This window comes from Symbiobacterium turbinis (assembly GCF_055383075.1).
Window position 1 is genome coordinate 1,479,585 of sequence record NZ_AP042433.1, and the last position, 57,671, is coordinate 1,537,255.

The 57,671-nt window shown below is 68.5% G+C and carries 48 protein-coding genes and 1 pseudogene (1 of these 49 only partly in view); 26 read left to right on the forward strand and 23 right to left on the reverse strand.

The window, feature by feature from the left end:
* Positions 1-42 precede the first annotated feature (42 nt).
* Positions 43-552, reverse strand: a complete 510-nt coding sequence (locus tag ACZ45O_RS07245) for a DinB family protein (RefSeq protein WP_464857692.1) — start codon at positions 550-552, stop codon at positions 43-45.
* Positions 553-1,146: 594 nt separating this feature from the next.
* Here ACZ45O_RS07245 and ACZ45O_RS07250 point away from each other — a divergent pair.
* The 5 genes from ACZ45O_RS07250 (at position 1,147) to ACZ45O_RS07270 (ending at position 7,663) form a co-directional block, all read left to right on the forward strand.
* Positions 1,147-2,142, forward strand: a complete 996-nt coding sequence (locus ACZ45O_RS07250; protein ID WP_464856977.1) for a 2-oxoacid:acceptor oxidoreductase family protein — start codon at positions 1,147-1,149, stop codon at positions 2,140-2,142.
* 7 nt (positions 2,143-2,149) lie between these two features.
* Positions 2,150-4,501 carry a thiamine pyrophosphate-dependent enzyme gene (locus ACZ45O_RS07255; RefSeq protein ID WP_464856979.1) on the forward strand — a complete coding sequence of 784 codons (2,352 nt, stop codon included), beginning with the start codon at positions 2,150-2,152 and terminating at the stop codon, positions 4,499-4,501.
* A gap of 15 nt (positions 4,502-4,516) precedes the next feature.
* The gene (locus ACZ45O_RS07260) at positions 4,517-5,365 is read left to right on the forward strand and encodes a sulfide/dihydroorotate dehydrogenase-like FAD/NAD-binding protein (protein ID WP_464856981.1); all 849 of its coding nucleotides are present in this window, start codon (positions 4,517-4,519) and stop codon (positions 5,363-5,365) included.
* A gap of 84 nt (positions 5,366-5,449) precedes the next feature.
* Entirely contained in the window at positions 5,450-6,868 is a 1,419-nt protein-coding gene (gene gltA, locus ACZ45O_RS07265) for an NADPH-dependent glutamate synthase (protein WP_464856982.1), read from the forward strand.
* A 348-nt stretch (positions 6,869-7,216) separates the two neighbouring features.
* Positions 7,217-7,663, forward strand: coding sequence for a DUF5946 family protein (locus ACZ45O_RS07270; RefSeq protein ID WP_464856984.1), 447 nt, complete (start codon positions 7,217-7,219; stop codon positions 7,661-7,663).
* A 29-nt stretch (positions 7,664-7,692) separates the two neighbouring features.
* Here the strand turns inward: ACZ45O_RS07270 and ACZ45O_RS07275 are convergent, their stop codons facing one another.
* The 5 genes from ACZ45O_RS07275 to ACZ45O_RS07295 all read right to left on the reverse strand — a co-directional run bounded on the left by ACZ45O_RS07275 (position 7,693) and on the right by ACZ45O_RS07295 (position 14,714).
* Entirely contained in the window at positions 7,693-8,775 is a 1,083-nt protein-coding gene (locus tag ACZ45O_RS07275) for a hypothetical protein (RefSeq protein ID WP_464856986.1), read from the reverse strand.
* A 1,111-nt stretch (positions 8,776-9,886) separates the two neighbouring features.
* Positions 9,887-10,009, reverse strand: coding sequence for a hypothetical protein (locus tag ACZ45O_RS07280; protein WP_464856988.1), 123 nt, complete (start codon positions 10,007-10,009; stop codon positions 9,887-9,889).
* 14 nt (positions 10,010-10,023) lie between these two features.
* Positions 10,024-11,421, reverse strand: a complete 1,398-nt coding sequence (locus ACZ45O_RS07285; RefSeq protein WP_464856990.1) for a sigma-54-dependent transcriptional regulator — start codon at positions 11,419-11,421, stop codon at positions 10,024-10,026.
* Positions 11,422-11,424: 3 nt separating this feature from the next.
* Positions 11,425-13,551, reverse strand: a complete 2,127-nt coding sequence (locus ACZ45O_RS07290) for an ATP-binding protein (protein WP_464856992.1) — start codon at positions 13,549-13,551, stop codon at positions 11,425-11,427.
* Entirely contained in the window at positions 13,548-14,714 is a 1,167-nt protein-coding gene (locus ACZ45O_RS07295) for an ABC transporter substrate-binding protein (RefSeq protein WP_464856994.1), read from the reverse strand. Before ACZ45O_RS07295 ends, ACZ45O_RS07290 begins: the two co-directional genes overlap by 4 nt.
* A gap of 171 nt (positions 14,715-14,885) precedes the next feature.
* Here ACZ45O_RS07295 and ACZ45O_RS07300 point away from each other — a divergent pair, with 171 nt between their 5' ends.
* The gene (locus ACZ45O_RS07300) at positions 14,886-16,373 is read left to right on the forward strand and encodes a LiaI-LiaF-like domain-containing protein (protein ID WP_464856996.1); all 1,488 of its coding nucleotides are present in this window, start codon (positions 14,886-14,888) and stop codon (positions 16,371-16,373) included.
* 113 nt (positions 16,374-16,486) lie between these two features.
* Here ACZ45O_RS07300 and ACZ45O_RS07305 read toward each other — a convergent pair whose 3' ends face one another.
* The 3 genes from ACZ45O_RS07305 to ACZ45O_RS07315 all read right to left on the reverse strand — a co-directional run bounded on the left by ACZ45O_RS07305 (position 16,487) and on the right by ACZ45O_RS07315 (position 18,240).
* Positions 16,487-16,771: a hypothetical protein gene (locus ACZ45O_RS07305; RefSeq protein WP_464856998.1), complete on the reverse strand. Its 285-nt coding sequence runs from the start codon at positions 16,769-16,771 to the stop codon at positions 16,487-16,489.
* A 40-nt stretch (positions 16,772-16,811) separates the two neighbouring features.
* Positions 16,812-17,240 (reverse strand): DUF420 domain-containing protein, encoded by a 429-nt coding sequence (locus ACZ45O_RS07310; protein ID WP_464857000.1) that lies wholly within the window; start codon positions 17,238-17,240, stop codon positions 16,812-16,814.
* A 103-nt stretch (positions 17,241-17,343) separates the two neighbouring features.
* Positions 17,344-18,240 carry a heme o synthase gene (locus ACZ45O_RS07315; RefSeq protein ID WP_464857002.1) on the reverse strand — a complete coding sequence of 299 codons (897 nt, stop codon included), beginning with the start codon at positions 18,238-18,240 and terminating at the stop codon, positions 17,344-17,346.
* Between the two features lie 195 nt (positions 18,241-18,435).
* On the opposite strand from ACZ45O_RS07315, the gene ACZ45O_RS07320 reads away from it, so the two are divergent.
* The 8 genes from ACZ45O_RS07320 (at position 18,436) to ACZ45O_RS07355 (ending at position 25,696) form a co-directional block, all read left to right on the forward strand.
* A complete protein-coding gene (locus tag ACZ45O_RS07320; protein ID WP_464857004.1) occupies positions 18,436-19,107 on the forward strand; it encodes an SCO family protein in 672 nt (223 codons plus the stop codon).
* A 5-nt stretch (positions 19,108-19,112) separates the two neighbouring features.
* On the forward strand, positions 19,113-19,478 hold the full coding sequence (locus ACZ45O_RS07325; RefSeq protein ID WP_464857006.1) for a DUF983 domain-containing protein: 366 nt from the start codon (positions 19,113-19,115) through the stop codon (positions 19,476-19,478).
* A gap of 138 nt (positions 19,479-19,616) precedes the next feature.
* Positions 19,617-20,639: a cytochrome c oxidase subunit II gene (gene coxB / locus ACZ45O_RS07330; protein WP_464857694.1), complete on the forward strand. Its 1,023-nt coding sequence runs from the start codon at positions 19,617-19,619 to the stop codon at positions 20,637-20,639.
* A gap of 45 nt (positions 20,640-20,684) precedes the next feature.
* Positions 20,685-22,571 carry a cytochrome c oxidase subunit I gene (gene ctaD, locus ACZ45O_RS07335; protein WP_464857008.1) on the forward strand — a complete coding sequence of 629 codons (1,887 nt, stop codon included), beginning with the start codon at positions 20,685-20,687 and terminating at the stop codon, positions 22,569-22,571.
* On the forward strand, positions 22,572-23,180 hold the full coding sequence (locus ACZ45O_RS07340; protein ID WP_464857010.1) for a cytochrome (ubi)quinol oxidase subunit III: 609 nt from the start codon (positions 22,572-22,574) through the stop codon (positions 23,178-23,180). It begins immediately after the preceding gene.
* 13 nt (positions 23,181-23,193) lie between these two features.
* Entirely contained in the window at positions 23,194-23,514 is a 321-nt protein-coding gene (locus ACZ45O_RS07345; protein WP_464857012.1) for a cytochrome C oxidase subunit IV family protein, read from the forward strand.
* A gap of 150 nt (positions 23,515-23,664) precedes the next feature.
* A complete protein-coding gene (locus tag ACZ45O_RS07350; protein WP_464845247.1) occupies positions 23,665-24,498 on the forward strand; it encodes a cytochrome c oxidase assembly protein in 834 nt (277 codons plus the stop codon).
* 22 nt (positions 24,499-24,520) lie between these two features.
* The gene (locus tag ACZ45O_RS07355; RefSeq protein WP_464857014.1) at positions 24,521-25,696 is read left to right on the forward strand and encodes an alpha/beta hydrolase family protein; all 1,176 of its coding nucleotides are present in this window, start codon (positions 24,521-24,523) and stop codon (positions 25,694-25,696) included.
* Positions 25,697-25,812: 116 nt separating this feature from the next.
* On the opposite strand, the gene ACZ45O_RS07360 is transcribed toward ACZ45O_RS07355, so the two are convergent.
* The 7 genes and pseudogenes from ACZ45O_RS07360 to ACZ45O_RS07390 all read right to left on the reverse strand — a co-directional run bounded on the left by ACZ45O_RS07360 (position 25,813) and on the right by ACZ45O_RS07390 (position 34,868).
* Positions 25,813-26,460, reverse strand: a complete 648-nt coding sequence (locus tag ACZ45O_RS07360) for a lysoplasmalogenase (RefSeq protein ID WP_464857016.1) — start codon at positions 26,458-26,460, stop codon at positions 25,813-25,815.
* Between the two features lie 49 nt (positions 26,461-26,509).
* Positions 26,510-27,709: a Ger(x)C family spore germination protein gene (locus tag ACZ45O_RS07365; protein ID WP_464857018.1), complete on the reverse strand. Its 1,200-nt coding sequence runs from the start codon at positions 27,707-27,709 to the stop codon at positions 26,510-26,512.
* A complete protein-coding gene (locus ACZ45O_RS07370) occupies positions 27,702-28,802 on the reverse strand; it encodes a GerAB/ArcD/ProY family transporter (RefSeq protein ID WP_464857020.1) in 1,101 nt (366 codons plus the stop codon). The genes ACZ45O_RS07365 and ACZ45O_RS07370 overlap by 8 nt, the downstream gene beginning before the upstream one ends.
* Positions 28,799-30,457, reverse strand: a complete 1,659-nt coding sequence (locus ACZ45O_RS07375) for a spore germination protein (RefSeq protein ID WP_464857021.1) — start codon at positions 30,455-30,457, stop codon at positions 28,799-28,801. Before ACZ45O_RS07375 ends, ACZ45O_RS07370 begins: the two co-directional genes overlap by 4 nt.
* A 139-nt stretch (positions 30,458-30,596) precedes the next feature.
* Positions 30,597-31,400, reverse strand: a complete 804-nt coding sequence (locus ACZ45O_RS07380; protein WP_464857023.1) for an ABC transporter permease — start codon at positions 31,398-31,400, stop codon at positions 30,597-30,599.
* Between the two features lie 91 nt (positions 31,401-31,491).
* Positions 31,492-32,559: pseudogene (locus ACZ45O_RS07385) on the reverse strand (ABC transporter ATP-binding protein); the annotation flags it as partial.
* Entirely contained in the window at positions 32,559-34,868 is a 2,310-nt protein-coding gene (locus ACZ45O_RS07390; protein ID WP_464857025.1) for a hypothetical protein, read from the reverse strand. The pseudogene ACZ45O_RS07385 and the gene ACZ45O_RS07390, both read right to left, overlap by 1 nt.
* Positions 34,869-35,113: 245 nt before the next feature.
* Here ACZ45O_RS07390 and ACZ45O_RS07395 point away from each other — a divergent pair, with 245 nt between their 5' ends.
* Complete coding sequence (locus ACZ45O_RS07395; RefSeq protein WP_464857027.1) at positions 35,114-36,013, forward strand: DMT family transporter; 900 nt, start codon at positions 35,114-35,116, stop codon at positions 36,011-36,013.
* 320 nt (positions 36,014-36,333) lie between these two features.
* Positions 36,334-36,630, forward strand: a complete 297-nt coding sequence (locus tag ACZ45O_RS07400) for a hypothetical protein (RefSeq protein ID WP_464857029.1) — start codon at positions 36,334-36,336, stop codon at positions 36,628-36,630.
* 145 nt (positions 36,631-36,775) lie between these two features.
* On the opposite strand, the gene ACZ45O_RS07405 is transcribed toward ACZ45O_RS07400, so the two are convergent.
* A complete protein-coding gene (locus ACZ45O_RS07405; protein WP_464857031.1) occupies positions 36,776-37,735 on the reverse strand; it encodes a hypothetical protein in 960 nt (319 codons plus the stop codon).
* A gap of 600 nt (positions 37,736-38,335) precedes the next feature.
* On the opposite strand from ACZ45O_RS07405, the gene ACZ45O_RS07410 reads away from it, so the two are divergent.
* The 4 genes from ACZ45O_RS07410 to ACZ45O_RS07425 are packed head-to-tail and all read left to right on the forward strand — an operon-like array spanning position 38,336 to position 42,455.
* Entirely contained in the window at positions 38,336-39,349 is a 1,014-nt protein-coding gene (locus ACZ45O_RS07410; protein WP_464857033.1) for a hypothetical protein, read from the forward strand.
* Positions 39,350-39,384: 35 nt separating this feature from the next.
* Entirely contained in the window at positions 39,385-40,530 is a 1,146-nt protein-coding gene (locus ACZ45O_RS07415) for an ABC transporter permease (protein WP_464857035.1), read from the forward strand.
* A 4-nt stretch (positions 40,531-40,534) separates the two neighbouring features.
* A complete protein-coding gene (locus tag ACZ45O_RS07420) occupies positions 40,535-41,776 on the forward strand; it encodes an ABC transporter permease (RefSeq protein ID WP_464857037.1) in 1,242 nt (413 codons plus the stop codon).
* Between the two features lie 7 nt (positions 41,777-41,783).
* On the forward strand, positions 41,784-42,455 hold the full coding sequence (locus tag ACZ45O_RS07425) for an ABC transporter ATP-binding protein (protein WP_464857039.1): 672 nt from the start codon (positions 41,784-41,786) through the stop codon (positions 42,453-42,455).
* Positions 42,456-42,547: 92 nt separating this feature from the next.
* On the opposite strand, the gene leuD is transcribed toward ACZ45O_RS07425, so the two are convergent.
* Positions 42,548-43,162, reverse strand: a complete 615-nt coding sequence (gene leuD, locus ACZ45O_RS07430) for a 3-isopropylmalate dehydratase small subunit (protein WP_464857041.1) — start codon at positions 43,160-43,162, stop codon at positions 42,548-42,550.
* A complete protein-coding gene (leuC, locus tag ACZ45O_RS07435) occupies positions 43,159-44,583 on the reverse strand; it encodes a 3-isopropylmalate dehydratase large subunit (protein WP_464857043.1) in 1,425 nt (474 codons plus the stop codon). Before leuC ends, leuD begins: the two co-directional genes overlap by 4 nt.
* A gap of 99 nt (positions 44,584-44,682) precedes the next feature.
* On the opposite strand from leuC, the gene ACZ45O_RS07440 reads away from it, so the two are divergent.
* The 4 genes from ACZ45O_RS07440 (at position 44,683) to ACZ45O_RS07455 (ending at position 47,841) form a co-directional block, all read left to right on the forward strand.
* Entirely contained in the window at positions 44,683-45,627 is a 945-nt protein-coding gene (locus ACZ45O_RS07440; RefSeq protein WP_464857045.1) for a LysR family transcriptional regulator, read from the forward strand.
* Positions 45,628-45,710: 83 nt separating this feature from the next.
* On the forward strand, positions 45,711-45,983 hold the full coding sequence (locus ACZ45O_RS07445) for a hypothetical protein (RefSeq protein WP_464857047.1): 273 nt from the start codon (positions 45,711-45,713) through the stop codon (positions 45,981-45,983).
* Between the two features lie 99 nt (positions 45,984-46,082).
* Positions 46,083-46,742, forward strand: coding sequence for a YczE/YyaS/YitT family protein (locus ACZ45O_RS07450; RefSeq protein ID WP_464857049.1), 660 nt, complete (start codon positions 46,083-46,085; stop codon positions 46,740-46,742).
* 109 nt (positions 46,743-46,851) lie between these two features.
* Complete coding sequence (locus tag ACZ45O_RS07455; protein ID WP_464857051.1) at positions 46,852-47,841, forward strand: sodium:calcium antiporter; 990 nt, start codon at positions 46,852-46,854, stop codon at positions 47,839-47,841.
* An 86-nt stretch (positions 47,842-47,927) separates the two neighbouring features.
* Here the strand turns inward: ACZ45O_RS07455 and tkt are convergent, their stop codons facing one another.
* Positions 47,928-49,940, reverse strand: a complete 2,013-nt coding sequence (gene tkt / locus ACZ45O_RS07460) for a transketolase (RefSeq protein ID WP_464857053.1) — start codon at positions 49,938-49,940, stop codon at positions 47,928-47,930.
* 127 nt (positions 49,941-50,067) lie between these two features.
* Positions 50,068-52,692: a coiled-coil domain-containing protein gene (locus ACZ45O_RS07465; protein WP_464857055.1), complete on the reverse strand. Its 2,625-nt coding sequence runs from the start codon at positions 52,690-52,692 to the stop codon at positions 50,068-50,070.
* Between the two features lie 413 nt (positions 52,693-53,105).
* Between ACZ45O_RS07465 and hflX the strand changes: the two genes are divergently transcribed.
* On the forward strand, positions 53,106-54,395 hold the full coding sequence (gene hflX / locus ACZ45O_RS07470; RefSeq protein WP_464857057.1) for a GTPase HflX: 1,290 nt from the start codon (positions 53,106-53,108) through the stop codon (positions 54,393-54,395).
* A gap of 76 nt (positions 54,396-54,471) precedes the next feature.
* Here hflX and ACZ45O_RS07475 read toward each other — a convergent pair whose 3' ends face one another.
* Both ACZ45O_RS07475 and ACZ45O_RS07480 read right to left on the reverse strand, forming a co-directional pair.
* Positions 54,472-56,070 carry a flavin-containing monooxygenase gene (locus ACZ45O_RS07475; protein WP_464857059.1) on the reverse strand — a complete coding sequence of 533 codons (1,599 nt, stop codon included), beginning with the start codon at positions 56,068-56,070 and terminating at the stop codon, positions 54,472-54,474.
* 30 nt (positions 56,071-56,100) lie between these two features.
* The gene (locus ACZ45O_RS07480; RefSeq protein WP_464857061.1) at positions 56,101-57,036 is read right to left on the reverse strand and encodes an alpha/beta hydrolase; all 936 of its coding nucleotides are present in this window, start codon (positions 57,034-57,036) and stop codon (positions 56,101-56,103) included.
* 170 nt (positions 57,037-57,206) lie between these two features.
* Here ACZ45O_RS07480 and ACZ45O_RS07485 point away from each other — a divergent pair, with 170 nt between their 5' ends.
* Positions 57,207-57,671: the 5' portion of a histidine phosphatase family protein gene (locus tag ACZ45O_RS07485; protein WP_464857063.1), read on the forward strand. It continues 441 nt past the right edge of the window; 465 of the gene's 906 nt are visible here — the first part of the coding sequence; the start codon lies at positions 57,207-57,209; the stop codon falls past the right edge of the window.

The window sequence follows — 57,671 nt, forward strand, 5'->3', positions numbered from 1 at the left end:
ACCGGGGGTGACAGGCTGTCACCCCCGGTCTTGTCGTGCGGGCTACCGCTCTCGGTACACCGACCGAAGCCGGGCGATCTGCCCCTGGTGATGGATGGAATGGCTTGCCATGTGCCAGAGCATGTAGCGAACCGTGGCCGGTTCCGGCCACCACGGCACCACGACCGCCCGCTCCACGTCTTCTTCCGCCAGGCCCGCGACGTAACTCCGGGCCATCTCGATCACCGAGCGGTACTCCTCCAGCAACGCCTGCAGCTTGGCGCCTTTCGCCTCAGGTATACGCCCGTTCTCATCCTGGAAAGGTCCGTAGTGAGCCTGGATCTCCTGGAGCCGGTCCGTGTCACCCATCATCAAGTGAAGGTAGGTCGTGTCCACCAGGACCAGATGCTGGAGCAGCATGGCCGTGGAGTTGGGGTTACCTGGACCCCGGAAGTGAAACTCGTCCTCGGTCATCCCCGTTAACCGCCTCTCCAGGCGACGGAACGCATTCTCGACCATACCAAAGGGTACAGCCAGGGACTGCGGAACTCCACAACTACAGATGTCGCGCATCGCCAGTCCTCCCTCCCTCGCTGGGCCACCAACATGAAAGAGCGTGCCCAGAGCTCGTATAGAATATTCTATCACCCGTTTTGCCCTGTGAAGAGTACGCGCAACGAGCGCACTCGTCTGACCGAAGGTCACCGCATAACGGCGGTCGCGCCCTCATCCACGGAGCAACCGAGCGCAACTCTGCACCCGAGACCACCCCGAAATTCGCCCGAGCTGGGTCCTGCCACCGGTACGAATCCAGAACTTACCACGATATGAGCAATCCACCAGCCCGCGCCCTCTACGGCCTGCGCTCCCAAACCCGCCCGCACCGCCACGCACTCAGCACCTCCCACAAGATGCGTGTTCCTCCACCCCCCAAAAAGCCCCAGGGGTACTCCCCAAAAGGAGAGTGCCCCTGGCCCTTTTGTACGGTGAAATGACAAAAACGAACGATGAACGGTTGTACCGGTGCCTCGAGCGACACCTCACAAACAACCATCGCCTCCTTCGTTACACTTATCACCTGGTTTCAACAACTCACAGCGGGTAATCAGTCGGAATTGGGCGCTTCGCCTAAAATGAACTCCGTAACAAGCGAAAGGTGGGGATCGAGTGAACGGCAGCTACGAAATCCGCCTGGAATCCATCGGCGGCCTCGGTGCCCACCTCGCCGGCCAGATCCTCGCAGAGGCCGGTGTGCTGGGCATGGGGCTCAACGGCGCCCACTTCTCCTCCTACGGGTCCGAGAAGAAGGGGACCCCCGTCAAGTCCTACGTGCGGCTGGTGCCGGGCGATCGGCAGATCCGCACCACCAGCCCCGTGCGGGAGCCCGACCTGGTGGCCGTCTTCCACGAGGCCCTGCTGAGCGACCCCAGCGTGACCGCCGGACTGAAGCCCGGCGCAACCCTCATCGTCAACAGCCCCGCGCCTGCGGCGGACATCGCCGCGCGGGTGCCCGTCGGGGGGATCCGGGTCATCAGCGTGGATGCCACCGGCGCTGCGGTGGCCGAGAAGACCCGCGTGAACACGGCCATGCTCGGGGCCATCGCCCAGGCGGCGCCCATCCTGGAGGCCGAGGCGGTGCGCCAGGCGATCCGCAACACCTTCCAGCGCAAGTACCCCCATCTGGTGGAGGCCAACCTGCGCACCTTCGACCGCTGCTTCCACCAGTTCGACGAGTGCGTCTCGCCCGAGGCGCCCAGCGCGGGCAGCCGGGCCGCCGCCGGCCCGGTGGTCGGATACCGCACCGCGCCGGCGGGCGGCATCCTGCCCACGCCGGGCAACACCATCGCCAAGAACATGGGCATCTCCCGGCAGGGGTTCCTGCCCGTGTTCCACCGGGATCTCTGCGCCGACTGCGGCATCTGCGACCTGGTCTGTCCCGACTTCTGCCTGGTCTGGGAGCCCACCGGGCGCAGCATCAACGGCTACCCCGGCGTGCGGCTGATCGGCATCGACTACCAATACTGCAAGGGCTGCCTCCACTGCGTGCAGGAGTGCCCGACCGGCGCGCTCACCAAGGAGCGGGAGGCCGGCGACATCGCAGAGCGGCTGCGGGTTCCGCTGTTCGGCCCCCGGCCGGTGGCAGCGGCCGCGGAAGGGAGGTAGCGGCAGGATGGCGATTCGAGAAAAAGACCTTTTCACGCAGGGCGACGGCAGCGCCCCGCATCGCCCGGGCAGGAAGGCCGCGCGCCGAAGCGGCCGGGAGGATTCCCAGCGCCCCGCCCAGGTCGCCGGGTTCAAGTCCGGCAACGAGATGGCGGCCCTGGCGGCGAGCCACATCAACTTCCACCTGATGGGCTACTACCCCATCACCCCCTCCACCGAGATCGCCGAGCTGCTCGACGAGATGAAGGCCGAGGGGCTGCACGACATCGCGATGGTCCCCGCCGACGGCGAGCACGGCGCGGCCGGGATCTGCTACGGCGCGTCGGTGGCCGGCGGCCGGGTCTTCAACGCGACCTCCGCCAACGGCTACCTGTACGCCCTGGAGCAGATGCCGGTACAGGCCGGCACCCGCATGCCCGCGGTGCTCGACCTGGTCACCCGCACCGTCTCCGGTCCGCTCGATATCCGCGGCGACCACTCCGACCTCTACTTCGCCCTCAACACTGGCTGGATCATCCTGCTCGCCCGGGATCCCCAGGCGGTCTACGACATGAACATCATCGCCGTGCGGCTCTCCGAGCATCCGGACGTGCGGTTGCCGGTGATCGTCGCCTACGACGGCTTCTTCACCAGCCACCAGAAGCGCCGGGTCTCCTACTTCGCCGACCGGGAGCCGGTGCAGGCCTTCCTGGGGCAGCGGCCGGACTTCCCCCACGCGCTGGACCCCCAGCGCCCGGTCACCTTCGGCCCCTACATGAACGACCCGGACCTCATCAACAATAAGTACCAGCTCCACCTGGCGATGGAGGCGGCCCGCCGGGTGCTGCCCCAGCTCTACGCCGAGTGGGCGGAGCTCACCGGCCGAGAGTACCGGACCGTGGACCTCTACCGGATGGAGGACGCCGAGGCGGCGCTCTTCCTGCTCAACTCCGCCGCCGAGACCGCCAAGGACGTGGCCGACCAGTTGCGGGAGGAGGGTAAGAAGGTGGGCGTGATCAGCCTGAACGTGCTGCGCCCCTTCCCGGCGGATGAGATCCGCGCCGCCCTGCGCAACGTCAAGGCCGTACTGGTCGGCGACCGGGCCGACTCCTACGGCTCCGGCGGCGGCAACCTCTCCCACGAGGTGAAGGCCGCCCTGAAGGACGACCCGGAGAACCGCACCCTGGTCCTCTCCCGGATCTACGGCCTGGGCGGCCTGGAGTTCGACGTCGACGACGCCCGGGCGCTCTTCGAACTCGCGCTGGAGGCCGCAGAGACCGGCCGGGTCCCGGTGCCCTTCGACTACCACGGCGCCTCCCCCGACGGGGGCGGGCAGGGGCTGCCCCCCGGCCTGCCGCCGCTGGATCCCGATGCCCTGCGCCTCCCGCTGGTGCAGGTCAGGGAGGATCCCGCGGGAGGCCCGCTCCAGGTGGAGCACGCCCCGCTGTGGGCCTTCCGCAACCGGCCGGGGCGCATCGCCCCTGGCCACGGCGCCTGCCCCGGCTGCGGGATCTTCCCGTCGCTGGACCAGTTCTTCCGGGCGCTCTCTGGCGACGTCGTGGTGCTCTTCCAGACCGGCTGCGCGATGGTGGTCACCACCGGGTATCCCTACACCGCGCACCGGATCACCTACATCCACAACCTCTTCCAGAACGGCGCCGCCACCCTCTCGGGACTGGTGGAGATGTTCTACGAGCGCAAGCGCCGGGGCGAGATCCAGGTGCGGGATGACTTCACCTTCGTGATGGTCACCGGCGACGGCGGCATGGATATCGGCATGGGCCCGGCCATCGGCACTGCGCTGCGGGGCCACCGGCTGATCATGCTGGAGTACGACAACGAGGGCTACATGAACACCGGCTCCCAGCTCTCCTACTCGACCCCGCTGGGCCACATGACCAGCACCAGCCACGTGGGGTCGCACCAGGCCGGCAAGTGGTTCCACCACAAGGACACCCCGCAGATCATGGCGGCGTGCCACATCCCCTACGTCTTCACCGCGGCCCAGTCCTATCCCGAGGACCTCATCCGCAAGGCCGCCAAGGCGCAGTGGTACGCGCAGAACGTGGGGCCGGTCTACGGCAAGATCCTGATCGCCTGCCCGCTCAACTGGCGGTCGGATGAGGCGATGACCACCGAGATCCTGCAGGCCGCCGTCAACTCCTGCTTCTTCCCGCTCTACGAGATCGAGAAGGGCAAGACCCGCATCACCTACGACCCCGAGCCCCTGGGGCTGCGGGTGCCGGTCCGGGAGTGGGCCGGACTCATGGGCAAGACGAAGCACCTGCTGAAGAACCCGGAGCTCATGGCCGAGATCGAGGCGGAGGTCGACCGCCGCTGGCAGCGCCTGAAGGCGATGCACGAGCACCCGCTGCTGTAGGAGGGAGGAACCGGCATGTACCGCATCCTGAAGAAGCGTCAGCTGACCCCGGTGACGGCCCTCTACGTGATCGATGCGCCGCTGGTGGCACGCGCCGCCCGGCCGGGGCAGTTCGTGATCCTGCGCGTCGCCGAGGGCGGCGAGCGGATTCCCGTCACCATCACCGACTACGACCCGGAAGCCGGCACCGTCACCGTCGTGGTGCAGCAGGTGGGCAAGACCACCCACTGGCTGGCCCAGCACGGCGAGGGCGACGCCATTGCCGATTTCGCCGGCCCCCTGGGCACGCCGGTGGATCTGCCGGAGCGCGGCCGGGTGGCGCTGGTGGGCGGGGGCTTCGGCGCCGCGGCGATCCTCACCATCGCCAAGGCCCTGGCCCGGCGGCCCGAGGTGAAGGTGGACGCCATCGTCGGCGCCCGCACGTCGTCGCTGCTCATCCTCACCGATGAGGTGAGCGCCGTTGTCGACCGGTTCCTGCCCTGCACCGACGACGGCTCCCGGGGCTACCACGGCCTTGTGACCGGACTGCTGGAGCAGGAGATCGCGGCGGTGGGCTACGACGTGGTGATGGCCATCGGCCCCATGCCGATGATGCGGGCGGTGGCCGAGGTCACCCGGCCCCACGGCATCGCCACCTACGCCTCCCTGGATCCCATCATGCTGGACGGCACCGGCATGTGCGGCGCCTGCCGCGTGCGGGTGGGCGACCAGAACCGGTTCGCCTGCGTGGACGGCCCCTTCTTCGACGCCCACCAGGTGGACTTCGACGAGGTCACCCGCCGCAACCGGATGTACAAGCACGAGGAGCGCCAGGCCCTGGAGCGCTGGCACCAGTGCCAGGGGAGTTGCGCCACGGTCGTGTGATGAGGTCTGGGCACCATGGCGGTAAGTAGTGCGAAGCAGGACTGTGGCCGTGGCGATGAGTAGTGGGAAGGAGGCCCGAACCCGATGGCGATGATCAGTCTGAAGAAGCAGCCCATGCCCCAGCAGGCGCCGGACGTCCGGGCCACCAACTTCGACGAGGTGCCGCTGGGCTACACCGTGGAGATGGCGGTGCATGAAGCGACCCGCTGCCTGCAGTGCCAGGATCCCCAGTGCGAGGCCGGCTGCCCGGTCTCGGTGCCGGTGCGGGACTTCATCGGCCTGCTGGCCCAGGGGCGGATTGAGGAAGCGATCCGGACGATGAAGGCGGTCAACCGCCTGCCGGCGATCTGTGGCCGGGTCTGCCCCCAGGAGGAGCAGTGCGAGGCCCGCTGCGTGCTGAACCGCAGCGGTCGGCAACCCGTGGCCATCGGCCGGCTGGAGCGGTTCATCGCCGATTGGGAGCGGCTGCACGGCCCGGTCGTGGATGAGAAGCCTCAGCGCCGTCCCGAACGGGTGGCGGTGATCGGCGCCGGGCCCGCCGGACTCACCTGCGCCGGCGACCTGGCGGCCATGGGCTACCAGGTGACGGTCTTCGAGGCCCTGCACGCGCCCGGCGGCGTGCTGATGTACGGCATCCCCGAATTCCGGCTGCCCAACGAGATCGTGGAGGCCGACGTGGCCCGGCTGGAGGCCATGGGCGTGGAGTTCCGCTACAACGTGGTGGTGGGCCGCACGATCACGATCGATGCCCTGCTGGATGAGATGGGCTACGACGCCGTCTTCATCGGCACCGGCGCCGGCCTGCCCAAGTTCATGGGCATCCCCGGCGAAAACCTGGCCGGCGTCTACTCGGCCAACGAGTTTCTCACCCGGATCAACCTGATGCGGGCCTACCGCTTCCCCGAGTACGACACGCCGATCAAGGTGGGCAAGCGGGTTGCGGTGATCGGCGCCGGCAACACGGCCATGGATGCCGTCCGCACCGCCCTCCGCGTCGGCGCCGAGCGGGCGATGATCGTCTACCGCCGCACCCAGGCGGAGATGACCGCCCGGGCGGAGGAGTACGAGCACGCCTTGGAGGAAGGCGTCGAGTTCTACTGGCTCACCAACCCTGTGCGCATGCTCGGCAACCAGGAGGGCTGGGTGAAGGGGCTGGAGTGCGTCCGCATGGAGCTGGGCGAGCCCGACGAATCCGGCCGGCGGCGCCCCGTGCCCGTGCCCGGCTCCGAGTTCGTGCTGCCCTGCGACACGGTGATCCTGGCCCTGGGCACCACGCCGAACCCGATCCTGATCAACGCCACCCCCGGCCTGGAGACCAACCGCTGGGGCTGCGTGGTGGCCGACCCCGAGACCGGCGCCACGTCCCGGCCAGGCGTATTCGCCGGCGGCGACGTGGTCACCGGCGCCGCGACGGTCATCCTGGCCATGGGCGCCGGGCAGAAGGCTGCACGGGCGATCCACCGGTACCTGGAGGAGAAGCGGCAGGCGGCCGTGGCGGACTAGCCTACGCTGCGCCCCAGTCATCTTGACTGGGGCGCCGCTTCATCTTGGCGGGGCGCCGCTTTCGCATTTCCCCCAGGGCAGGGCGCTCGTCCGCTAGGGCAGGGCGCTCGTCCGCTAGGGCAGGGCGCTCGTCCGCTAGGGCAGGACGCTCGTCCGCCAGGGCAGGACGCTCGTCCGTCGGGGCTGGCCACTCCGCCCGCCGGGGCTGGCCGCGCCGCTCGGTGGTGATGGGGTGCACCCTTGCTTCGGCGACACAGGAGGAATGCTGCGCACGTGTAAGCGAACCCTACGACGGGCCAAGGCTTCAAAACGCCACCTGCCAACCAGATCGACAAAGGGAGTGCAATCATGTCAGACAACAACGAGCCCACCGACACGTGCCCCGAGTGCGGCGCCCCGGCGGTGAATGGAATGAACTGTTTCGAGCAACTCGGGTGGCTGATTGGATGGGAGCAGCGAGACCCCGACCTCGCAGCCCTCCACTTCGTCACCGTAGCCTCGTACAACCTGCAGCATGCCGCGCAGTTCCAGCCGGACGTTCTCGCCCGGCTGCGAGAGGCGTTCATCGCCCACTTGGATCGAGGGTTGCCGGCATCGGAGATTCGGCGCCGTATGGGCTCGGCTTATGCGGGTAGTGCCCGGGTCCTGCGCCCGGAGTCCGAGCGCAGGCCTGTGTTGCGGCGCTGGCCCATGACCATCGCCGACGTCTATCTGCCCGATCAGCCCGACGGGGCCGCCGACCGTGTTCGGGCGTGGGCGGCATCCATCCGGGCGGAACTGGAGCGGGAACAGTAGCGTTACCAAATTCCGGGAGTTTGGCAGCGCTATGCCGTTGTGTGTTCCTCCTGCAGGACCTTGGCTCGATACTGCTCTGAGTACCGGAGGAGCGCCTGGTACACGTAGCGCTTCTCATCCGGCACCGGCCTCAGGGGGACGCCCATTTCGGTGAGCACTCGATCAAGATATTCGAAGGTCAGGTTGCGCGGGTGAATCTCGGCCAGTTTGATCCCCGCTTGTGCGCTGAGCGTCCGCTTCAGCCGGTCGCGCTCCTGCTGGAGCCTGAGCTGAGTCTCACTGGGGTACAAGCGAGTTACCCGGAAGTGCTGGGGGCCTTGAAACTCCAGAGCCGCGTTGTACTTGGGCAGGAGCACGTCGTACTGCAGGCGTCCCCCTGTCTTGCGGTTCACCAAGGAGTTGAGCTCGCCGTTCTCCACCACGTAGGTACCGGTGCGAAGCTCCACTTTGCGGGCCATCAGGAACTGGCCAAAAGAGTACCCTGGTTTCTGGCCGACCAGCGACTTGTCCTTCTCAAAGACAGCCAGTTCCTCCCGCCTCCGGCCCTCCGCCGGATTCTCTGCTGCGAACGCAAAGTGCTTCTTCCGGGCGATCCGTCTCACCGCCCCTTCCAGATAGCCGCTCTCGGAAAGTACCCGGAGGTACTTGATCAAGCTGTTGCGCGAGTATCCTGTCCGCTCCATCAGCATCTGGTAGGTAAACTGCCGGTCAAGCCCGCGGATCACGCCCCACACCCAGCGCGCCGCGTGGGGCAGGCTGCGGTCGAGCAAGATATCATCCTGTAGTTTCAGGATGTCACAGGCCACAGGCCAGAGCAGGCGCACTTCAACCGTACGCCCAGACCGGCAGTATTCCAGCCATCCCCGCTCCGTCAGTTGGTTGAGGTACTTGACCACGCTGTGCTGGCTCAATCCTGAGAGGTCGCGCAGCTCGGCGAAGGTAAACCGCCGACCGATAATGCGGAGCATCCAGAGGAATGCCCACAGGTAGCGGGCTCCCTCCGGCAGACTGCGGTCCTTCCACAGCAAGTCCGGCACGTGCACTTCCATCGGTTTTCTCAGCTGCAGGCGAGCCTCCGCAAGCCGCTCCCTGGCGCTGGGGCCTTTCCCCACGAGCCTTCCCTCCCGATTGGGAGGATTCTACGCCGATCATACGTTTTCCTCCTGTTCTGGGATCTGTTCCCAGTCACGTGCCTTCTCGACTCCCTTCACCGTGTCTCACACCGTTTGCAATTTGCGCCAGGTATTCTCGCAAACCGTGGGAACTTCACGCGGAGAGAATCCGCCCTCGTCGTGCTCCAGGGCGGATTCACCCACGTTCAGCCCGCTCCGACTCGCTCAACTGCCTGCCAAGACCCTGCGTTCCTACACTACCACCGTCCGGGCCAGCTGAAACCACCCCGCCGCTGTCCCAAGTCTCACACGCTTTGCCACTTGCGCCCCGCATTCTCGCAAACCCCGGGAACTTCACGTAGAGAGGAATCCGCCCTCGTCGTGCTCCAGGGCGGATTCACCCACGTTCAGCCCGCTCCGACTCGCTCAACTGCCTGCCAAAGCCCCGCGTTCCTGCACCACCACCGTCCGGGCCAGCTGAAACCACCCCGCCGCTGTCCCAAGTCTCACACGCTTTGCCACTTGCGCCCCGCATTCTCGCAAACCCCGGGAACTTCACGTAGAGAGGAATCCGCCCTCGTCGTGCTCCAGGGCGGATTCACCCACGTTCAGCCCGCTCCGACTCGCTCGACTACCTGCCAAGACCCTGCGTTCCTACACTACCACCGTCCGGGCCAGCTGAAACCACCCCGCCGCTGTCCCAAGTCTCACACGCTTTGCCACTTGCGCCCCGCATTCTCGCAAACCCCGGGAACTTCACGTAGAGAGGAATCCGCCCTCGTCGTGCTCCAGGGCGGATTCACCCACGTTCAGCCCGCTCCGACTCGCTCAACTGCCTGCCAAGACCCTGCGTTCCTACACTACCACCGTCCGGGCCGGCTGAAACCGTCCCTCCGCCATCCCAAGTCTCACACGACTTGCCACTTACCCACCACATTCTCGCAAACCCCGGGAACTTCACGTCAGCGAAAACCACCCCTGCACTCCCCCCAGGGGCAAATCCAGCAAAAGTCCCGCCGGCAGGTTGTCCCTGCCGGCGGGACTCGCTCCTCCTCCATCACGGCCCGGCGCTCGTACGCCCGCACGAGCCGCCACAACAAGTAAACCGCCATCACCAGCGATCCCCGGTCACAACCCAATCGACGGCGCCCAGGCCGTCAGCCACGTCCAGCTGCGCTCGCTCGATCATCATCCCCACCGCGAGCATCACGACGATAAACGCCACATACGTCAAGGCCTCGCTTCGCCCTACTCCCCTGACCTGAGGCCGTAGCTCTCGATCTTCCTGTACAGCGTACGCACGCTTACCCCGAGCAACTGCGCCGCCTGAGCCCGGTTCCAGCCCGTGCGCTCCAGGGCCCTGGCGATGTGCGCCCGCTCCATCTCCTCCAGTGTCGGGAACGCCTCCCCGGCAGCGTCTCCGCCGCCAACCCGGGGAGCCGTCGACGCAGCCCCCGCGCCACCTCCCCCCTGCTCCCCAGGGCGGGCGGGCCGCACCGCAAGCCCAAGATCCTCAGGGGCGATGAACCGATCCGGGCTCAGAATGACGCCGCGCTGCACCAGGTTGAACAGTTCCCGCACGTTGCCCCGGAAGTCCTGCTGCATGAGCACATCCACGGCTTCGGGAACCATCTCCTTCTCCGAGCCCAGGCGGGCCAGGAAATGCTCCACCAGCAGCGGGATGTCCTCGCGCCGCTCCCGCAGGGGCGGGACGTGCAGCGTGACCACGTTCAACCGGTAGTACAGGTCTTCCCGGAAGCGCCCGGCCTGCACCTCATCAAGCAGGCGGCGGTTGGTCGCCGCAACGATGCGGACGTCCACCCGGCGGATGCGCGTCTCCCCCACACGCCGCAGTTCGTGGCTCTCCAGGAAGCGGAGCAGCTTGGCCTGCACCTCCAGCGGCATCTCGCCGATCTCGTCCAGAAAGAGCGTGCCCCCCTCCGCCAGCTCCACCAAGCCCGGCTTTGCCGCCACCGCCCCGGTGAAAGCGCCGCGTGCATGGCCGAACAGCTCGCTCTCCAACAGTTGCGCCGGCAGCGCGCCCGCGTTTACGGGGATGAACGGGCCCGCCGCCCTGGGGCTCCACAGGTGGACCGCCCGGGCGATCAGCTCCTTGCCCGTGCCGCTCTCGCCTTCGATCAGCACGGGCATGGATCCCTGCGCCACGCGCTGGGTCAGGTCCAGCAAGCGCCTGATCGGTTCGCTGCGGCCCACGATCTCCAGCCCGTCGCCCAGGCGGCGCAGCGCCTCCCGCAGACCGCGGTTCTCCACCTCCAGTGCGCGCCGCTCCAACGCCCGCTCCAGGATGGCCTCCAGTTCTGCCAGGTTGCACGGCTTGGTCAAGTAGTCGTAAGCCCCGGCCCGGATGGCCTCCACCGCCGTCTCAATCGAGCCGTGGCCGGTGAGAATGAGCACCGGGAGCGACGGCTGGATCTCCCGCGCCCTCTTGAGCGTGGCAATCCCGTCGAGCCCCGGCATCTTCATATCAAATATGGCGGCGTCGAACTCTTCCTCGGCCAGTGCCGCCAGCGCTTCGGTGCCTGACCCCACGGCCTTCACCAGATACCCCTTGCGGCTCAGGCGCCGCTCCAGGAGTTCCCGAAACGAAGCTTCATCGTCGGCGATCAGCAAGGCGTAGCTGCGCATGCGTCACTCTCCCTCCCAGACCGGCAGTTCGAACCAGACCTTCGTGCCCTGCCCGGGCTGGCTCTCCAGCCAGAACCGACCGCCCAGACCGGTGATGATGCCGTAGCAGGTGGAAAGCCCGAGGCCCGTTCCCCGCCCGGGGGGTTTCGTTGTGTAGAAGGGCTCCATGGCCCGGGTCAGGGTGTCCTCATCCATCCCGGGGCCGTCGTCGTGCACGCCGACCAGCACCACGGCCTTAGTCAGACCACCCCCACCAGCGCCCAAGCCGCCATCCGCGACCACCTCGGCGGTGATCCGCACAACGCCGCCCCCGCCCTCCTCGATGGCATCCAGAGCATTGGTGACAAGATTCAGGAACACCTGCTGCAGCTGATCGCGGCTGGCCCGTACGGCCGGCAGCCCTTCAGAAGCCTCCACAGCCACCTCGACACCGATCCGCCGCGCTCGCGGAGAGACCAGGGCGGCGGTGGCCCGGGCGACCCCGGCCACGTCCACAGGACCGGGTTCGGCTGAGCCACGCCGGGCGAAGTCCAGCAGATTGCCGGTGATAGCCTTGCAGCGCTGCACCTGCACCTGAAGCTGCGCCAGGTAGGCCGCCAGCTCGCCCTCCCGCTCCAGCGCCGCAGCCCCCTCCTCCCGGAGCCGGTCGTTCAGGTCCTCCGCATACGCCGAGATGACGGCGAGCGGATTGTTGATCTCATGCGCCACGCCCGCAGCCAGCTGGCCCACCGCGGCCAGCTTCTCGGACTGCCGCACCATCTGCTCCATCGCCCGGCGTTCGGTCACGTCCTCGATCACTTCGAGCCGCGCCGGGTCGTCGGGGCCCGCCCCGGCGATGTGGTGCGTCTGGTAGCGCAACACCCGCTCCCTCCCGCCGATCCGGACCCGGTACTCGCCGTCTGGGGCGCATCCGCCGCCCTGGCAGGCGCGCCCCAGCACCCCCCGGCACGGGCCCCCCACGTGCGCGTCGGGGAACCAATCCAGCAGGTGACGATTTGCCCACAGGATCCGCCCCCGGGCATCGATCAGGGCCAGGCCCGCGCCCATGGCGGAGACCGCGGTGTCCAGCAGGTCCCGCTCTGCCCGCAGGTTCTCGTCCTGAATCCGCAGCTTCTCCGTCATCTGATTGAAGGCGCGGACCAGCCGGCCCAGTTCGTCGCGGCCGCCTTCGGGGATGCGCACAGTCAGATCGCCGGATCCTACTCTCACGGCCCCGGCCTCCAGCCGCTCCAGCGGAACGGTGAGCTGCAGCCCGAACACGATGGAGAGGCCGACCACGATGGACATCAGCAGCAGGGCGCCTCCGGCGAACTCCCAGGCGAGCCAGCGCACGGGGGCCATCGCGTCGGCCGCGGTGGTCTCGGCCAGCACCCGCCACTTCAGCCCCGGCACTTCAGCCAGGTAGCCGAAGGCCTCGTCCCCCGTCAGCGAGCGGTAGGGCCTGCGCGAGACCTCAATTTCCTCCCAGCGATACCCGGCCAGCACCAGGCTGAAGTCCGAGTCGCCGATGAGGCGCCCGGTCTCGTCGAAGACGTGCGTGCGCACGGCTACCCCCGCCTGCACGGCCGCGAGGTTGTCCACCAGGCCCCGCAGGGTGGGGCGGGCGATCAGCGCCCCGGCGCCGCCCGGCAGCGGCACGCCCACGGTGAAGAGCGGCCTGCCCTGCGGATCGAAGGTCACCGGACCCACGGTGGACTCGCCCCGCCGCAGGTCCGGCCAGTAGGGCTCACCCCCGTGCTGCGCCGCCGGCTGACCGGCCACGACCTCCCTCCGGGATGCCCGGGCCACCTCCACGCCGTCGGCGTCCACCAGCGACACCTCTTCCAGGTAGGGCGTGTCCCGGAGCAGGGTGTAAAGCACCCTCTCCTGCTCCGCCGCAGGGGCTTCGACCAGACGGTCGCCTTCCAGGCGGGCCAGGAGCTGCAGCCGCGTGGTGATGCGCTCGACGAACCGCGCCAGCTCCTCAGCCACGGTCTGGGCCGCGGCCTGGTTCTGCGCCTGCACGACTTCCACCTGCGCGCCGCGCGCCGCCGCAAGGCCGTACCAGCCGTAGATCGAGACGGGGAGGACCGACATGGCGATGCCAAAGGCCAGCACCTTCAGCCGCAGGTGGCCAAACCAGCGGGTCATCGCCCCACCTCCCCCGCGGCGTCCGGCGCGGCGCCCTGCGCCCCGGATGCGTCCGGCCCTGCGCTCTGCGCCCCGGATGTGTCCGGCGCGGCGCTCTGCGCCCCGGATGTGTCCGGCGCGGCGCTCTGCGCCCCGGATGCGCCCGGCGCACCACGCTCACCCGCCGAAGCGCCCCGCACATGGGCAAACGCCATCCCCTCCGGCTTCAGCGTCAGACCCAGGCGGTTCGCCACATCCAGGTTGACCACCAGCTCCGGATTGTCGATGGACTCAATCGGCAGCGTGGCCGGGTCGGCACCGTTCAGCACCTTCACCACGAACCGGGCCGCCTGCCGCCCCTGCGCACGGTTCGAGTTGCCGTAGGCGGCCATGAGCCCGGCCTCGGCGCCGAGATCCAGCGCGCCCATCGCGGGCAGCCCCAGCCGTTCCAGCTCCGCCGTGATCGCGCCCGCGCCGGACTCCAGCACAAACGCCGGCAGGAAGAGCGCGGCATCGTACTCACCGGGCTCGATCCGGCCCAGCCCCGCCAGGGCCCCGGCCAGGCTGCGGGCCTCCACGACCCCCAGCGAGACGCCCAGCAGGCCGGCGGCCTCCTCCGCGACCTCAAGGGCGTGGATCCCCGGGATCACCTGCGGATCGTACAGCACCAGGACGCGCTCGACGTCTGGCAGAAGCTTGGTCAGCAGCTCCAGCCGCTTCCCGGCCAGTTCGGCGTGCTGGTTGTCGAGCCCGGTCAGCAGGCCGCCCGGGCGGGCGTAGGAGTCGATCCAGCCCCAGCGCACCGGCGAGGCGACCCCCGCCATGACCACCGGGATGCCCGGGTTGTCGCTCTTATGCAGGGTATCCGCCTCGATGCCGCCGCCGGCCACCAGCACGTCGGGCCGGGCGGCGATGGCCTCGGCGGCGAGGGCGGGCAGCCGGGAGCGGTCCCCGCCGGCCGAGTAGACGGTGATGGCGACGCGCTCGGGCGGGTAGCCCAGCTCGGCCAGCCCCTCCTTCAGCCCCTCCACCTTCTCCAACCGGACATCGTCTGCCAGCAGCACGGCAATAGCGGCGGGTTCCGGTTCCCGCCGGGCGCAGCCGGCCAGCGGCGCCAGGGCCAGGAGCGCGGCGACCAGGGCGAACCAGACTGCCCGGGGCGCCCGGTGATGCCATCGGCCCACAAGTACCCCCTCCCTTTCCCCCAGTCTACCGCCTCACCGGGTCCGCGCCTATGACACGAAGGAGCCTCTCTTCCTCCGGTCTTTGGCGGATTTTCGCACGGTTGAAGGGGTGCGGGCCAAAGTGGCGTCCAAACGATTAGATGACATGCAAACGCAGGGGGAGAGGTGACCATGGACCAGCGTGACCCGCGCGAGGACCAGCGCCGCGAGCTGGACCGCGAACCACACGAGACGCCGGAACCGACGACGCCGCCGTCGCCCGTCCCGCCCGTGCAGCCCTACCGGCCCCCGCGCACGACGCCCTTCCGCACCTCTGCGCTCGGGGGAGGCGGGCAGCCGGATCCGGCCAGTGCCGATACCAAGCCGAGCGGCCGGCCGCCTGAAAACGCACACCGCGATCAGCCAGAGGCCGGCAGCGCTTTCCGCAGCCACGCAGGCGATGGCCACGCGTACCGCAGCCACGAAGGGGCCGGTCACGCTTACCGCAGCCACGAAGGAGCCGGTCACGCCTACCGCACCCCCGAAGGGGCCGGCCACGCCTACCGCAGCCAGGAAGGGGCCGACAGCGCCCACCGCACCCACGCAGGGACCGGCAGCGCCTACGGCAGCCACGAAGAGGCCGGGGAACCGCAAGGCACAAGGCCTGGCCCGGAGTACGCCGAGCGCGCTGAGCCGCACGGGGACTGGTACGATGACGAGCGCGGCTCGGGCACGCGCCCGCCGCACGGATCGTTCTACAACCCGCCGCCTCCGCCGCCGAAGAAGCAGAAGCAGCGCTCCATCGTCGGGCCGCTCCTCCTGATCTTCCTGGGCCTCTTCTTCCTGGGCCAGAGCCTGGGCCTGATCCACTGGTCGCTCTGGGAGGTCATCTGGCGGCTCTGGCCGGTCTGGCTGATCGTGGCCGGGCTCGACATGCTCTTCGGCAAGCAGGGCGGCTGGGGCCGGGTCGTCGCAGTTGTCGCGGCCATCGTGCTGGTCGGAGCCATCGTGCTGGGGGTCAGGCCCCTGCACGTGGCCGAACCGCGGACGGAGCCGGTCAGCATCGCCCAGCCGCTGGACCGGATCTCCTCGGCGGAGATTCGGGTGGAGTCTTCGGTGTCGTCGCTGCGGATCCAGGGCGAGACCATGTCGGATTATCTCGTCCAGGGGTCGGTGGTACCGCTGATCAGTGAGGAGATCCAGTGGGGATACAACGTCGTGGGCGACAGGGGCGTCTTCCGGCTGTATTCCAAGCCGAACGGCCCTCTCAACTCCAACGGATCCGGACGGGGCAACTGGGACCTGGTGCTCACCGATGCGCTCCCGCTGAGCCTGGACCTCGACCTGGGCGTGGGCGAGAGCCACGTTGACCTGTCCCGGCTGAACGTGCAGGAACTGGATGTGGACGCAGGCGTCGGCCAGGTGACGATCACCCTGCCGGAACAGGGGGCCCTGACCGGCCGGATCAACGCCGGCGTCGGCGAGGTCATCATCCGGGTCGCGAAGGGACGGCCGGCCCGCATCCAGGTCGAAACGGGGCTGGGCGGGTCGTCGGCTGACGACGGCTTCCAGCGGCAGAACGGTCACTACGTGACCCCTGAGTACCGGGACGGCGCGGACGCCATCGACCTGTTCGTCTCCGGCGGCGTGGGCGCCGTGCGCCTGGTCACCTACGACTGAGCGCAGCGAGCCCCGCAGCTCCGCACGCAGGCGGTGCCGCTCACAGCCGTCGCTCATGCGCAGGACCCCGCCCCCCCTCACGGGGGCGGGGTCCGCCCGCGTTTTCCGAAACCTTACCGCCTGGCGCGCAGCCCTCCGGCCAGCACCCGCAGCCGCGGCTGGGGGCGCATGCGGCTGTGCGCATAGCCCACCGCCGCGCCGATCAGCCCGCCGGCCAGGTGCAGGGCGGCCAGCAGGGCGACCAGATTCAGCGGCCGGGAGAAGTAGCGGATGGCGACCATCGCGTCCAGCAGGCTGCCGTCTATCAGCAGGATGGTCAGCAGGCAGACCTCAAACAGCGGCATCGCCAGGGCAAACCCCACCGCAGCCCCCACCAGGGTCGGACGGTTGAACCTCATGCCCACGCCTCCCCACGTTCCGCCCGCAGAGCCGCCGGGGTCAGGAAGGGTACGGGAACCGCAGGAGACCGTAAACCAGCACGCCGGTGGCCGACACGTAGACCCAGATGGGCCATGTCACCCTGCCAATCCGCCGGTGCGAAGGCAGAACCCCGCGGAAACCCTGCCAGAGCGTGATCACGACCAGCGGCGTCTGCACGATGGCCAGGGTGAAGTGGCTGATCAGGATCGCCAGGTACACCGGACGCAGCCAGGTCGGGCCGGCGAAGGTGGAGAGCCCGCCCAGGGAGACCCGGGTGACATACAGGATGAGGAAGAGCGACGTCAGGCCCGTGGCCGTGAGCATCGCCCGCTGGTGCTTCTCACGCTCCCCCCGCCGGACCAGCCGGATCCCCCACAGGATGAAGAGGCCGCTCACAGAGATCAGGATGGCGTTGACAGTGGGCAGCACGGCCAGGATCCGTTCCACGCTGTACCCTCCTCCCCCTTCCCCGCCGGGTTCACCCCCGGGTCACATCAAGCGCCGGCGCAAGGCAGGTCAGGCCCGGGCCACGTCGGCTCCGGCCGGAAGTTCACACCCGCGTTACATCCAGCATCATCGCCAGGAAGACCGCCGCGAGGTAGAGCAGCGACCAGCCGAACGTGCGGTGGGCCCAGTCCATCTGCGGCGCCCGCTCCCGCAGGAGGCCGACCGAGGCGACGACCATCGCGGCCCCGAGCGCGACCGAGGTCCACAGGTAGAACCGGCCCACGGTGCCCGTCCAGTACAGCAGGGCCCCGGACGGAATCAGGAGCAGCGAGTACAGCAGGATCTGCCACTTCGCAGCCCGTTCCCCCCGCACCACCGGCAGCATGGGAACGCCGGCCCGCTCATAATCCTCTCCTCGGAAGAGCGCCAGGGCCCAGAAGTGCGGCGGCGTCCAGATGAAGACGACCAGAAACATGACCACGGCGGCCCAGTCCAGGCTGCCGGTGACCGCGGCCCAGCCCACCAGCGGGGGCGCCGCGCCGGCGGCGCCGCCTATGACGATGTTATGCACGGTGGAGCGCTTCAACCACATCGTGTAGACCAGCACGTAGAACAGCAGGCCCGCGGTGGCCAGCAGGGCCGTAAGCAGGTTGACGGTCAGCAGCACCAGGAAGCTGAGCGCGCCGGTGACCACGCCGAACCGCAGGGCCTGGGCGGGGGTCAGGCGGCCGGCCGGCAGGGGCCTGCGCTGGGTCCGGGTCATCACCGCGTCGATATCCCGGTCGTACCACATGTTGATGGCGTTGGCCGCCCCGCACGACATCGCCAGCCCGACCATCGTCACCACCGTGAGGCCGAGGGGCGGCGGCCCCCCGGCGGCCACCCACATGGCGGCAAACCCGGTGATCAGGAGCAGGATGACGATCCGCGGCTTGGTGAGCATGACATAATCACGCAGAATCTGGCCGACCTGCTGACGGCCGCGCGCCTCTGCGAACATCGGGCCGCCCCCTTTTCGCCGTGATGTGCGCGCACTTGCGCTCGGTAGGAGACCGAAATTTGACAGCAGGTCGCCGAACTCCTCCCACTTTTCGCACTTTGTTTATAAAAATGTCGTCCCTCGGGGAGGAATCGTCCGAGTTTGCGGATAATAAATGCACTTCACAGCGCACCTCGCCTGCAGGAGGGAGTTCCCATGGTTCAGGACGCCGCCCTGCCCCGCGGAATCCGGGTCGGCCTGGCGCTCAGCGTCAGCGTCGTCCTGCTGTCGCTGGCCGCCATCCTGGCGCTGCGGTCGTCGCTCCGCCAGCCCGCCCTGCCCGTTTTCGGCCAGGTTCCCGAGTTCAGCATGGTGGCCCAGGACGGCCGGACGTTCACCCAGGACGACCTCGCCGGCCGCGTCCACCTGATCGGCTTTATCTACACCTCGTGTCCGGACATCTGCCCGGCCATCACCGCGCAGATGCGGGTCCTGCAGACCGAGCTGGCCCGCTCCGGGCTGACCGACCAGGTGCATCTGGTCTCCATCACGGTGGATCCGGAGTACGACACCCCGGAGCGGCTGGCGGCCTACGCACAGATCTACAGCGCCGACACCGCCTCCTGGCACTTCCTCACCGGCCGGCCGCACCACGTCCGCCAGGTGGTGGAGAAGGGCTTCCTGGTGGGCATCGAGCAGGTGGAGACCGACGAGCGCATCCACGCCCACCACCACGGTGCAGGGCACGAGCCGGACTACCGGGTGGATCACGGCGGCCGGGTGGCGCTGGTGGACCCTGAGGGCCGGATCCGGGCCTACCACTCAGGCAATCTGATGGACACCGATGAGGTGATGGCCCAGATTCGCCTGCTGCTCGCCGGGAGGTGATGGCCGTGCTGGGGCCGATGGCCCGGGGGGCCTGGGACGGGCTGCGCCTCCGCTGCCCGGCCTGCCGCCGGGGCGCGATGGCCCGCGGGCCCCTCGGACTGGCTGAGCGCTGCCCGGTCTGCGGGGCCCCCTTCGAGCCCGAAGAGGGGGACTTCGTCGGCGCGATGCTGGTGGCCTACAGCGTCACGGCGGTCCTGGTCGTCGCCGGCATCTTCATCACCGCCGCGCTGACCCCCCTGAGCGCCCGGGCCCAGTGGCTCCTGTGGCTGACGTTCGGCGCGCTCTTCCTCATCGGCACCTACCGGAACATGAAGGGGGCCTGGGTCGGCATCCTGTACGCCATGACGGGGCTCCGGCGGGGCGGAAGGTGACAATTTGTCCGACTGGTCTCGCAATATCGGGTTGTCAGACTAATGATTTTGTACTACAGTGGTGGTGGCCTCTACTCTGGCCGCCCGAGTTCGGCCTACAACCTGAATCGTATATGAGGAGCGGATGATTCGGTGGGTATGTGGACGAGACAGCGCGGCGCAAGACGCGGCTTGGCTCTCCTGCTGGCCGGCGGTCTGCTGGCGGGATGCAGCACCCTGCCGCAGACGCCCCTGGATCCGAAAGGCCCGGTCGCCCAGACGCAGACCGGGCTGCTGCTCTACACCCTGTACATCGCCGTGGGCATCGGCATCTTCGTGACGGCGGCCCTGCTCTACGTGGTCTTCCGCTTCCGGGCCCGTCCCGGCCAGACGGGCGTGCCCCTGCAGATCCGCGGCAACCACCTCCTCGAAATCGTCTGGACCGTCATCCCGATCCTCATCCTGGTCTCCGTCGCATTCCCCACCGTGGAGGCCGCGTTCTCCACCGCCACGCCGCCCGAGGGCGCGCTGACGGTGCGGGCGGTCGGCTACCGCTGGTGGTTCGCCTTCGAGTACCCCGAGCTGGGCATCGTCACCGCCAACGAGCTGCGCATCCCGGCCGGGCAGCCCGTCCGGCTGGAGCTGACCTCCAACGACGTCATCCACTCCTTCTGGGTGCCGAAGCTCGCCGGCAAGACCGACATGGTCCCCGGGCGCGTCAACATCGCCTGGATCCAGGCGGACGAGCCCGACGTCTACCTGGGCCAGTGCGCGGAGTTCTGCGGCGACTCGCACGCCAACATGCGCTTCCTGGTGAAGGCCCTGCCCCAGGCGGAGTTCGACGAGTGGGTGCGGCAGCGGCAGGCCATGGCCGAGGGCCCGCGCGACCTCTCCCCCGCCGCCGCCCGGGGCCGGGAGCTGTTCGAGTCGACCGCCGGCAACTGCTTCGCCTGCCACGCGGTGGACGGCACGAAGGCCCAGGGCGCCGTCGGCCCCAACCTGACCGATGTCGGCCAGCGCTCCACCCTCGCGGCCGGCATCCTGGAGAACGACTACGAAAACCTGAAGGCATGGGTAAAGGACCCCGCCGCTTTCAAGCCGGGCACCACCATGCCGTCACACGCCAGGCTCTCCGAGCAAGATCTCGACGCCATCGTGCAGTACCTGCAGAGCCTGAAGTGATGCCTGTCCATGGCCAATCCCCCGTGAAACGGAGGTTCTGACCGCATGGCGACAGCCGCGAAGACGCTGGGCTTCATTCCCCGGCCCACCGCCCAGACGGGCTTCTGGTCGTGGGTGGCGACGGTGGACCACAAGCGCATCGGCATCCTGTACGGCGTCACCGGCTTCTTGTTCTTCCTGGTGGGCGGCCTGGAGGCCTGGGTCATGCGCCTCCAGCTGGCGCGGCCCGGGCTCGAGGTGGTGACGGCCCGCACGTTCAACGCCCTCTTCACGATGCACGCCACCACCATGATCTTTCTGAGCGTCATGCCCCTGCTGGCGGCCTTCATGAACTACCTGCTGCCGCTGCTCATCGGGGCGCGCGACGTGGCGTTTCCCCGCCTGAACGCCTTCTCGTACTGGATCTACCTGTTCGGCGCCATCTTCATCAACATCGGCTGGCTGAAGGGCACCGCGGGCGGCGACGTGCCCGACATCGGGTGGTTCGGCTACGCCAACCTGACGTCCGTGGAGTTCTCCGGCGGCCTGGGCACCGACATCTGGACCCTGGGCCTGCTGCTCCTGGGCCTCGGCACGCTGGTTTCGGCGTTCAACTTCATCGTCACGATCCTGAACATGCGGGCGCCGGGAATGAGCCTGATGAAGATGCCGATCTTCGTCTGGACCGTCCTGGTGACCTCGGCCCTGATCATCTTCGCCTTCCCGTCGGTCACCGTCGCCCTCATCATGCTCATGTTCGACCGCGCCTTCGCCGCCAACTTCTTCGAGGTGGCCGCGGGCGGCAGCGTGGTCTTCTACCAGCACCTGTTCTGGACGTTCGGCCACCCCGAGGTCTACATCCTCATCCTGCCGGCCATGGGCATCGTCTCCGAGGTGCTGCCCGTCCACGCCCGCAAGATGCTCTTCGGCTACTCCGTGATGGTCTTCTCCACGGCTCTCATCGGCTTCATGGGCTTCACCGTCTGGAGCCACCACATGTTCACCGTGGGCATGGGCCCGGTCGTCAACTCGATCTTCGCGCTGACGACCATGGCCATCGCTGTGCCCACCGGCGTGAAGATCTTCAACTGGATCAGCACCATGTGGGGCGGGCAGGTGCGGTTCACCACGGCCATGCTCTTCGCCATCGGGTTCATCGCCAGCTTCACCATCGGCGGGCTCTCGGGCTTCATGCACGCTGCCGCGCCGTCCAACACCCAGCAGCACGACACCTACTTCGTCGTCGCGCACTTCCACTACGTGCTCATCGGCGGCTCCGTCTTTGCCCTCTTCAGCGGCATCCACCACTGGTTCCCCAAGGTCTTCGGGCGGCTGCTGGATGAGCGTCTGGGCCGGTGGAGCTTCTGGCTCATCTTCACCGGCTTCCACACGTTCGCCTTCCCCTTCCACTTCCTCGGCCTGATGGGCATGCCCCGGCGCATCTACACCTACGCCCCGGGGCTGGGCTGGGAGCTCTGGAACCTGGTCTCCACGATCGGCGTGTTCGTGCTGGCCGCCGGGGTGCTGACGTTCATCGCCAACGTCGTCGTGACCATGCGCAGGCCCGCGGACGCCCCGGCCGACCCGTGGGACGGCCGCACCCTGGAGTGGACCATCCCCTCGCCGCCGCCGGTTTACAACTTTGCCACGCTGCCGGTCGTGTACCTCCGCGACGCCTTCTGGTTCCACAAGTACCCTGAGGGGAAGGAGAAGGCGCTGGACTTCGGCTCGCCGCAGACGGGGCCCATCCACCTGCCCGGCCCGTCGCTGATGCCCATCCTGCTGGCCCTGGGGCCCACAGTGGCCGCCGCCGGCGTCCTGTTCATCCGGATGCGCCTCTCCTACGCCGTGCCGGTGATCGTGGCGGGCTTCGTGATCACATTGCTGGCCATCTGGGGCTGGGCCTTCGAGGGCGAGGGCGGCGCCCTGATCGAACCGGGGGAGGGTGACTAGATGGCACACAGCGGCCACGTGCACCATCACCAGACGCACGAGACCAATACCGGCATCGAGAACCGCAAGCTGGGCTTCTGGGTCTTCATCGCCTCCGAGTCGATCTTCTTCGCCTGCCTGCTGGTGGGCTACCTGGTCTACAAGGACGGCTACCAGCCGGGAATCGGCCCGACCGATCTGTTCAACATCGAGCTGACGACGGTCTCCACCTTCGTGCTGCTCATGTCGTCGCTGGCCATGGTGCTGGCGGTCAACGCCGCCCAGCGGAACGAGGGGCGGCTCTCCCGGCGCTGGGTGCTGGTGACGGCCCTGATGGGCCTCACCTTCCTGGGCTTTCAGGTCTACGAGTTCACCCACTTCTACCACGCGGGACTCAGCCTCTCGTCCAGCGTGTTCGGCACCGCCTTCTACACGCTGACGGGCTTTCACGGCGCCCACGTGGCGGTGGGCGTGATCTGGCTGCTCACCCTGCTCTACCACGGCCGCGGCAAGGGGCTGACGGTCGACAAGGCCGACGACGTCGAGGTGGCCGGGCTCTACTGGCACTTCGTCGACATCGTCTGGATCGTGCTCTTCACCGTGGTCTACCTGCTCGAGTTCGTTCAGTAGGGGAGGTGAGCACGTGAGAACCGGACTGCCCGCCGGCCACAAGGCCAAGGTCACGCCGCTGCCCCGGCCCCACCCCACCGCCCGCACTTTCGTCACCGTGGGCATCGTCCTCGCGGTGATCACGGCCGCCGAGTTCCTCATCCTGTACGTCCGGGGCATGTCGGCCCTGGTGGTGACGATCCTGGCCGTGCTCTCCGCCGCCAAGTTCTTCCTGGTCGCCGCCTACTTCATGCACCTGCGGTTCGATCCGCGCATCCTCACGGCCATCTTCGCGGTCGGCGTCACCCTTGCAACGCTGATCACCATCGCCGTGCGGTTCATCAACCTGGCGTGACCAGGCTCGACCTGGACGAGACGGCTCGTCTGCCTGAAGGAATCTGCGCGGTCCGGGCGGGGCGGCATCGCCCCGCCCGCTCTGCAGCCCGGCCGCCGCGCAGTCGGGAGTCTGCCGGCCGGCTGCCCCGCACACGGAGGAGGTGAGCAAATGACCCCCGACCTGTGGGCCCACCGCTTTGAGGACCTGTGGTACCCCGACCTCCTGGCCTGGATCATCCTGCTGAACGTCGCCTACCTGCTGCTGGTCAACCTCTGGCGGCGGGCGTACCGCTGGGGGCCGCCGGTGCCCGCCTGGCGGCAGGTCCTCTTCTCTCTGGGCCTCTGGACCGTTTACCTCAGCGAGGGCACCCCGATCCACATCATCTCCGAGCTGTACCTCTTCAGCGTCCACATGTTCCAGCACACCCTGCTCACCATGATCCTGCCGCCGCTGATCCTGCTCGGCACTCCCGAGTGGGCACTCCGTCCCCTGCTGCGGCGGCCGGGGGTGAAGCGGGTGCTCCGCGCGCTGGTTCACCCCGTGCCGGCGCTGCTGCTCTTCAACCTGATCTACTCGCTCTGGCACCTGCCGGTCGCCTATCAGGCGATTCTCCTCTACCACTGGTTCCACGCGGTGCAGCACGCCATCCTGGTTGTGACCGCGCTCCTGATGTGGTGGCCCGTCTGCTCGCCCACCCGGGAGCTGCCGCGCCTCTCCGAGCCGGGGCAGATGGCCTACGTCTTCCTGGCCGGGCTGGCCCAGATCGCCGCCTTCGCGGTGATCACCTTCTCGGACGTGGTGCTGTATCCGTTCTACGAGGAGGCGCCCCGCCTCTTCGGCATCGACCCGATGGCCGACCAGCAGGCGGCCGGCGTCGTGATGCACCTGGCCAGCGGCGTCATCTTCATCTTCGCCTGGGTCCTCATCTTCTTCCGCTGGGTCGCACGGGAGGAACGGCGCGCCCTGCCCGCCGAGACCGGTTCGGAGCACGCCCCAGTTTGATCCTTCATCTTATCGAACCATTTTGAACCCCCAGACCGACGGGCGGGAGTTCCAGGGCATCGCCTTCTTCGACCTGGGCGCGGAGCGGTGGTCGTACGCCGTCACCGCCGACTGGGACGTCGAGGGCTGCGCCCTGAACGCCGACCAGCGGCTCCTGGCCTACGTGGTGAACGAGGCCGGCCGCTCGGTCGTGCACGTCGTCGAGCGGGAGAGCGGCCGCCGGATCGACCTGCCTCCGGTACCCGCCGGGGTCATCGCGGACCTGAAGTTTGCCCGGAAGGACAGCCGCAACCGGCTCTTCCTCCAGATGGCCACCTACAAGGAGGCCCCGACGATCTACGTGCTGGACGTCGACGCCGGCAGCCTGACCCGGGTCACCGAGTCGATGCTGGGCAACATCCCCGACGAGGTGTTCGTGGAGCCGGAGCTGGTGCACATCGACGCCTTCGACGGCCTGCGCATCCCCGCCTGGCTCTACCGGCCCCACGGGATCGAGCCGGGCCAGAAGGTCCCCGTCGTGCTCTCCATCCACGGCGGGCCGGAGGCCCAGGAGCGGCCGGGCTACAACTACGGCGGCTTCTACCAGTACCTGCTCAGCCGGGGCGTGGCCGTGCTCGCCCCCAACATCCGGGGCTCGACGGGCTTCGGCATCGACTACCAGAAGCGCATCCACCGCGACTGGGGCGGGGCCGAGCTGAAGGACATCGAGGCCTGCAACCGGTACCTGCGCTCGCTGGACTGGATCGACGGCGACCGCATCGCCATCTGGGGCGGCTCCTTCGGCGGCTTCGCCACGCTCTCCGCCGCCACCCGGCTGCCCGACCTGTGGGCCGCGGCCTGCGACTTCTGCGGCCCCTCGAACCTGATCACCTTCGTGCAGTCGGTACCGCCGCACTGGAAGCCGATCATGAAGGCCTGGCTCGGCGATGCCGAGGAAGACCGGGAGTTCCTGATCGAGCGCTCGCCCATCACCTACGTGGATCAGCTCAAGTGCCCGCTCATGGTGGTCCAGGGCGCCATGGACCCCCGGGTGGTGAAGGCCGAGTCGGATCAGATGGTCGAGCGGCTGCGCAGCATGGGCCGCGAGGTCGAGTACCTGGTCTTCGAGGACGAGGGCCACGGCTTCACCAAGCGGACCAACCAGCTCAAGGGCTACGGCGCCATGGCCGACTTCCTGATCCGGCACCTGGTGAAGTAGCGGGAAACGGCGCACCGGGGCGGCGAGTCGGGACGAGCGGCCGTGGCTGCACACCAAAGGCCGGGAGACCGTGCACGCGCACGGCCTCCCGGCCTCTTGTCGCGAGCTTCCCGACCCTACCCGACGCCCAGCACACTCACCGCGATCAGATACTGCCCGGCGAAGTAGGTGCTCATCACGCCCAGGTTCGCCCCGGGCAGAGGCCGGGCGAACCGGTTCCAGGCCAGGATGGCGTCCGAGACGTAGAACAGCAGGGCCCCCAGCACCAGGCCGGGCAGCCGGGTGCCCACGGCCGCCAGCACCATGGCCGAGATGGCGGCGAGGTAGAGGCCTGCAGCCGCCTGCAAGGGGCCTCCGCCCTCCCGGATCAGCCCCGGGCGCATCCGGCGGAAGAGGAGCAGCCCCACGACCGCCAGGCCTGACAGAACCGCCGCGTCCAGCAGGCCCCATCCCGTCCGCCGGGTCGAGAAGGCGGCGATGTACATGAGGTGTGCCAGGAAGAAGGACACCAGCCCGGCCAGGAAGCGGTTCTGCGGCAGCACCAGGAAGATGTCGCCCGCGACCGAGAAGACCAGGCCCGCGAGCACCAGGTACCCGAAGGTTCCCGCTTCGGGCAGTCCGGTGGCGGCCAGGGCGATGATCAGGAACATGGTCCCCGGTTTGAACACGTACCGCAGCCAGCGGACGCCCCGCCAGATGGCGATCAGGTCCCCCACCCCGGCAAGGCCGATGGCCACGGAGAGCGGCTCCAGCACAACGCTCACCTCCCGTCCGAATTGTACCACAAGCGGGACGGAAGCGCAGCGCCGTCGGTCACTGTTTGCCCTCCCGCAGCTCCCTTTCGGTCGGGTGCACCGGACCCGTCACAAGCCCCACCTGCGTGATCGTGACCCGCGCCACCACCTCCACAGGCGTGTCGATCCACACCTCCTCGCCCCACTTGTCCTCCATCTTCTTGTAGAACTGGGGAAAGGCCAGCTGCGCGTGCTTGCCGAAGCCCACCGGGTCGGCCACGCGCGTCTGCATGATCTCGATGAAGTGCTCGATCCGTTGGCGCAGGTCGTCGGACAGGGCCTGCTCCAACTGGTCCCGCACGTCAGCGTCCTCCACTGCACCGGTCCTGCAGGCTGAGCGGGTCACGTTGACCCGGCTGGTCGCCTCCACCCGGAAGGCCGGCCGGTCGCCCTGCCAGTAGGGGCGCACGCGGAGCTTGCCGGTCACCACGCGGGCCGACAGCGTCCCGTACTCACCGTTCGGGCAGTGCGCCGTAATGGTGAAACCGGTCGGGTTGCCCAGGAACCAGACCATGACCTGGTAAGCCCAGGGGTCGAGAACCACCTGCAGGTAGTCGCGCCGGAACAGCGCGACGCCGCTCAGCGTGACGGTCGTACTCGGCCCCAGCGACGTTTTCGCCTGACGAGGGATGACCTTGAGCGTCGGCATCCACACGGAGTGGGTGTCGGACATGCGCGCCGCCAGCACGTCCTTCAGCCGCCACTCCAGCCCGCCCTTGGCCTGGAGTATCGCGGTCAGGTTGAAGGGCTGAAAGCTGCGCAGCTGCGGCAGGGTCTCGAAGACCTCCTGCGCCTGCCCCTCCACCAGAAACGGCCGCACCGTGAGCCGGAGCTCGTGGTCGGTGGCCAGAACGTCCAGGATTTCCCCGATCCCGTGCCTGCGCGCGTACTCCTCGCCGATCAGCACCACCCGCAGGTGCTGGAAGACGAGCCGGCGAGCGGAGGATAGCCGGATCAACGCCAGGGCATCGGCGAAGTTGTCGGCCTCGCGCGCGACCACCCAGACCGGCTCCTGGTTGCCGCCCCCGCCGCTGGCCAGGTGGGGCGGCAGGGGCCGCGGGACGTACAGCGTCAGCCGCAGCGCCTCCCGCTCCCCCACGTCCACCCCGAGGCCCAGCACGATTCCGATGTCGTTGAGTTCAATCCGGCTCCAGCACCCGGAAAGCATGACCGTCGAGCACACCAGGAGAAGCCCGAGCGACAGCAACCGTCTACGCACTGGTACGCGCCCCCTGTCGCCGCCGGATGAGGAGCGTGAAGAGCGCCAGCAAGATCACCACGGCCCACGCGGCGGCGATGTGGAGGATCATCCACCACGGCTCCCGGGCGATGTTCCGCCGGTGCAGCCCCCCTTCGAGCGTCTGCGCGAAGCCCACTCCGGCCGCGCCCGCGATGAAGTTAATCCAGCCCCTGCGGTGGGTTCCCAGGGCCAGGGCGGCTTCCTCCACCACCGAAAACAGGTACACGGTGATACTGACCAGGCTCCCGCACAGCCAGAGCAGCATGATCACGGCCTGAATGCGCTCGATGGACTCGGTGAGCGCGATGATCGCGAACATCTCGTACCCGGGGTACAGCAGGCGGGCGGGCAGCAGCGAGCCAAAGGTGAGGCTGATCAGCAGCACGAACACGGCCAGCGCAAGGTGCGACCCCCCCACCCCGATCAGGGTCCACTTGTACGGGTTCACCCTGGGGCTGAGATGCCGGATGAGGCTCAGCACGATGATGGTCTGCCCCGCCCACGGAAGCGCGATCCACGCCCCTGTCACCACGCCCCCGAGCCCCTTCCAGAGGAACGGGTCGACCTGCAGGATGCGGATCTCCCGCACCATCGCCAGCGGCAGGAAGAGGAGGACCGCGATGAGCGGAACGAGGACCCCGTAGGCGGTACGGGCGATGGGCTCCATGCCCTGGTGCACGATGTACATGGCCAGCAGGGCCATGATGGCCGCCAGCACCCAGGCCGGGGTGTCGGGCAGGATGAGGATGCTGGTGAAGGTCTGCACGTCGTGCAGCGACAGGCTGTAGGTCAGCAGGTTGAAGGCGGCGTAGATCAGGACGATGGGCAGCGTGGCCCAGGGCCCGATGGCGCACCGGATGGCCCGCAGCGGGTCGCGGTCGGGGAAGCGGCACGCGATCCAGATGACCGCGAAGGCGACGGCCAGGCTGTACAGGCCCACCAGGAGCATGATCATCCACGCTTCCTGCCCGGCATTCTCCAGCAGGACGCGCGGCAGCATCATGTACTGCATGATAAACTCCGTCACGATGAGCACCGACGCGTAAAGCCCTCCGCTGATCCGTATCGTCACGGGGTTCCCCCTCTCTTCCCGGCCGACGGCCGGCTCGGCCGGTTGCTCGGACCGCTGCGCGTGTGGTCGACGGCCGGCATGAACTGCGGCCGCTTGCGCATGGCCCACCACGGGACGCGGATGAACACATCCCGCTGGTCACCACCCGTGGGCGGGACGATGGGAGACAGGTACGGCACGCCGAAGGAGCGGAGGCTGCTCAGGTGGACGAAGAGCGCCATGAGCCCCACCACGATGCCGAAAAACCCGAAGGTGCCGGCCAGAATCATGAGGACGAAACGCAGGACGCGCACCGCCAGCGACATCGCGTACAGCGGGATGATGAAGGAGGAGATCGCCGTCAGGGCCACGACGATCACCATGACCGGCGAGACGAGCCCGGCCTGCACCGCGGACTCCCCGATCACCAGGGCCCCCACGATGGACACGGCCTGGCCGACCACCTTGGGCAGCCGCACGCCGGCCTCCCGCAGGGCTTCCATGGTCAGTTCCATCATCAGCGCCTCCAGCACCGCCGGGAACGGAACCCTTTCGCGCGCGGCGATCAGGGTGATCAGCAGGTTGGTGGGAATCAGTTCCTGGTGGAACGTGGTCACCGCGACGTAGATCGACGGGCCCAGGAAGGCGATCAGCAGGTAGAGGTACCGCAGGCTCCGCACGAACGAGGAAACGGGCCAGCGGTGGTAGTAGTCCTCCGCAGACTGCATCTCGGCGACCAGCGTAGACGGCATGAGCACCGCGTGGGGCGTGCCGTCCACCAGCAGCGCCACCTTCCCCTCCAGCAGCCCGGCGGTGACCACGTCGGGCCGCTCGGTGACCTTCAGGAGCGGAAAGATGGTAAACGGGTCGTCCTCGACCATCTCCTCGATGTAGCCGCTGCCCAGCACCGCGTCGATCTGGATGCGGCCGACCCGAGTCCGGACCTCCTGGACAAGCTCCGGCGTGGCGATGCCCATCAGATACAAGAGCACCACCCGGGTCCGCGACCGTTCTCCCAGGGTCAGCCGCTCCACCCGCAGCCGATCGTCCCGCACGCGGCGGCGGATGAGCGCGATGTTGTCCGAGACGGTCTCGGTGAAGCCATCTTTCGGCCCGCGCACCACCGGCTCGGTGAGGGGCTCGTCGGGCTGGCGGCCCGGCGGCCCGTCGGTGGGCATGATCAGCGCGGAGGGCAGGCCCTCCACGAACAGGACGGTGTCGCCCGCCAGCAGCGACTCCAGCACCTGCCCGAGGACCCCGACGCCCCGGACCATGACGCTGGGGATCATCTGCTCCAGCGCCGTGAGCAGGCTGTCTTGCCTGTCTGCCGGCAGTTTCCGGTCCTGGCCCCACACCGCCAGCGACTCGAGAATCGTCATTACCTGCGCCCGTTCGCTCATGGCGTCGAGGCAGAACAGGGCTGCGGGCAGCCGGTCGGCCCCGAGGTAGAGCGTGCGCTCCATGAGGTCGGCGCTGTAGCCCATCAGCGTCCGCACCATGGCCCGGTTCTCCGCCAGCGCCGGGCTGACGGGCATGTATGCCTTCTCCGCGGCCAGGGCCAGCTGAAGCTGGTCCGACAGCCCGGCGCCGGCGCAGTTCTCGACCTCGGCGGCCAGCTCGTCGGCCCTGGCCACCTGCCAGCGGCGCAGATACTGTACGATCAGCTGATGGTCCACCTGCACACCCACCTCCCCGCCGCGTGTATTCTTTGAACGGACGGGGGTGCGTATGCGGGCGCCCCCGTGGGCGCGGACACGGCGGCCCCCTGCCCGAACGCAGGGGGCCGCCGTGTGCAGAGGGCCGCCGTGTACGCCGTCAGCGCCGGGCCGCGGGCCGCAGCGGGTCCACCCGCCGCACCGTGCGCCAGAGCAGCAGGAGCATCAGCCCCAGGGCGATCAGGCAGTACTTCCACCAGATCGCCTCGCGGGCCACATCGGTGGTGAGGATGGGCGAATACAGCCTGGTCATCTGCGACAGCGGCAGGCCGGCCGCCGCCGCCAGGCCGAACGCCGGGTTGGTGTAGGCGAACACCAGCCCCCACACCGGCGGGTTCTCCAGGTCGAAGAACACGTGGTAAGTCAGGGCGCCGAACAGCGGCGACAGCAGAATCCAGGTGGTGACGACCCCGTAGGCCGCGACCACGGCGGTCTGGGTCCGCCGGTACAGCGCACTGAAGTAGAGCGAGACCGCTCCCAGGAGCAGGACGGTCACCACGTAGACAACCGCCGAAAGCCCCAGCCGGTAGAGCGAAAAGCCGCCGAACAGGAAGATCAGCCCGAAGACCGGCAGCGAGGCGAACATCAGCAGCAGGGCGAAACCCGTCGCCGCCAGCAGCTTGCCGAACACGACCTGTGCGGCGGAGAGGCGGGTCACCAGGAGCAGGTCCAGGGTCTGCCGCTCCCGTTCACCGGCGATGGCCCCGGCGGCCAGCCCAGGCACGGCCAGCACCAGCAGCACCAGCTGCAGCATGGCCAGGGTGGCGTAGATGACGGCGCCCACCTCGGGGGCAAACCCCACGGTGCGGTTGCCCCGCATGGAGGCGGCGAAGATCAGGAGCGCCACGAGCCCCAGGAGCCCCACGTAGAGCACGATGATCCCCGGCGTCCGCCAGCCCCGCATGCGCACCCGCACCTCCCGGAGCAGAACCGGGTTGCGCACGAAGCCCCAGAGTGCGCTCACTGCTCCTCCCCCCCGTGATCGCCATGAAGACGTCCTCCAGCTTCGACTTGACCTCGGCGAAGTGCACCACCGGCAGCCCGGCCTGCACCAGGGTGGACAGCAAGGAAGCGGCCGCCTGGTCGCCGTCGTCCAGGGCCACCCGCAGGGCCCCGTCCTCCACGGTGACGTTGCGCACGCCCGGCACCGTGCGCGCCACCCGGGCCGCGGCGGCCAGCCGCTCGTCCACCCCTGCGGCCGTGCCCACCGCCGTACCCATCGCCGGGCCTGCCGCCGGGCCCGCCGTGTCCGGCTGCGCAGCGGTCCCCGCGCCTGCCGCCGGGCCCGCCGTGTCCGTCTCCGGAGCGTCCGCCGTCTGCCCGCCCCGATGAGCGGCTCCGGCGGCACCGGCCGGGGGCAGGCCGCCCAGCCGCACTTCCATCACCCGGGCGCCGGCCTCCCGCTGGATCTGCTCCACGGGGCCCGAGGCCACCATCCGCCCGTTGTGGATGATGCCGATGTGGGTGCAGAGCTCCGCCAGCTCCGCCAGGATGTGGGACGAGATCAGGATCGTCTTGCCCCGGCGGCGCAGCTCCAGCAGGATTTCCCGGAGCTCGACCCGGTTGCGGGGATCCAGGCCGGAGGCAGGCTCGTCGAGGATGAGGACCTCGGGGTCGTGCACCAGGCAGCGGGCCAGGCAGAGCCGCTGCTTCATGCCCCGGGAAAGCTCGTCGACGTACGCCCCCCGCTTGTCGGCCAGCCGGACCAGGGCGAGCAGGGAGTCGATCAGCCGGTCCCGGCCCGCGGCGGGCACGCCGTAGCAGTCGGCGTAGAAGTGCATATACTCGTCGACCTTCAGGTTGTCGTAGACGCCGAAGAAGTCGGGCATGTAGCCCAGCCGGGCCCGGGCCTCGCCGGGGTTCTGGAGCGCGTCCGTGCCGCCGATGAACACCCGTCCGGCGTCGGGCATGAGGAGGGTCGCGATGATCTTCAAGGTGGTCGTCTTGCCGGCGCCGTTGGGGCCGACGAAGCCGTAGATCGCCCCGGGCTCCACGGTGAAGCTGACCTCCTTCACCGCCTCCACGTCGCCGAAGCGCTTGACCAGCCCTTCCACCCGCAGCATCACCGCACCCCCTTTACGGCCACCGTGGGCGCCATGAACTCGGCCTCGGCGGACAGGTCATACCGAAGCTCCATGGCCCCGCCGGGCAGCACGAAGTCCTGCCAGCCGGGCAGCACCGTGCGCTGCTCCGTGAGCGGCAGCCACTCGCCCGTGCGCTGGTTGCGGACGAACACCGACATCACGGCCTCCCGCACCGGCCCCTGCAGATCCAGCGTCACCTCGGCCACCCGCTTCGGATCCAGCGGCGGCAGCCCGACGACGAACCGGTGGCTGCCTGGGGGCGCGTAGTAGACGTTGGGCCCGATGAGGGGCACCCTCTCCGCATCCACCGGGCGACCGAGGACCACGCCGGGGGGCAGGTCGCCGTCCGCCCGGACCGGCAGGGGGTGGAAGACATAGACCAGGTTCGCCCCCGTCACCAGCCGCCCCAGTTCGGGCGCCGGCGGCGAGGCCAGCGGCTCGTCCGTCCAGCCCGTGACCAGCATCCCCGAACCGAGCCGTCCCTGCCCGGATTCCCAGGCGAACGCCCGGAGCTGTTCGTGGCGGGGGTCGGCGCCGGGGTCAGGGGCGCCGCTCCCGGGCAGCGGGATCAGCTCTTTCGTCCCGGGTGCGACCCTGGCCTTCCTCTCCGCCGTAAAGGGCTCGGACGTCTCGCCGGGGCCGAGGTCCCCCACCCTGACCACGTCGTAGGCGGTGGCCACCTCCACCCCGGACACCCGCACGGGCAGGGTGTTCCGGACCCGTCCGGTCACGAGGAACTCGGTGACCTCCACGTCCACCAACTCCAGCCCGCCCGGGACCGTCACCGGCTGCTCCAGCGCGAAGGCGGTCATGTTGTAGTTGGTCAGCCCTGACAGCTCCAGGGCGGGGGGATCCCCGGCCACGATCCGGCTCTCTGCGCCGCCCACGAATGCGCCGGTACTCAGCGGCCGCACCAGCCCCGCGCCGGGCAGGGGAACCGAGAGCCGGGGACGGCCCGGCGCATACAGGCCCACGTAGCCGGTCAGGACGGCGGTCCGGGACCCCGGCACCAGCTCGGTGGTGGTCATGAGGTGCGTGATGCCGCCCTGGAACCGGCCGGCGCCCATCCCGTAAACAGCGCCGAGGAAGAGCACGGAGAGCAGGGGCACGGTGAACCAGGCCCATTCCCGGCGGTCCAGCCGGCGGAGCACCAGGTAGTTGACGGGCCCCACGGCGATCAGGTAGCCGCCGAGCACCAGCCCGACCAGCCAGACCGCGGGCATCCCCCAGTCCGGAATCTGCTGGATCGCATCCTGCACCCGCCAGTCGGTGGCCACCACCGGCCGCCGTCCCGCGGACAGGCCCACCAGCCGGTCGAGCAGCACGAGGTGGCCCCCCCAGCCGGCCACCGGCGCCTGTGCGGGGTCGTAGGCCAGATAGACCACCCGGCCGGATCCCACCTGGGCGGACGCCGCCAGCACGATGCCCGCCTCCGGCCCGGTACCGCCCGGCCCCGCCGCGCCGCCGCCCGGCAGGGGCTCACCGGCACGGATCAGGACCGTGCCGCGGACCAGCGGCCCAACGCTGACGGTGCCGCTGCCCTCCAGGGGCACGCCGGCCAGGTCGCCCAGGGGAGCCAGCGGGACCTCCGCCGTTCCGGAAATGTCCACCGGCAGGAGGCTCCCGGGCAGCGGCCCGAGGGTACGCGGCCACTCCGGGCCGCCGAAAAGCAGCAGGGTCCCGCCCCGGGCCACCCAGGCCTCCAGGGCCTGCAGCTGCCGGTCGGTCAGTCTGTCCGCGTCGTAGCGGGCGATGGCCAGCAGGTCCAGGCTGCCCAGCAGGGTCGGGCTGTCGGGCAGGGTCTCCGCCGACAGCCGCACCAGCCGGACGCCGTCGCCGCCGCGCAGCCCGCTGAGGGCCGCCAGGGCCGCCTCGTCGTCGGAGAGCACGCCGGCCAGCAGCACGTGCCGGGGCTCCCAGCTCAGGCTGAGCGTGCGCTGCTCCGCCAGCTGTCCGTCTGCGTACAGCCCGACCGTCACCGGCCAGCTGTACTCGTTGGGAAGTGCAACCGCCAGGCGCACGCTTCCGCCGGGCGGCAGGTCATACGGCACGGCGTACTCCGGGCGCGGCAGGTGCTCCATGCCGGGCGGAGGAGCCGTCCGGACCGCCACCTCGCCGGCGGCGGCCTCTCCCCCGCTGCGCACCTCCACCCAGACGGTGACCCATTCGCCCTCCTTCAAGTAGCCCTGAAACGCGGGTTCCACCGCCAGGCTGACGCCTGCCGCCGCGGCGGCGGGCGGAGCCGTCAGAAGCACGAGCAGGGCCACCCATAGCCAGCCTGTTCGCACGTCGTCGCCTCCTAGCTGCGGGGTTGGAGACTCACCTGCCTCATCAGACGTATCCCCGCTGTCGGTCGTTTCAGACTCGTCCCAAGGCGTGCGGGGCCTTCCTCCCCATTGTGTCCCAATCGCCCCGGGCACGCTGCCGGCAGGAATCTGGCCGGTCCAGGTCTAAACTTTCGGGAATATGACACCGCAGCCCCCGGCGGAGCCGCCGTCCGGGGGCATCAAGAGGGAACGGAGGCGTCGTGTCTTTGCCGCTGCTCACACTGCTCGGTCTGGTCGTCGCCGTGCTGGCCGTGGGGTGCTCGGCCATCATCATCCGGCTGTCGGAAGCACCGGCCCTGGTGCTCTCGTTTTACCGGTTGGCGCTCTCGGTGGTGCTGCTGGCCATCCCGGCCCTTCTGCGCGAGCGGGAGGCACTGCGGCGCCTCAACCGTCGGGACTGGCTCGTGCTCGCCGCCAGCGCCCTCTCGCTGGCGCTCCACTTCTACGTCTGGATCGAAAGCCTCAACTACACCACCGTGGCCAGCTCCACCGTGCTGGTTACCTCCAGCCCGTTCATCGTGCTGGCGCTGGGCTACTGGCTGCTGGGGGAGCGGACGAACCGGATCGGGCTCGTGGCCATGATCATCGGCGTGGTCGGGGCGGTCATGGTCGGCTGGGGCGACTTCCGGGTGAGCGGGTCGGCCCTGTTCGGCGACGTGCTCGCCTTCCTGGGCGCGGTGACGGTGTCCGGCTACACCATCGCCGGCCGCTTCGCCCGGCAGAAGATGTCGGCCACCCTGTACTCCACGGTGGTCTACGCCCTCGCCGCGGCGTTCCTGTGGTTGTTGATGCTGCCCCAGCGGATTCCGCTGGCCCCGTACCCGGCGCGGGAGTGGGTGCTGTTCGCCGCGCTGGCGGTCATCCCGACCATCCTGGGGCACACGATCTTCAACTGGGCGCTCCGCTGGGTGAGCGCCACCACGGTCTCGATGAGCACCCTCGGCGAGCCGGTGGTGGCCACAGTGCTGGCGTGGCTGCTCTTCCGGGAGGAGCCGGGGTGGGCCACCATCGTCGGCGGCATCCTGCTGCTCGCGGGCATCGGGCTGTACGTGCGGTACGGAACGGTGCCGGCCGATCAGGCGGAGGCGTCGTCGGTGGCCGATTGACGCCGGGCATCCCGACAGGAACAGGTTCTGCATCTGCGCGCCCTCCCATGTGCGCGGCTCCGGTGCCCCTGCGGATCCGCGGACATCTGCTGCTCCCGGTCTGAGGGGCCGATGCTGCCGGCTGCCGTGAACCGAACGGCGCCCTCGTCACCGGCGGTCAGCCGGAACCCCGTCAGCTGGTTCTCGATCGGCACCTGAACCACCCAGAAGCCGTTCGCGAAGTCGGCCCGTGACGGCCGGCCTGGAACAGCACCAGGTGCTGGGGAGCAGGCCCCCGGGCGGGTGACGTCAATGAGCCTCGCACCTTCCTGTCCGTCCTGGTGTCGGGCGCGCTCTTCTCCGCGGCGTGCCACCTTTTCCACAGCCTGAGCGGTTCCGCGACCATCGGGTGGTCCGGGGGTCTGGCGGTCTACTTCGTGACCATGGCCATCGCCACGATCTGGTGCCCCTACGACTCCGTCTACCAGCTCTGGCTCCCCTTCGCCGGGCTGAGCGACGCCACGCCGAAGGCGCTGGCCCTGAGCAAGGCGGCCTACGCGCTGGTGGCCCTCCTCCTGCTCTGGGTGAGCGGTCGGCTCCTGGCCGTGCCGGAACGGCTGATTCGGGCGGGCGAGTGAGACGTCCACAGCGAGAAGCGCTCAATCAAACGGGGGCCGCACGCCCACGGGTGCGGCCCCTGCTTGTGTTCCTTTGCGGTGTGTCGATCGCCCACGGTGCCTCAGACCTGCCGACAAAGTCGCGAAGCCAGGCCCGGCAACCTTCTCAATGAGGCGGGGCCGGGATGGGCTTCGTGGGCTGGAGGGGCTTGCCCTGCAGGATCTCTTCGACCTCCTCGTACCCTTCGGGGAAGGCGTAGTTGTAGCGAGCCGGCAGGGCAAACACGTACTGATCGTTCCGTCCGAGCTCCGTCGGCCCCATGGGTGCGGCGCCGATGTGGAACTCCCCGGCCTGCAGGGCCTCCCACTGCTTCACGGTAAGGACCATGATGGGAATGTCCTGCCGGGGCGTCTCCTCACGCCACTCGGGATGCCGGATGCGGATCAGCGGCCCGGTCTCGACTGGCTCGCCCCCGCCCACGGGGAGGCCTTCCCACGTTTCGGTCACGGTCGTGTAGCCCTTCCAGCTCCCCGGAAGCGAGAAGACGAAGCCGTACTCCCCATTCAGGTACGTCACCGGCCCGGGCCAGACGTACTCGCCCAGCGTGACGTCGGTGATCCGCCAGCCGACGGCGGTGCGGGTCACGACCAGCGTGATGGCCCGTTTCGCGGTGAAACCGCCCTCGACATCCACGCTCGTCTTTTCGATGATTTCACCTTGCACTTCAAAGGCATCCTCCGCCGTGCGGGTCACCGCGAGGATCTCGATCCGGTCGGGCCACGGGCTGGAGACGAGCCGCCCGGGCGCGCTGGACGGGTCTCCCTGCCACCGCTCCAGGAACTCGGGTGAGACCAGACCGCCGTACTGCTCCCGCAGGCTCGCACCCACGATCTCGGGCGGGGCGAGCAGCGAGACGTTCTTCAGCCTGTGGCCGAAATCCTCGACCACGGCACGGACCGTCGCCTCGTCGTCGACCGCCGGATCTTCGCCCACCACCACCTGCTGCGGCGCTGGAGATGACGGTCCCGCTTCTGCCTCGTGCATGTCCGGTATCCCTGCCGTTTTCCACGGGGCCAGGGACATCGCCACCAACGCTGCAAGGAGAGCGGAGAAAAACTGGTTCATCGCACTACCTCCTCCACCACGGCTTCAACACGCTTGGACGAGTCTGAATCCCGCACTGTTTCGTCCTGAGGTAACCCAGTTGATCGCGTGGCACTTGCGCTGGGTTTCCGGTGGATCACCCCCACGCCCTGCCGCGTGTCCGCACCTCGCAGACCCAATATTCACTGGAAGATAATACTTTCAGCCAATATTGACTCACTCGTGTTACTTACATTACTCTTAGCTCGAAGCGAGGGGGTAATCCCTGTCACGTGACACTGTGTCAAATGTATTTTTGAAATATCGCACAGATAAGGGGGGTAAGCCATGCGGATCCGCGCGTCTATTGTTTCGGCTGGATTGGCTATGTTGCTGACAGCGGCACCTGTTCTTGCAGCCACCTATATCGAAGAGCCGGCGCCTAACGGGGGAAATACCTACAGGGCCGTACTGGATCCAGACACGTTCGCCGTCGCGGACAACGTTGATTTCAGCACCAGAGCTGCTAAGGCAGTTCAGAAAACAAGCGGACCGAGTTGAAGTGATAGTCACGCTCACTGTTCTGCTAGAGCAGGGATGCAAACATCCCTGCTCTCACTTCGATCGAGGGGTGTCGGCAGATTGCGTTTTCGACGCATTGCCACCGTAACCGCTTGTGTTATCGGTGTCATCCTACTGACCACTCAGTTACCCAATCTGGGCATCAACCGTGCTCCTGCCGCAGTGGAACAGCACCTGACGCAGGACCCAAGGTTTCAACGCCGGACTCCTGGGTCACGATCAGTCCCGATTCCACCCGGCATCGGTTCGGCTTGGGGCATGAGGGTCCTGGATAATGACGGCAACTTCCTTAATCCGTTGGAACCTATCACGACGTCCGATCAAGTGGTTGATTTCTTCGTGTCGTTCGTGAACACGACAAATGAGATCGGAGATTTCAAGCTGCTTATTTTTATGAACTATGAACTTGCATCGTTCATCCTTGACGGTTCAGGAGACGGCATCAAAGAGTATCGGTTTCACATGGAGCCCATGACCATCCTTGATATTCCGGTAACGCTTCACCTCCCACTATCGCAACATGACTCTGTGCTTAGTTTTCTAATAGTTCGTATCCCGCCCTCAGCTCCCCTTGATGAGCCACCCCCAGTCTTCTTCACCCAACACCTGCGATACCTGGTCAGGTCAAGCGCCTTTGGGGAGTTGTCCATTCCTACCGTGGCCGAAGACCTTGTGTCGAGTGTAGACGATAATCAGGGGTTGGATTACGAGTTGATACCCGTAGGATCTGAAATGTCGATGCCATGGCTCTTGACTGTCGAGCAAAATCACTTTCTTGATTTGAGGTTGAAGCTCCGCGACTTACCTGGCCACCACCTAACGATGGCGCTGTTGGATGATTCCCCGATACCATTGCGTTCAGAACAGCCGTTTATTTACTGGCGCAGCGAACCGGGGCGACAGTATGAACACACATTCCGGCTTCCAGCACCGACCAAGGCGGGCCCGCATCGACTTTACGTCCTATCATTTCGGGAGCCCTACACGATTTCCCCCGAGACCCTTGATGAACAGACATCTATGCTTTACACATTGGAGGTCCGGACAGCGCCTCAATCATTCCCAGCCCAGTGAGTCATGGCCTGGAAAACCAAGGGGAGATCGGTGAGATGCTTACCTGGCGACAAGTGTGCAGCCTGGCGCTCTGGAACCTCGGTCGTCTCCGCAGGCGCTTTCCCGTCGTCCTACCACTGTTCCTGGTCGGTTACCTCATCAGCCACCTGGCTGTGCTGCTGGTCACAGGCATCGTTGAAGTCGAGTACGTCGCCATGCGCCAGGCGTACGGCGGCGATCCGCGCGTGACGTTCGTGTGGCGACCCGCCAGTGGAGCGGAGGTGCTTTACCAGCGGCTTATCACCAGCTGGCTTTCTGTTCCCGAAATGCAGCGCATCGTCATGGTTACGCGTTCCGGCGCGCCAGTGAACTGGGCCGGGATCTACTACGCCGAAGGGGGAGCGGAGGGTTTCCCCCCACTCCTGGCCGGCCGGTATTTCACCCCCGATGAGATCCGGCAGAACGCGGCAGTGGCCCTGGTGGGGCGCACGGCGGGAGCCCATCTGGTGGGCAGCGAGGTCCAAGTCGGACAAGTCTTCGCGTACGGAGGCCGGGAGTGGACAATCATCGGACTCATCGCCGACGAACTTCCCGTAACGGGGAGCCCGTTTGCGTTTGGCCGGAACTACGTCTGGGTCCCTCTCGCCTCGTTCCACTCGGTTGCCCGACCGCAGGACGAGTCGCTGGCTTACCTTTACTTGTCGCGCCCGCCCTCGAACGAAACGGAGGCGAACCTGCGCCGGGTCACCGACGAAGCCGTCGTGCGAGGCCAGTACGATCTACGATATGCCAACGACAGTCTTCAGGCGAACGAACGACTCGTTACCCGATTGCTCGGAATCGGCGTGGGCGCCGTCGTCACCCTGTACGCTGCGTTCAACCTGTCCAGCCTGATGTCCTACTGGGTCGCAAGACGGAGGTATGAGCTGAAGGTCCGGCGGTACCTCGGGGCCACAACACGCGACCTGGCGCGCATGATCCTGGCGGAGCAGGCGGTCCTGATAGCCGCCTCCTACGTGGCTGCGGTGGCGGTCCTCCTGTTGGCCTATCCGTGGATCACCAGGACGGGCCTGAATGTCGTGCTGAGCGTTCCGCAGCTCGCCGTGGCCGCAGCGCTGTCCATATTGATGCTCGGGGCCAGCCAGTTGGTCGCAAGGCGGCTCTGGCTGCAGCCACCGCAACGATCCAAAGGGAGATCGTGAAGGGATGCGTTTACTCCAACTGGCATTTCGGAACGTCCGCAGGCAGAAGTGGAGCTTCTTCCTGTCCGGGATCGTCCTGAGCATGGCGTCGATGGCCCTTGCCCTCGCGTTGGGATACCTCGGGGACGTGCGCCAACGCATAGATTTTGTACAGAACAACGATCTGTACAGGGCCGGCTTGCTGTGGCTGACACCCGCGCACGAGCACGACCTTTCCCCTGATGCATTAGGCGAAACGTGGAACACCGTGGTCAGCGCCGTCAGAGCACACCCCGGCGTGTCCGCGGTGGGGTATGTGCAAGGCGTGGGCGTTGTCCCGGGTAACGAACCGTCTCATGATCCCCTTGCCGGCTTGCTGATCAACGCGGATTATGCCCTCGGCCTTCCACCCCCACCGATCCCTGAAGGCCGCTGGTTTGCCGACGGGGACTGGGGGGACCAGGACGCAGCCGTTCCGGTCGTGCTCAACGCCCACCTCCAAGATCGCCTGAAACTGCACGATACGTTCCAGTGGATGCTGCCCTGGGAAACGACGGGGCGAACGGTCACCCTCTCGGTGGTCGGGTTCTTCTCCGACGCCGGGTTCCTGTTCGGCACCTCGGCACCACACCTGGAGGCCCTGCTGCCCCGAGCGGGCGACGTCGACATCCTGATTCCCCTCCGCAGCAGCTTCGCCCTGCCCGTGGGTTGGGTTCCGGGCCTTGTGGTCACGGCCGACTCGGAAGACACCCTCATCCGGCTCCAGGCTGACTTGGCTGCCCTGGATCCGAACGGCACGGGCCTGGCCGGAATTCCGGGTGTGGACGTGTCCCTGACGACGGTGCGAGAGATGGCGAAGGCCTATCAGGTCCGCACGCGGCAACCGCTGGTGGTTTCCACCTGGTTTACCCTGGTGGTGTTGTCGCTTACCGTCTTCGGCTATGGCAGTATGAACGCGCTCCGCATCCAAGACCGCAAGCCCGAGCTGGGTGTGCACTTTGCGTGCGGTGCCACCCGTTGGACGCTGGTCGCGCTGATCCTGTTGGAAACTCTCCTTCCTCTGGCTCTGCCGCTGGCTCTCGGCGTTGTTGCAGGGGTCGCCGTCCAGTGGGTCGAGACCCCGCTGGCACACTATCTTAATGGTTCAACTATCGGGATATCGGCCGCCCTGCTCCTGGCCATCACAGGGGCCTGCGGGGCTGCTCCGGTTCTGCTCGTCGGTCGAACCCCACCGGTAAACCTGCTTACCTCCCGCGATCTGGAGTGAAGACCGAATGACGTTGATTCAACTCAGCGACCTCACCAAGGTCCACAACCCGGGCCAGCCCAACGAGGTCATCGCCCTCAGGCAAGTGAACCTGATCATCGAACGCGGTGAGGCCGTGGCCCTGGTCGGCCGATCCGGATCGGGCAAGTCAACGCTGCTCCATATCCTGGGCTGCATGGACCGGCCTACCTCAGGCACATACTTGCTGGATGGGACGGAGATCCCGTGGACGGACGATCGGGCGCTTGCCGCCCTCCGCAGCCAGCGAATCGGCTTCGTGTTCCAGGATTTCGCCCTCGTTCCGGGCCTCAAGGCGTGGGAAAATGTGGCCCTCCCCCTGGTTCACCGGGGTACGACCTTCCGTCAGGCACGGTACCGCGCCCTCGAGGCGCTCGGCCAAGTCGGGCTGAGCGATCGGGCCGACCACTACGTCGAGTCCCTGTCGGGCGGCCAGCGCCAGCGGGTCGCGATCGCCCGCGCCCTGATCAACTACCCGGATATCATCCTCGCAGACGAACCCACCGGAGCGTTGGACCGGGACACCGGTGACCAGGTGATGGACCTATTGTTTCATCTGTTGCGAAAGGATACAACCATCGTAGTGGCCACGCATGACGCGTCCCTGGCGCAGAGATGCCACCGCGTCTTGACCATTCAGGACGGTACAATCGTGGAGTAGCACAACGTCCGACGCAACGCCAAAGGGCGGAGGCGCTTGCCTCCGCCCCAGATTCTGCGCAGGGGGCCGCCCACGGGACCGCCTGTGGTGCCCTACCCTCCCGCGGTCGTCCGTGGCATCCACGCCGGGCGCCGGGCCTCGTAGGCGACGATCTCCTCCTCATGCTGCAGCGTGAGCCCAATCCCGTCCAGGCCGTGCAGCATCCGGTGCCGGCGGAACTCGTCGACGGCGAACTCCGCGCGGAAGCCCTCCCCGTCCTCCACGACGCACCGCTCCAGGTCCACCGTGAGCTGATAGCCGGGCTCCTGCGCCCGCTTCATGAGCTCGTTCACCGCTTCCTCCGGCAGCACCACCGGCAGCAGGCCGTTCTGGAAGCAGTTGTTGTAGAAGATGTCCGCGAACGACGGGGCGATCACCGCCCGGAATCCGTAGTCCGTGAGCGCCCACGGCGCGTGCTCCCGGGAGGAGCCCGAGCCGAAGTTCCGCCCGGCGATCAGGATCGTCGCGCCCTTGTACTGCGGCCGGTTCAGCACGAACTCAGGGTTCGGCGACCCGTCGGACAGGTAGCGCCAGTCGTAAAAGAGGAACTGGCCGAAGCCGGTCCGCTCGATCCGCTTCAGAAACTGCTTGGGGATGATCTGGTCGGTGTCCACGTTCACCCGGTCCAAAGGCACCGCGTGCCCCGTCTCACGCACGAAGGGCCTCACCGCGCAACACTCCCTTCCGCCAGCATCTCCCGCACGTCGATGAAGTGGCCCGCGATGGCCGCGGCCGCCGCCATGGCCGGGCTGACCAGGTGCGTCCGGCCGCCCTTGCCCTGCCGGCCCTCAAAGTTCCGGTTGGAGGTGGACGCGCAGCGCTCGCCGGGTGCCAGGATGTCGGGGTTCATGCCCAGGCACATTGAGCAGCCGGCCTCACGCCACTCGAAGCCCGCCTCCCGGAAGATCTGGTCCAGCCCCTCGGCCTCGGCCTGCGCCTTCACCTGGCCGGAGCCGGGAACGACCATCGCCCGGACCCCCGGGGCGACCTTCCGCCCCTTCGCCACCGCCGCGGCGGCCCGCAGGTCCTCGATGCGCCCGTTGGTGCATGAGCCGATGAAGACCCGGTCGATGCGGATGTCCTGGATGGGCGTGCCGGGCTCCAGGTCCATGTAGGCCAGGGCCGCCTCCGCCGCCTTGCGCTGGGCGGGATCCGCGAAGTCCGCCGGATCGGGGACCCGGCCGGTGACCGGCACCACCTGGCCGGGATTGGTGCCCCACGAGACGGTGGGCACCAGCTGGCCGGCGTCGAACTCCACCACCCGGTCGTAGACCGCATCGGGATCGGAGGCCAGCGTGCGCCAGTCGGCCACCGCCGCCTCCCAGGCCTCGCCCTGAGGTGCGTGGGGCCGCCCCTTCAGGTAGGCGAAGGTGGTCTCGTCGGGGGCGATCATCCCCGCCCGGGCCCCCGCCTCGATGGACATATTGCAGACGGTCATCCGGCCCTCCATCGAGAGCGAGCGGATGGCCTCGCCGGTGTACTCGATCACGTAGCCGGTGGCGCCGTCGGTGCCGATCTGCCCGATGATGCCGAGGATCAGGTCCTTCGCCGTCGTCCCCGGCGGCAGCTTGCCGTTCACCCGGATCTCCATCACCTTCGGCTTGTGCTGCACCAGACACTGCGTGGCCAGCACGTGCTCCACCTCGCTGGTGCCGATGCCGAAGGCCAGGGCGCCGAAGGCCCCGTGGGTGGCCGTGTGGCTGTCGCCGCAGACGATGGTCATGCCCGGCTGGGTGAGCCCCAGTTCGGGACCGATGACGTGCACAATGCCCTGGTACGGGCTGTGCAGGTCGAAGAGCCGCACGCCGAACTCCCTGCAGTTCTGCTCCAGGGCCGCCATCTGCCGGGCGGCGATCTCGTCGGTGAAGGGCTGGGACCGGTCGGTCGTGGGCACATTGTGGTCCATGGTGGCCAGGGTGAGGTCAGGCCGCCGGACCTTCCGCCCCGCCAGCCGCAGCCCCTCGAACGCCTGGGGCGAGGTCACCTCGTGCACCAGGTGCAGGTCGATGTAGAGCAGGGCCGGCTGGCCGGGCTCCTGTCGCACCACGTGCCGCTCCCAGATCTTGTCCAACATGGTCCGTCCGCTCATGCCGATCACCCCTTTCCCACATTTATACCTGGGCTTGCACCAGAACTCCAACATATGATAACTATGATGATGATAGGTTTTGCCTATGGAGGTGCTCCTGTGGAGCTGCACCACCTGCGCTACTTCGTCTCCGTGGCCCGGCACCGCAACTTCACCCGGGCCGCGGCCGAGAACATGGTGGCCCAGCCGTCGCTCAGCCAGCAGATCCGCCGGCTGGAGGCGGAACTGGGCGCGCTGCTGATCGACCGCAGCCGGTCGCCGGTGCGGCTCACCGACGCCGGCGAGGCGCTGCTGCCGCACGCGGAGGCGATCCTGCGCCAGGTGGAGGCCGCCAAGGCAGCGGTGGAGGAGCGGATCGGCCTGCGCACCGGCCGGCTGGTGCTGGGCAGCCTGCCCATGACCGGGTCGCGCCTGCTGCCCAGGGCGATCACCGTCTTCCGGCAACGCTACCCGGGAATCCAGGTCTCCCTGAGGGAGGAGTCGACCCAGCGGCTGACCGAGCTGGCCCTGGCGGGCGAGACGGACCTGACCCTGACCACGCTGCCGGTGGGCAGCGACGACCTGACCTGGCAGCCGCTGCTCACCGAGCCGATCCTGCTGGCGCTGCCGCCGGACCACCCGCTGGCCACGGCGCCGGAACACCAGCCGGCCACGCCGCCGGAACACCCGCTGAAACCCCCGCTGAAACCCCCGCGCGCCGTCCCGCTTTCGGCTGTGGCCGGCGAGCCCTTCCTGGTCATGAAGCCCGGCTACGGCTTCCGGGACCTGGTGCTGGCCGCCTGCCACGCTGCGGGCTTCTCGCCGCAAATCGCCTTCGAGTCGGCACAGATTGAGACCCTCCAGGCGATGGTGGCCGCAGGGCTCGGGGTGACGCTGGTGCCGCAGATGGCCGCCGACCGCAGCCTGCAGCCATCCCCGGTCTTCGTGCCGCTGGCGGGCGAGCCGCTCACCCGGACCCTTGCGCTGGCCTGGCGGCGGGACCGCCCCCTGCCTCGCTCAGCCCAGGCCTTCCTGGACCTGGCCTCGGAACTTTGGCCCTATTGAACTTATTTTCCAATCACTGCCTGAAACCCGGGAGCCCTCTCATACGTCAGAAGAGGTGAAAGCGCCCTGGGGGAGGCGATCCGATGAACAAGAGCTATCAGCGCTGGATGCGAATCTGCACCGATTGCGGATACATTCTCGCCGCCGTTCTGGCGGTCTGGGCCATCCCCCTGCTCCACCAGTCGGGGCCGCTTGCCCTGCTGCCCTACGCGGGCATCGTGGGGATGGTCTGGTCCGCCGCGACCGCGGCCGGCCTCGCCGTGATCTGGTTCCGCCACGAATGGGAGAGCTCGCGGCTCCGCGCCCGGCTCACAGCGCTGGTCCGACGGCCCGCGTGGCGGGAAAGCGAAGCGTGATTTACTATTCTGCACTGAATCGTGTATCATAATGAAGACCCCGGCCTTACGGTGGGCCGGGGTCTTCAGGTAATTACGGTCAGGGCGGGGTGTGGGTGGATGCCGCATCGCTTCGTTCCGCGGCTGGTCTGGTATTACGTAGGAATCGTGATCACATGCCTCGGATACGCCCTGGTCATCACCCCGGGCCTGGGTGCAGGGCCCTGGGACATCCTGCACCTGGGGATCAGCGGGCGGACCGGCGTCCCGCTGGGGCTGGTGGTGCAGGTGATGGGCGCGTTCATCATCCTGCTGGACGTGCTGCTGGGCATGCGGCCCAACCTGGGCATGGTGCTGAACATGCTCTCGTTCGGCCCGATCCTCCAGTTCCTGCTGGAGCGCATGCCCGTACCCCAGAGCACGGCCGGGCTCTGGGCGATGCTCGCCGCGGGCGTCCTGGTCTCCGGCGTCGGCACGGCCTTCTACGCCAGCGCCGACCTGGGCGCCGGCCCCCGTGACTCGCTCATGATCGGGCTGACGCGTCGGCTGGGCCTACCCGTCGCGGTGGTGAAGAACGGTCTCGACCTGGTGGTCTCCCTGGTCGGCTGGTGGCTGGGCGGTCCGCTGGGCGCGGGCACCGTGGCGGTGGTGCTGGGGGTCGGCCCGGCGGTGCAGCTGGGCTTCTTCCTGGCTGCGCAACTGGCCCGGCTCGGTCCGCTGCACGGCATCGTGCGGCCGGTGCCGCTGCGGCAGGCGCCGGCGGCCCAGTCGCGGGGGTAAATCACGGTGCCCTCTGGCATCTCCCCGACAGGTGTTATATGGTAGAATTGTTGGCAGATACTCATGATAAAGTGCATCTCTCAACTCTTCGCAGAGGATGTGATTCACGATGAACCCGTGGCTCCTGTTCGCCATCTGTGCCGCCGTCATCGTCTTCGCCGGGCGCGCCATCTCCGACGCGTCTGACGAGCTGGCCGAGCGAACCGGGCTGGGCCGGGCCTTTATCGGCTCACTTCTCCTGGCAGGCGCCACGTCGCTGCCGGAGGTGGCCGCCTCCGGTTCCGCGGCCTTCATGGGTTCGGGCAACCTGGCCCTGGGCAACGTGTTCGGCAGCAACATCTTCAACATGCTCCTCCTGTTGCTGGGCCAGATCTTCGCGGCGCGCCACATCCTGTCCAACGTATCGTCATCGCACGTCACCACCGCCGCCACGGGCATGATGCTGAGCGGCATCGCGGCGCTGAGCATTCTCTCACCCCAGCCCGCCCCTTCGTTTCTCGGCGCCGGCCTGGATACGTGGCTCATCGCCGTGCTCTACATCGTCATCATGCGCCTGCTCCCCGGCAGCGAGCAGGAGGCGGAGATCGCGGCCACTGCCGACACCCACGAGGCCCAGCCCGCCACACCGCTGTCCCAGGTCTGGCTGAAGTTCGCAGCCTCAGCGCTGGCCATCCTGGTGGCCGGCTGGTTCCTGAGCAAGGCGGCCGACGAGATCGCCGTCATCACCGGCCTCGGCCAGACCTTCATCGGCAGCACGCTCCTGGCCCTCTCCACCTCCCTGCCCGAGCTGTCGGTGACGATCTTCACCGTCCGCATGGGCGCCTACGACCTGATGGTGGGCAACGTGCTCGGGAGCAACATCTTCAACATGGTCATCCTGGTCGTCAGCGACCTCTTCCAGCCCGGCAGCACGCCGATCCTCTCTACCGGCACCACGGGTCAGGTGGTCTCGGCCCTGGTCGGTCTGGTGATGTCCGGCATCGTCATCGTGGCCCTGACCCTGCCCAAGCGTGCGGTGAAATGGAAGTTCAACTGGGAGATGTGGCTCCTGCTGGCCACCTACCTGGTGGGTCTGCGCCTGATCTACTTGGCTGGCTGATCACCGGAATCATCCCCGGAATCATCGACCCCGGCCCGCATGGGGCCGGGGTCGAGTCGTATACCGAAGCGCTGTTAAGCCCTGCACTACTCCGCGAGCCACTCGGCCACACGCGCGGCCACCTGCGCCGGCGTGAACCCGAACTTCTCCGCCAGCACGCCGGCGGGGGCAGAGGCGCCGAAGTCCTCGTGGCCGATGGCCAGGCCATCCCGGCCGATGATCCTATACCAGCCGTCGGTGCGGCCCGCCTCGATGGCGGCCAGCCGGCCCACCAGCACCTGCTCCTGGTACTCCCGGGGCTGCCGCAGGAAGAGCTCCACCGAGGGCATCGAGACCACCCGCACGGCGGTGCCCTGCTCGGCGAGCAGCTTCTGCGCCTCGATGGCCAGCCCCACCTCCGAGCCGGTGGCGATCAGCGTCGCCACGGGGTTCTCGGCGTCGGAGATCACGTAACCGCCCTTCCACACGTCGCGGATCGCGAAGCCCTCGGGCCGCTGCAGCAGCGGCACGTTCTGCCGGGTGAGCGCGAACATCGTCGGCCCCTTCGCCTCCATGAGCGCATACGCCCAGGCCATGGCCGTCTCCACGCCGTCGGCGGGGCGGAAGAGCGTGACGTGCGGAATCATCCTGAGGGACCAGAGGTGCTCGATGGGCTGGTGCGTCGGGCCGTCCTCGCCCAGGAAGAAGGAGTCGTGGGTGAAGACGAAGATCGAGGGCACCTGCATCAGCGCCGCCAGGCGGATCGGGGGGCGCATGTAGTCCGAGAAGACCAGGAAGGTCGCCCCGTAGGCCCGGAAGCCGCCGTAGAGCACAACGCCGTTGACGATCGAGCCCATGGCGTGCTCCCGCACCCCGAAGTGGAAGTTGCGGCCCGACCAGGAGAACTCGTAGTCGTCGATCCGGCCCTCGGGGCCGATGTCGCCCCCGCCCTTGATGGTGGTCAGGTTCGAATCCGCCAGGTCGGCCGAGCCGCCCACCAGGCTGGGCACCAGGGCCGCCGCCCGCTGGATCACCATCTCCGACAGCTTCCTGGTCGCCAGCGGCTTGTCGCTCCTGGCCGCCTCCACCAGCTGCGCGTCCAGGTCGGCCGGCACCATCAGGTTCTTGTGCTGATCCCAGAGCTGCGCCTTCTCGGGGTTGGCCTTCCGCCAGGCGTCGAAGCGCTCCTGCCACCGGCGGGCCTCGGCCTGCTTCTCCGCCTTCAGCTCGGCGAAGAACGCCCTGACCTCGTCGGGCACCAGGAAGGCGGGCTCCTGCGGCCAGCCGACGGCCTCCTTGGTGAGCCGGGCCTCCTCAGGGCCCAGCGGCGCCCCGTGCGAGGACGGCTTGCCGGCCTTGTTGGGCGCCCCGTGGCCGATGACCGTGTGGCAGATGATCAACGAGGGCTTGTCGGTCACCGCCTGCGCCCGCTCGATGGCCGCCGCAATCGCCTCGTGGTCGTGGCCGTCGCACTCGTCCACGTGCCAGCCGTACGACTCGAACCGCTTCTTCACGTCATCGGAGAAGGCGATGTCGGTGTTGCCCTCGATGGAGATCTCGTTGTCATCGTACAGGAAGATCAGCCGGCCCAGCTTCCAGCGGCCCGCGAGCGAGGCGGCCTCGGCCACGACCCCCTCCATCAGGTCGCCGTCGCCGCAGATGCCGTAGATGTAGTGGTCGACGGGCCGGAAATCCACGGTGTTCACCCGTGCGGCCAGCATTTCGGCCGCCGCCGCCATCCCCACCGCGTGGGCGAAGCCCTGGCCCAGCGGCCCCGTGGTCACCTCAACGCCGGGGGTGTGGCCGTACTCGGGATGCCCGGGGGTGCGGCTGCCCCACTGCCGGAAGGACTGGATCTGCTCCATGTCGACGTCGTATCCGGCCAGGTGGAGCAGGGCGTACAGCAGCATGGACCCGTGGCCGTTGGACAGGATGAAGCGATCGCGATTGGGCCACTCCGGATTCTCCGGGTCAAACCGCAGGAACTGGGTCCAGAGCACGAAAGCCATGTCAGCGCAGCCCATCGGCGCCCCGGGGTGGCCCGACTTGGCCTTCTCCACCGCATCCACCGCCAGCATCTTGATGGTGTTCACGGCAGCCTGGCGCAGTTCCGGTGTCAAGCTGGAAACTCGCACGGTAACGAAAACCCCCTTAACTGGACGGTCGATCCATCTACCTTCATTACCTTACCACCAAACAGCACAGATGGGGAAGCCAGTTTGGCTTCCCCCGTAGCATGTGCAAACCCTACTTCCACCTTCCGCCGCCGCCCGAGCCGCGGCCCCCGCCGAAGCTGCCGCCGCCGCCCGAGCCCCGGCCCCCGCCGAAGCCGCCGCCGCCGCCCGAGCCCCGGCCGCCGCCGAAGCCTCCGCCGAACCCGCCGCCGCCAAAGCCGCCGCGGGAGCCGCTGCTGCGCCGGGCGGCCGCTGCTGCCGCTGCCGCTGCCGCCGCCATGGCCTCCCGGCGGCGCCGCTCCTCGGCCAGGTGGCGCTGGTAGGCCGCCACCAGCTGCCGGGCGCTACGTATGGCCGCCTCCGCCTCCGAGAGGGCCTGGTTGTACCGGCCCGCGGCCAGGGCATGTTCGCCGGCATCCAGCGCCCGCTGCAGCGCCGCTGCCGCCGTCGGGTGGAACCGGCTGTGGACCAGCGCCGCGGTGGCCTCGGCCCGGGCCTGCCTGAGCCGCGCCCGCGCCTTCTCCGCCTGGCGGGCCAGCTCCTCTGCCGACCGGCGCAGAGCGGACGCCATCTCCAGCGCGCCCGCAGCCTCGCGACCGACCCGGCCAACCCGCAGCGGCCGCTCGGCCAGCAGGCGGCGCGCCTCACCGAGCCAGCCGTCGATGCGGTTCCACCGCTCGGCCAGGTCGCGCGGCAGGACGAGCCCGTTCCGGGCCACCACCTCCTGCGCCGCCGCCCATTCCCGCTCGGCCCGGGCGAGCTGCTCGCGGGCGGCGCCCTCTGCCTCGGCCAGCCGGTCGGGGCGCACCGCCAGCAGTTCGGCCCGCTCCCGCAGTGCGGCCAGTTCCGCGAGCCGCTCGTTCAGCAGGCGGTAGGCCTCCAGGTAGCGCTGCACATCCGGCTCCGTCAGCCGCCCTGCCTCCTCCAGGTCCGCGCGCGCCCGCCGCTCCAGGTCGGCCAGGGCCTCCGGCAGGTCCCGGACGTCGGCCCAGTCCTCGGCCGCGTAGCGGGCCGCCAGCTGCTCGATCACGGCGCGGGCCGGGCCCTGGCTGCCGGCCAGCCAGCCGGCCCCCTCCGCCAGCGCCTGCCGCTTCGCCGGGTACTGCTCCACGGCCTCCCGGTACCGGGCCAGGATCGCCCGCACGTCGTCCAGGGCCGACTGTCCGCCTTCCAGCGCCTCCTGCGCACCGTCCACATCGCCCAGGGCCATTCGTTCGGCGGCCCGGTCCTGCTGCTTGAGAGCACGCTCCAGCGCCTGGACCGGGTCCTCCTCCACGAACCGCAACCCCAGGCTCACCCGGACCTCCTCGATCTCGGCCCGGGCCTTCCCGGCGTCCTGCTGCTGTGCGGCATGAGCCTGCTGCTGCCCGGCGAGGCGGGCCACGTCGGCCCCGACCGCCGCGAAGGCCTCGCCGGCCTCCTGCATGAGCCGCAGGGCCCGCACCGGGTCCTCGGTCCGGTCGGACTCCGCCGCCTGTTGTACTCGTGCCGCGGCATCCACCCGCTCCTGCAAGTGAGCCAGTACCCAGCCGGTACGGCCCCGCAGGTCGGCCAGGGCGCCGGCCGCCCGATCCCGCTGGGTGGACGTTTCGCTCACCGCGCCCTCCCAGCCGTGGACGGCCGCGGAGACAGGCGCGTAGGCCTCCTGCGCCTCGCGGTTGGCGGCAGCCGCCTGGGTAAAGGCCTTGTGCACCTGATCCAGTGCCCGTGTGCCCGCGCCGAAGCGCCAGCGGCGGGCCAGCCGCTCCGCCTCGGCCAGCTTCTCGCTGCCGGCGCGGTAGGCATCAAAGGCCCGGTCGGCCGCGGCGGCGGCCGCCTGCACGTGGTCACGGGTCTCCGGCCCGTCGTAGTTCCGGGCCAGCGGCAGATCCTGCTCGTGCAGCTTCACCAGGCCCGAGACGAAGCTGTTCCTGAGCTCCAGGCACGCCCGGTGCGAGCGGCGGTACTGCAGAAAGAGCGCCAGCTCCAGCGCGGCCGCCACAAGGGCCGCCAGCCCCGCGAGCACGAGGCCGATGAGACCCGGGCCTGCCGAACGCGCCCCTGCCCCGCCCGGCGCCTGCCCGCCGCTGCCCGACGGCGGCGCTGCCGATCCGCCCGGGCCGGGTGAAGGCGCCGGCGACGATGCGCCGGGAACAGGCGAGGGCCGGGCAGTGCCAGACCCGCCCGGGCTGGGCGCAGGCTGTGCCGGCGCCGCGGCCAGGGTCTCGATGCGGTCCGCCGCCGCGGCGATGGCGCCGGCCATGTCGCCGTCCGCCGCCCGGGGCACGAAGGCGTCCATGATGCGGTCGATCGAGTCGGCAAAGGCCCGCCCGGTGGCCTCACGGTAGGCGTCCTGCACCGGGCCGTCCCGCCAGGCCCGGAAGTCGACCAGCCCCTCCTTCATGGCGATGGTGATCAGCACCGCGTCGCGGGGCACGTCGGCCAGCAGCTCGTCGGCCATCGCCTGAAACCGCGCCTCCGCATCGGCCGGCTCCGGTCCGGCGAAGGCCTCCTCCAGGATGATCACCCGGTAGGCGAAGCGGCGGCCCGCCAGCTCGTCCTCCAACTGCGCCAGCTCCGCAGCGGAAAAGATGCCCGCGCGGTCATCCACGACACCGCCGGGGCTGGTGGCCGCCACCGCCGGCGACGCGATCGACAGCAGGGTGACCATAAAGCAAAGAAGCAGCATAAGACCGGAACGGGTAGATCGCTTCACCATGCGGTCGCCTCCTCGTCGGGTAGTCATTCGCCGGGTGCCGCCGCTGCACCTGCGCGCGCTTTAGAGTTCGCGTTCTAGAGAGTTTCAGGGCCGCTCAAAAGGTTCGACGCCCGGAGGCGTCACGCGTACGTTGACTTTCTTTCCACCTGAGAGGTAGAATAGAGCCAGACTTTACGGAGGAGGGGACGTGTCATGTTCTGGATCAAGATGCGCCTGTTCGGCGAGATCCACATGCACAAGCCCTCTCCGGCGCGCCCTCGGTAGCGGTGCCTGATTCGTCACGGCAACGCGGCCGCGGCCCTGGTGGGGCTGCGGCCTTTTTGTGTGCCCGAGTCGCCGCAGCCTCGGACGGGTCCGGCCTGCCGACGGCCCCGGAGAGCTGGATCCGAATATCGAACGAGGAGTGGCCATACATGACGATGAACGAAACTGGCGTGCGCGACCGACAGGCCACGGCCCTGCTGGTGGGGCTGGAACTGCCCGCGACCTACCGCGACGGTTGGAGCGCGGCCGAATCCCTGGATGAGCTGGCGCGGCTCGTCGACACCGCCGGCGCCGCGGTGGTCGGCCGGGAGGTGCAGAGCCGGCCCTCGCCCGACGTCGCCACCTACATCGGCCGGGGCAAGGCGGAGGAGATCGAGCTCCTGCGCCGACAGCTGGAGTTCGACTTCGTCATCTTCGACGACGAGCTCACCCCGGTGCAGCAGCGCAACCTTGAGAAGATCATCGACTGCCAGGTGCTGGACCGCACGGCGGTCATTCTCGACATCTTCGCACTCCGGGCCCGCACCCGCGAGGCCAAGCTCCAGGTGGAGCTGGCCCAGCTGGGCTACCGGCTGCCGCGCCTCACCGGAAAGGGCATCGAGCTGTCCCGGCAGGCGGGCTCGGCCGGCACGGTCTTCAACCGCGGCCCCGGCGAGACCAAGCTCGAGGTGGACCGGCGGCGCATCCGCGACCGGATGGCGACCCTGAAGCGGGAGCTGGAGGAGATCAAGGCCCACCGGGACCGGATGCGCGCCGACCGGAAGGCCTCCGCGGTGCCGGTGGTGGCGCTCACCGGCTACACCAACGCCGGCAAGTCCACCCTGCACCGGGCCCTGGCCGGCTCGGACGTGCTGGCCGAGGACCGGCTCTTCGCCACCCTGGACGCCACGACGCGCCGGGTGGAGCCCGCCGAGGGCGAGCCCTACCTGCTGGTGGACACCGTCGGGTTCATCCACAACCTGCCGCACCAGCTGGTGGCTGCCTTCCGCTCCACCCTGGAAGAGGTCAACCAGGCCGACCTGCTCCTGCACGTTGTCGACGCGTCCCACCCCAAGCGGGCCGAGCAGATGGCGACGGTGAACCGGGTGCTGGAGGAGCTGGGGGCGGGCGACAAGCCGACGCTGGTCGTCTATAACAAGGTGGACCGCGTGGATCCCGCCGAGCTGGACCACCTGCTGCGCCGGACCCCCGGGGCGGTGGCCGTGGCCGCCGCGCTGGGGCAGAACCTGGACGGGCTGCAGGCGGCGATTCAGCAGGCCCTGCGGGACCGGCGGGAGGTGCTGGAGGCGCTGATCCCCTACGCCCAGTCATCCTGGGTCGCGTGGGTCCACGAGCGGGGACGGGTGCTGGCGGAGGAGCACCGGGAGGAAGGCACCTACGTGAAGGTGGAACTGGAGAAGAGCCTGGCCGGGCGGCTCCGCTCGGCGCTGGAGAAGTAGGCGCCGCCGGGCGGCGGGCGCCCCACGCCGTGCAGGCAGTACCGGACCCGGGGCCGCCGAGCCCCGGGTCCTTCTGTCACCCTGCCGCCTTGCAGGCGAACCCCTCGTAGCCTTTCGCCGCCACCTCGTCGCAGATCTGCCGGTAGTTGCCGACACCCCCCACGTAGGGGTAGAAGATGCGCGGCTTTCCGGGGATGTTCGCCCCGACGTACCAGGAGCTGGCCTTCGGGTAGAGCGTGGCCTCCGCCACCTCCGTGACGTGCTTCACCCAGCCCTCCTCGGCCTGCTCCTGCGCCTCGACGACCTGCAGATCCCGCTCCAGCATCTGCCGGATGCAGGCGGCGATCCACTCCACGTGCTGTTCGATGGAGACCGGCATGTTGCTGAGGACCGACGGGCTCTGCGGGCCGGTGATCATGAACATGTTGGGGAAGCCGGCGGTGGCCAGGCCGAGGTAAGTGCGCGGGCCCTCCGCCCACTTCTCCCGGAGCGAGAGACCCTCTCGGCCGCAGATGTCCATGCGCAGCAGGCTGCCCGTCATGGCGTCGAACCCGGTGGCGAAGATGATGGCGTCCAGCTCGTACTCCGCCTCCTCCGTGCGCAGCCCCGTCGGGGTGATCTCAACGATCGGCGCACGGCGAACGTCCACCAGGGTGACGTTCTCTCGGTTGAACGCCACGTAGTAGCCGTGCTCCAGCGGCGGCCGCTTGGTGCCGAAGGGGTGGTCGCGGGGCGTGAGCAGCTCAGCCACCTGCGGATCCTTCACCACCTGCCGGATGTACGAGCGGATGAACTCGGCCGCCGCGTCGTTGGACTCCTGGTTCACGGTGAGGTCGTTGAAGGCGAAGAGGAACCAGAAGCCGCCCTTTTCCCAGGCCTCGGCGAAGATCTGCTGCCGCTCCTCGGGCGGCACCGCCATGGCCGACCGGTCGGGCGGCACCATGAAGTGGCCGGCCGGGGAATGGCGGGCGGTCTCCCAGATCTCGTCGTACTTCGCCTTCACCTCCCGCAGGAACTCGGGGTCCATCGGCCGGTTCCGGCCGGGGATGGCGAAGTTCGGGGTGCGCTGGAAGACGTAGACGTGAGCGGCCTCCGTGGCCACCTCCGGCAGCACCTGGATGCCGGTCGCGCCGGTGCCGATGAGCCCCACCCGCTGGCCGGTGAAGTCCACCTTCTCGTGCGGCCACTCCCCGGTGTGGTACCACTTGCCCCGGAAGGACTCCAGCCCGGGGAAGTGCGGCACGTGCGCGGCCGAAAGGCAGCCCACGGCGGTGATGAAGAACCGGGCGGACGTCACCGCGCCGTCGTCCGTGCGGATCTCCCACAGGCCCTTCTCCTCGTCCCAGGCCGCGGAGGTGACCCGGGTGTTGAACTGGATGTCGCGGCGCAGGTCAAACCGGTCTGCGACGTGCTGCAGGTACCGCAGGATCTCCGGCTGGGCCGGGTACCGCTCCGACCACTCCCACTCCTCCAGGAGCTCCCTGGAGAAGGAGTAGCAGTAGACATGGCTCTCCGAGTCGCAGCGGGCGCCGGGGTACCGGTTCCAGTACCAGGTGCCGCCCACATCGCTGCCCGCTTCGAAGACACGGGTCGAGAGTCCCAGTTCCCGCAGGCGGTAGAGCATGTAGAGCCCCGAGAAGCCGGCGCCCACCACCACGGCGTCGAATCGGCGCATGCTCCCGTCCCCCTTTCCCACCAGGCGGTCCTACCCGGCTGCGAAAGCCAGCCTCAGCTGGGCCGCGGCCTCCTCCAGCGCCTGCCGGCCGGCGGGCATGGCCCCCAGCAGGGTGCAGAAGCCGTGAATCTGGCCCAGGTACCGCTTCACCGTGACGATGTTGCCGGCCGCCGCGAGCTTCTGGGCGTAAGCCTCGCCCTCGTCCCGGAGCGGGTCGTACTCTGCGGTGATGACGAAGGCCGGGGGCAGGTTGGATGCGTCAGCCACCCGGACCGGCGAGGCCCGCCAGTCGCTGCCGTCGGCGTCGCCGTTAATGTAGTGGTTCCAGAACCACTGCATCATGGTCGTGGTCAGGAAGTAGTCGGTCCCGTTCTCCCGGTACGACGGGGTCTCGAAGTTGTGGTCGGTGACCGGGTAAATCAGCACCTGATAGGCCAGCTCCGGATAGCCCTTGTCCCGGGCCATGATCGAGACCACCGCCGCCAGATTGCCGCCGGCGCTGTCGCCGGCCACGGCGATGCGCCGCGGGTCGCCGCCGAAGCTGCGCGCGTTTTCAGCGGCCCAGACGGTGGCGGCGTAGCAGTCCTCCGCCGCCGCAGGGAACTTGTGCTCCGGGGCCAGGCGATAGTCCACCGAGACCACCACGGCCCCGGCGCGGTTGGCGAGCAGGGCGCAGGTGGCGTGCACCGTGTTCGGGCTGCCGATCACCCAGCCGCCCCCGTGGAAGTAGAGCAGCACCGGGAACGGCTCCGCCCCCGCCGGCGTGTAGATGCGGACGGGAATCTCACCTGCGGGCCCGGGAATCGTCCGGTCCACAACGCTTGCCACCGGCTCTGCCTCGCCGCCGAACGCGGCCAGCTGCTCGGTCATCTGCCGGGCCTCCACCGGCGACAGCTCGTTCAGCGCGGGGCCACCGGCCTCGGCGAGCTGCTTCAGGAAGGCCTCCGCCTCTCTGCCCAGCGGCATGAATCCCCTCTCCTTTCTCCTCCGTTGTGTGTGGCGTGGCTGCGGACACGCCCGCTAAACGGATATGCGCTGGAAACGGAGGAAATTCGTGGGCGACGCCCGCTGATTTTTGACCGGATTCCCGCACAGCTTTATACTGAAACCATAGACATGATGAAAGGAGCTGCTCCGTGAAGACCTACATCGCCCTCGTGCGACACGGTGTCACCGACTGGAACTACGACGGCCGCGCCCAGGGCCACGCCAACATCCCCCTCAACGCGGAGGGAGAGTGGCAGGCCGAAGCGCTCGCAGCCAGGATGGCGACCGAGCGCTGGGACGCCGTTTACAGCAGCGACCTGGCGCGCGCCCGGGCGACGGCCGAGGCGGTCTGCCGCCGGACCGGCCACACCCTGATCACCGACGAGCGGCTCCGGGAGCGCTGGATGGGGCCGGCGGAGGGGATGACGGCCATAGAGCGGGACGCCCTCTGGCCCGGGCGGCCCCTGGGCGCGATCCCCGGCGTGGAGTCAGACGAGGAGCTGGGCCGGCGCGGCGAGGCGATCATCAAGGAAATCGCCCGGCGCCACCCCGGCCAGCGGATCATCGTCGTCGCCCACGGCGCCCTCATCAACCACTTCCTGCAGCGGACCGCC

Excerpts from the sequence above, each read along its gene's own strand:
- ACZ45O_RS07245 (WP_464857692.1), bottom strand. The coding sequence starts at position 552 with ATGCGCGACATCTGTAGTTGTGGAGTTCCGCAGTCCCTGGCTGTACCC.
- ACZ45O_RS07255 (WP_464856979.1), top strand. The coding sequence starts at position 2,150 with ATGGCGATTCGAGAAAAAGACCTTTTCACGCAGGGCGACGGCAGCGCC.
- ACZ45O_RS07260 (WP_464856981.1), top strand. The coding sequence starts at position 4,517 with ATGTACCGCATCCTGAAGAAGCGTCAGCTGACCCCGGTGACGGCCCTC.
- gltA (WP_464856982.1), top strand. The coding sequence starts at position 5,450 with ATGGCGATGATCAGTCTGAAGAAGCAGCCCATGCCCCAGCAGGCGCCG.
- ACZ45O_RS07270 (WP_464856984.1), top strand. The coding sequence starts at position 7,217 with ATGTCAGACAACAACGAGCCCACCGACACGTGCCCCGAGTGCGGCGCC.
- ACZ45O_RS07285 (WP_464856990.1), bottom strand. The coding sequence starts at position 11,421 with ATGCGCAGCTACGCCTTGCTGATCGCCGACGATGAAGCTTCGTTTCGG.
- ACZ45O_RS07290 (WP_464856992.1), bottom strand. The coding sequence starts at position 13,551 with ATGACCCGCTGGTTTGGCCACCTGCGGCTGAAGGTGCTGGCCTTTGGC.
- ACZ45O_RS07300 (WP_464856996.1), top strand. The coding sequence starts at position 14,886 with ATGGACCAGCGTGACCCGCGCGAGGACCAGCGCCGCGAGCTGGACCGC.
- ACZ45O_RS07305 (WP_464856998.1), bottom strand. The coding sequence starts at position 16,771 with ATGAGGTTCAACCGTCCGACCCTGGTGGGGGCTGCGGTGGGGTTTGCC.
- ACZ45O_RS07315 (WP_464857002.1), bottom strand. The coding sequence starts at position 18,240 with ATGTTCGCAGAGGCGCGCGGCCGTCAGCAGGTCGGCCAGATTCTGCGT.
- ACZ45O_RS07320 (WP_464857004.1), top strand. The coding sequence starts at position 18,436 with ATGGTTCAGGACGCCGCCCTGCCCCGCGGAATCCGGGTCGGCCTGGCG.
- coxB (WP_464857694.1), top strand. The coding sequence starts at position 19,617 with ATGTGGACGAGACAGCGCGGCGCAAGACGCGGCTTGGCTCTCCTGCTG.
- ctaD (WP_464857008.1), top strand. The coding sequence starts at position 20,685 with ATGGCGACAGCCGCGAAGACGCTGGGCTTCATTCCCCGGCCCACCGCC.
- ACZ45O_RS07340 (WP_464857010.1), top strand. The coding sequence starts at position 22,572 with ATGGCACACAGCGGCCACGTGCACCATCACCAGACGCACGAGACCAAT.
- ACZ45O_RS07350 (WP_464845247.1), top strand. The coding sequence starts at position 23,665 with ATGACCCCCGACCTGTGGGCCCACCGCTTTGAGGACCTGTGGTACCCC.
- ACZ45O_RS07380 (WP_464857023.1), bottom strand. The coding sequence starts at position 31,400 with ATGCGGGGCTGGCGGACGCCGGGGATCATCGTGCTCTACGTGGGGCTC.
- ACZ45O_RS07405 (WP_464857031.1), bottom strand. The coding sequence starts at position 37,735 with ATGAACCAGTTTTTCTCCGCTCTCCTTGCAGCGTTGGTGGCGATGTCC.
- ACZ45O_RS07415 (WP_464857035.1), top strand. The coding sequence starts at position 39,385 with ATGCTTACCTGGCGACAAGTGTGCAGCCTGGCGCTCTGGAACCTCGGT.
- ACZ45O_RS07420 (WP_464857037.1), top strand. The coding sequence starts at position 40,535 with ATGCGTTTACTCCAACTGGCATTTCGGAACGTCCGCAGGCAGAAGTGG.
- ACZ45O_RS07425 (WP_464857039.1), top strand. The coding sequence starts at position 41,784 with ATGACGTTGATTCAACTCAGCGACCTCACCAAGGTCCACAACCCGGGC.
- leuC (WP_464857043.1), bottom strand. The coding sequence starts at position 44,583 with ATGAGCGGACGGACCATGTTGGACAAGATCTGGGAGCGGCACGTGGTG.
- ACZ45O_RS07445 (WP_464857047.1), top strand. The coding sequence starts at position 45,711 with ATGAACAAGAGCTATCAGCGCTGGATGCGAATCTGCACCGATTGCGGA.
- ACZ45O_RS07450 (WP_464857049.1), top strand. The coding sequence starts at position 46,083 with ATGCCGCATCGCTTCGTTCCGCGGCTGGTCTGGTATTACGTAGGAATC.
- ACZ45O_RS07455 (WP_464857051.1), top strand. The coding sequence starts at position 46,852 with ATGAACCCGTGGCTCCTGTTCGCCATCTGTGCCGCCGTCATCGTCTTC.
- ACZ45O_RS07465 (WP_464857055.1), bottom strand. The coding sequence starts at position 52,692 with ATGGTGAAGCGATCTACCCGTTCCGGTCTTATGCTGCTTCTTTGCTTT.
- hflX (WP_464857057.1), top strand. The coding sequence starts at position 53,106 with ATGACGATGAACGAAACTGGCGTGCGCGACCGACAGGCCACGGCCCTG.
- ACZ45O_RS07475 (WP_464857059.1), bottom strand. The coding sequence starts at position 56,070 with ATGCGCCGATTCGACGCCGTGGTGGTGGGCGCCGGCTTCTCGGGGCTC.
- ACZ45O_RS07480 (WP_464857061.1), bottom strand. The coding sequence starts at position 57,036 with ATGCCGCTGGGCAGAGAGGCGGAGGCCTTCCTGAAGCAGCTCGCCGAG.